56 protein-coding genes and 1 tRNA gene (1 of these 57 cut by a window edge) are annotated in these 56,335 nt (G+C 67.0%); 39 read left to right on the forward strand and 18 right to left on the reverse strand.

Features of this window, described 5'->3' with window-relative positions; all coding sequences use genetic code 11:
* Window positions 1-1,371: 1,371 nt before the first annotated feature.
* From AB0M22_RS42525 to hisH, 8 genes are all read left to right on the forward strand, one after another.
* The gene (locus AB0M22_RS42525) at window positions 1,372-2,364 is read left to right on the forward strand and encodes a prolyl oligopeptidase family serine peptidase (RefSeq protein WP_364739012.1); all 993 of its coding nucleotides are present in this window, start codon (window positions 1,372-1,374) and stop codon (window positions 2,362-2,364) included.
* A gap of 860 nt (window positions 2,365-3,224) precedes the next feature.
* Window positions 3,225-4,091, forward strand: a complete 867-nt coding sequence (locus tag AB0M22_RS42530) for an arylamine N-acetyltransferase (protein WP_364739014.1) — start codon at window positions 3,225-3,227, stop codon at window positions 4,089-4,091.
* Between the two features lie 61 nt (window positions 4,092-4,152).
* Window positions 4,153-5,901: a penicillin-binding transpeptidase domain-containing protein gene (locus AB0M22_RS42535; RefSeq protein ID WP_364739017.1), complete on the forward strand. Its 1,749-nt coding sequence runs from the start codon at window positions 4,153-4,155 to the stop codon at window positions 5,899-5,901.
* 156 nt (window positions 5,902-6,057) lie between these two features.
* A complete protein-coding gene (locus AB0M22_RS42540) occupies window positions 6,058-7,623 on the forward strand; it encodes a protein kinase (protein ID WP_364739019.1) in 1,566 nt (521 codons plus the stop codon).
* Between the two features lie 835 nt (window positions 7,624-8,458).
* Window positions 8,459-9,796 (forward strand): histidinol dehydrogenase, encoded by a 1,338-nt coding sequence (hisD, locus tag AB0M22_RS42545; protein WP_364739021.1) that lies wholly within the window; start codon window positions 8,459-8,461, stop codon window positions 9,794-9,796.
* The gene (locus tag AB0M22_RS42550) at window positions 9,793-10,926 is read left to right on the forward strand and encodes a histidinol-phosphate transaminase (protein WP_364739023.1); all 1,134 of its coding nucleotides are present in this window, start codon (window positions 9,793-9,795) and stop codon (window positions 10,924-10,926) included. The genes hisD and AB0M22_RS42550 overlap by 4 nt, the downstream gene beginning before the upstream one ends.
* Window positions 10,927-10,946: 20 nt before the next feature.
* Window positions 10,947-11,564, forward strand: a complete 618-nt coding sequence (hisB, locus tag AB0M22_RS42555) for an imidazoleglycerol-phosphate dehydratase HisB (RefSeq protein WP_364739135.1) — start codon at window positions 10,947-10,949, stop codon at window positions 11,562-11,564.
* The gene (gene hisH, locus AB0M22_RS42560) at window positions 11,561-12,196 is read left to right on the forward strand and encodes an imidazole glycerol phosphate synthase subunit HisH (RefSeq protein ID WP_364739025.1); all 636 of its coding nucleotides are present in this window, start codon (window positions 11,561-11,563) and stop codon (window positions 12,194-12,196) included. Before hisB ends, hisH begins: the two co-directional genes overlap by 4 nt.
* 11 nt (window positions 12,197-12,207) lie before the next feature.
* Here the strand turns inward: hisH and AB0M22_RS42565 are convergent, their stop codons facing one another.
* Window positions 12,208-12,669: a hypothetical protein gene (locus tag AB0M22_RS42565; protein ID WP_364739027.1), complete on the reverse strand. Its 462-nt coding sequence runs from the start codon at window positions 12,667-12,669 to the stop codon at window positions 12,208-12,210.
* Window positions 12,670-12,880: 211 nt separating this feature from the next.
* On the opposite strand from AB0M22_RS42565, the gene AB0M22_RS42570 reads away from it, so the two are divergent.
* From AB0M22_RS42570 to hisI, 7 genes are all read left to right on the forward strand, one after another.
* A complete protein-coding gene (locus AB0M22_RS42570; protein ID WP_364739029.1) occupies window positions 12,881-13,390 on the forward strand; it encodes a hypothetical protein in 510 nt (169 codons plus the stop codon).
* A gap of 60 nt (window positions 13,391-13,450) precedes the next feature.
* Complete coding sequence (locus tag AB0M22_RS42575; protein WP_364739030.1) at window positions 13,451-13,891, forward strand: MarR family transcriptional regulator; 441 nt, start codon at window positions 13,451-13,453, stop codon at window positions 13,889-13,891.
* A 62-nt stretch (window positions 13,892-13,953) separates the two neighbouring features.
* On the forward strand, window positions 13,954-14,685 hold the full coding sequence (gene priA / locus AB0M22_RS42580; RefSeq protein WP_364739032.1) for a bifunctional 1-(5-phosphoribosyl)-5-((5-phosphoribosylamino)methylideneamino)imidazole-4-carboxamide isomerase/phosphoribosylanthranilate isomerase PriA: 732 nt from the start codon (window positions 13,954-13,956) through the stop codon (window positions 14,683-14,685).
* Window positions 14,682-15,497, forward strand: coding sequence for an inositol monophosphatase (locus AB0M22_RS42585; protein WP_364739034.1), 816 nt, complete (start codon window positions 14,682-14,684; stop codon window positions 15,495-15,497). Before priA ends, AB0M22_RS42585 begins: the two co-directional genes overlap by 4 nt.
* Before the next feature lie 4 nt (window positions 15,498-15,501).
* On the forward strand, window positions 15,502-16,275 hold the full coding sequence (gene hisF / locus AB0M22_RS42590; protein WP_364739036.1) for an imidazole glycerol phosphate synthase subunit HisF: 774 nt from the start codon (window positions 15,502-15,504) through the stop codon (window positions 16,273-16,275).
* Between the two features lie 131 nt (window positions 16,276-16,406).
* Complete coding sequence (locus tag AB0M22_RS42595) at window positions 16,407-17,345, forward strand: TIGR03564 family F420-dependent LLM class oxidoreductase (protein ID WP_364739038.1); 939 nt, start codon at window positions 16,407-16,409, stop codon at window positions 17,343-17,345.
* A gap of 57 nt (window positions 17,346-17,402) precedes the next feature.
* The gene (hisI, locus tag AB0M22_RS42600) at window positions 17,403-17,768 is read left to right on the forward strand and encodes a phosphoribosyl-AMP cyclohydrolase (protein WP_364739039.1); all 366 of its coding nucleotides are present in this window, start codon (window positions 17,403-17,405) and stop codon (window positions 17,766-17,768) included.
* Here hisI and AB0M22_RS42605 read toward each other — a convergent pair.
* The 4 genes from AB0M22_RS42605 to AB0M22_RS42620 all read right to left on the reverse strand — a co-directional run bounded on the left by AB0M22_RS42605 (window position 17,741) and on the right by AB0M22_RS42620 (window position 19,912).
* Window positions 17,741-18,181 (reverse strand): MarR family winged helix-turn-helix transcriptional regulator, encoded by a 441-nt coding sequence (locus tag AB0M22_RS42605; protein WP_364739041.1) that lies wholly within the window; start codon window positions 18,179-18,181, stop codon window positions 17,741-17,743. The genes hisI and AB0M22_RS42605 overlap by 28 nt on opposite strands.
* Window positions 18,182-18,382: 201 nt before the next feature.
* Window positions 18,383-18,964, reverse strand: a complete 582-nt coding sequence (locus tag AB0M22_RS42610) for a permease (protein ID WP_364739043.1) — start codon at window positions 18,962-18,964, stop codon at window positions 18,383-18,385.
* A 75-nt stretch (window positions 18,965-19,039) separates the two neighbouring features.
* Complete coding sequence (locus AB0M22_RS42615; protein WP_364739044.1) at window positions 19,040-19,501, reverse strand: peroxiredoxin; 462 nt, start codon at window positions 19,499-19,501, stop codon at window positions 19,040-19,042.
* Window positions 19,502-19,618: 117 nt separating this feature from the next.
* Complete coding sequence (locus AB0M22_RS42620; RefSeq protein WP_364739046.1) at window positions 19,619-19,912, reverse strand: hypothetical protein; 294 nt, start codon at window positions 19,910-19,912, stop codon at window positions 19,619-19,621.
* A 194-nt stretch (window positions 19,913-20,106) separates the two neighbouring features.
* Between AB0M22_RS42620 and AB0M22_RS42625 the strand changes: the two genes are divergently transcribed.
* The 11 genes from AB0M22_RS42625 to AB0M22_RS42675 all read left to right on the forward strand — a co-directional run bounded on the left by AB0M22_RS42625 (window position 20,107) and on the right by AB0M22_RS42675 (window position 31,835).
* Window positions 20,107-21,651, forward strand: coding sequence for an anthranilate synthase component I (locus AB0M22_RS42625; RefSeq protein WP_364739048.1), 1,545 nt, complete (start codon window positions 20,107-20,109; stop codon window positions 21,649-21,651).
* Window positions 21,648-22,430, forward strand: coding sequence for a TIGR02234 family membrane protein (locus AB0M22_RS42630; RefSeq protein ID WP_364739050.1), 783 nt, complete (start codon window positions 21,648-21,650; stop codon window positions 22,428-22,430). The genes AB0M22_RS42625 and AB0M22_RS42630 overlap by 4 nt, the downstream gene beginning before the upstream one ends.
* 183 nt (window positions 22,431-22,613) lie before the next feature.
* A complete protein-coding gene (gene trpC / locus AB0M22_RS42635; protein WP_364739052.1) occupies window positions 22,614-23,432 on the forward strand; it encodes an indole-3-glycerol phosphate synthase TrpC in 819 nt (272 codons plus the stop codon).
* Complete coding sequence (trpB, locus tag AB0M22_RS42640) at window positions 23,429-24,691, forward strand: tryptophan synthase subunit beta (RefSeq protein ID WP_364739054.1); 1,263 nt, start codon at window positions 23,429-23,431, stop codon at window positions 24,689-24,691. The genes trpC and trpB overlap by 4 nt, the downstream gene beginning before the upstream one ends.
* On the forward strand, window positions 24,688-25,488 hold the full coding sequence (trpA, locus tag AB0M22_RS42645; protein ID WP_364739056.1) for a tryptophan synthase subunit alpha: 801 nt from the start codon (window positions 24,688-24,690) through the stop codon (window positions 25,486-25,488). Before trpB ends, trpA begins: the two co-directional genes overlap by 4 nt.
* Before the next feature lie 72 nt (window positions 25,489-25,560).
* On the forward strand, window positions 25,561-26,733 hold the full coding sequence (lgt, locus tag AB0M22_RS42650; protein WP_364739058.1) for a prolipoprotein diacylglyceryl transferase: 1,173 nt from the start codon (window positions 25,561-25,563) through the stop codon (window positions 26,731-26,733).
* Between the two features lie 246 nt (window positions 26,734-26,979).
* Window positions 26,980-27,489, forward strand: a complete 510-nt coding sequence (locus AB0M22_RS42655) for an NINE protein (protein WP_364739059.1) — start codon at window positions 26,980-26,982, stop codon at window positions 27,487-27,489.
* 281 nt (window positions 27,490-27,770) lie between these two features.
* Window positions 27,771-28,499, forward strand: coding sequence for an amino acid ABC transporter substrate-binding protein (locus AB0M22_RS42660; RefSeq protein ID WP_150406702.1), 729 nt, complete (start codon window positions 27,771-27,773; stop codon window positions 28,497-28,499).
* A gap of 12 nt (window positions 28,500-28,511) precedes the next feature.
* A complete protein-coding gene (locus AB0M22_RS42665; RefSeq protein ID WP_150406667.1) occupies window positions 28,512-29,180 on the forward strand; it encodes an amino acid ABC transporter permease in 669 nt (222 codons plus the stop codon).
* A gap of 325 nt (window positions 29,181-29,505) precedes the next feature.
* Window positions 29,506-30,924: a pyruvate kinase gene (gene pyk, locus AB0M22_RS42670; RefSeq protein ID WP_191094319.1), complete on the forward strand. Its 1,419-nt coding sequence runs from the start codon at window positions 29,506-29,508 to the stop codon at window positions 30,922-30,924.
* A 95-nt stretch (window positions 30,925-31,019) separates the two neighbouring features.
* Complete coding sequence (locus AB0M22_RS42675) at window positions 31,020-31,835, forward strand: acyl-CoA thioesterase II (RefSeq protein ID WP_364739137.1); 816 nt, start codon at window positions 31,020-31,022, stop codon at window positions 31,833-31,835.
* A gap of 73 nt (window positions 31,836-31,908) precedes the next feature.
* On the opposite strand, the gene AB0M22_RS42680 is transcribed toward AB0M22_RS42675, so the two are convergent.
* From AB0M22_RS42680 to AB0M22_RS42695, 4 genes are all read right to left on the reverse strand, one after another.
* Window positions 31,909-32,328: a hypothetical protein gene (locus tag AB0M22_RS42680; RefSeq protein ID WP_364739062.1), complete on the reverse strand. Its 420-nt coding sequence runs from the start codon at window positions 32,326-32,328 to the stop codon at window positions 31,909-31,911.
* 131 nt (window positions 32,329-32,459) lie between these two features.
* The gene (locus AB0M22_RS42685; RefSeq protein WP_364739064.1) at window positions 32,460-33,080 is read right to left on the reverse strand and encodes a low molecular weight phosphatase family protein; all 621 of its coding nucleotides are present in this window, start codon (window positions 33,078-33,080) and stop codon (window positions 32,460-32,462) included.
* Between the two features lie 249 nt (window positions 33,081-33,329).
* Window positions 33,330-33,845, reverse strand: coding sequence for a phenylacetaldoxime dehydratase family protein (locus AB0M22_RS42690; RefSeq protein WP_364739066.1), 516 nt, complete (start codon window positions 33,843-33,845; stop codon window positions 33,330-33,332).
* Window positions 33,846-34,770: 925 nt separating this feature from the next.
* A tRNA-Leu gene (locus AB0M22_RS42695) sits at window positions 34,771-34,854 on the reverse strand.
* 224 nt (window positions 34,855-35,078) lie between these two features.
* On the opposite strand from AB0M22_RS42695, the gene AB0M22_RS42700 reads away from it, so the two are divergent.
* The 9 genes from AB0M22_RS42700 (at window position 35,079) to AB0M22_RS42740 (ending at window position 46,775) form a co-directional block, all read left to right on the forward strand.
* Entirely contained in the window at window positions 35,079-35,696 is a 618-nt protein-coding gene (locus AB0M22_RS42700; RefSeq protein WP_364739068.1) for an ANTAR domain-containing response regulator, read from the forward strand.
* A gap of 288 nt (window positions 35,697-35,984) precedes the next feature.
* Entirely contained in the window at window positions 35,985-37,187 is a 1,203-nt protein-coding gene (locus AB0M22_RS42705; protein ID WP_364739070.1) for a branched-chain amino acid ABC transporter substrate-binding protein, read from the forward strand.
* A 114-nt stretch (window positions 37,188-37,301) separates the two neighbouring features.
* Entirely contained in the window at window positions 37,302-38,339 is a 1,038-nt protein-coding gene (locus AB0M22_RS42710; RefSeq protein ID WP_150406674.1) for a branched-chain amino acid ABC transporter permease, read from the forward strand.
* A complete protein-coding gene (locus AB0M22_RS42715; protein WP_364739073.1) occupies window positions 38,336-39,760 on the forward strand; it encodes a branched-chain amino acid ABC transporter permease in 1,425 nt (474 codons plus the stop codon). Before AB0M22_RS42710 ends, AB0M22_RS42715 begins: the two co-directional genes overlap by 4 nt.
* Complete coding sequence (locus AB0M22_RS42720) at window positions 39,757-40,752, forward strand: ABC transporter ATP-binding protein (protein ID WP_364739074.1); 996 nt, start codon at window positions 39,757-39,759, stop codon at window positions 40,750-40,752. Before AB0M22_RS42715 ends, AB0M22_RS42720 begins: the two co-directional genes overlap by 4 nt.
* Before the next feature lie 89 nt (window positions 40,753-40,841).
* Window positions 40,842-41,537, forward strand: coding sequence for an ABC transporter ATP-binding protein (locus AB0M22_RS42725; protein ID WP_364739139.1), 696 nt, complete (start codon window positions 40,842-40,844; stop codon window positions 41,535-41,537).
* Window positions 41,538-41,590: 53 nt separating this feature from the next.
* Window positions 41,591-43,270, forward strand: coding sequence for a DUF885 domain-containing protein (locus AB0M22_RS42730; RefSeq protein ID WP_364739076.1), 1,680 nt, complete (start codon window positions 41,591-41,593; stop codon window positions 43,268-43,270).
* Window positions 43,271-43,524: 254 nt separating this feature from the next.
* Complete coding sequence (gene polA, locus AB0M22_RS42735) at window positions 43,525-46,269, forward strand: DNA polymerase I (protein ID WP_364739078.1); 2,745 nt, start codon at window positions 43,525-43,527, stop codon at window positions 46,267-46,269.
* Between the two features lie 92 nt (window positions 46,270-46,361).
* Window positions 46,362-46,775 (forward strand): VOC family protein, encoded by a 414-nt coding sequence (locus AB0M22_RS42740; RefSeq protein WP_364739080.1) that lies wholly within the window; start codon window positions 46,362-46,364, stop codon window positions 46,773-46,775.
* Window positions 46,776-46,778: 3 nt separating this feature from the next.
* Here the strand turns inward: AB0M22_RS42740 and AB0M22_RS42745 are convergent, their stop codons facing one another.
* Window positions 46,779-47,519 carry an SDR family oxidoreductase gene (locus tag AB0M22_RS42745; protein ID WP_364739082.1) on the reverse strand — a complete coding sequence of 247 codons (741 nt, stop codon included), beginning with the start codon at window positions 47,517-47,519 and terminating at the stop codon, window positions 46,779-46,781.
* A gap of 27 nt (window positions 47,520-47,546) precedes the next feature.
* On the opposite strand from AB0M22_RS42745, the gene AB0M22_RS42750 reads away from it, so the two are divergent.
* Complete coding sequence (locus AB0M22_RS42750; protein ID WP_364739084.1) at window positions 47,547-48,146, forward strand: TetR/AcrR family transcriptional regulator; 600 nt, start codon at window positions 47,547-47,549, stop codon at window positions 48,144-48,146.
* A 135-nt stretch (window positions 48,147-48,281) separates the two neighbouring features.
* Here AB0M22_RS42750 and AB0M22_RS42755 read toward each other — a convergent pair whose 3' ends face one another.
* From AB0M22_RS42755 to AB0M22_RS42770, 4 genes are all read right to left on the reverse strand, one after another.
* Window positions 48,282-48,668, reverse strand: a complete 387-nt coding sequence (locus AB0M22_RS42755) for a hypothetical protein (protein WP_364739086.1) — start codon at window positions 48,666-48,668, stop codon at window positions 48,282-48,284.
* A gap of 44 nt (window positions 48,669-48,712) precedes the next feature.
* Entirely contained in the window at window positions 48,713-49,375 is a 663-nt protein-coding gene (locus tag AB0M22_RS42760; protein WP_364739088.1) for a hypothetical protein, read from the reverse strand.
* The gene (locus tag AB0M22_RS42765) at window positions 49,359-50,486 is read right to left on the reverse strand and encodes a hypothetical protein (protein ID WP_364739090.1); all 1,128 of its coding nucleotides are present in this window, start codon (window positions 50,484-50,486) and stop codon (window positions 49,359-49,361) included. The genes AB0M22_RS42760 and AB0M22_RS42765 overlap by 17 nt, the downstream gene beginning before the upstream one ends.
* Window positions 50,487-50,641: 155 nt before the next feature.
* Window positions 50,642-51,508, reverse strand: coding sequence for an oxidoreductase (locus AB0M22_RS42770; RefSeq protein ID WP_364739092.1), 867 nt, complete (start codon window positions 51,506-51,508; stop codon window positions 50,642-50,644).
* Between the two features lie 74 nt (window positions 51,509-51,582).
* Between AB0M22_RS42770 and AB0M22_RS42775 the strand changes: the two genes are divergently transcribed.
* A complete protein-coding gene (locus AB0M22_RS42775; RefSeq protein WP_364739094.1) occupies window positions 51,583-52,182 on the forward strand; it encodes a TetR/AcrR family transcriptional regulator in 600 nt (199 codons plus the stop codon).
* 148 nt (window positions 52,183-52,330) lie between these two features.
* Here the strand turns inward: AB0M22_RS42775 and AB0M22_RS42780 are convergent, their stop codons facing one another.
* Complete coding sequence (locus AB0M22_RS42780; protein WP_364739096.1) at window positions 52,331-53,302, reverse strand: YafY family protein; 972 nt, start codon at window positions 53,300-53,302, stop codon at window positions 52,331-52,333.
* Window positions 53,303-53,365: 63 nt separating this feature from the next.
* On the opposite strand from AB0M22_RS42780, the gene AB0M22_RS42785 reads away from it, so the two are divergent.
* On the forward strand, window positions 53,366-53,719 hold the full coding sequence (locus AB0M22_RS42785; protein WP_364739098.1) for a nuclear transport factor 2 family protein: 354 nt from the start codon (window positions 53,366-53,368) through the stop codon (window positions 53,717-53,719).
* A gap of 58 nt (window positions 53,720-53,777) precedes the next feature.
* On the forward strand, window positions 53,778-54,263 hold the full coding sequence (locus tag AB0M22_RS42790; RefSeq protein ID WP_364739100.1) for a DUF488 domain-containing protein: 486 nt from the start codon (window positions 53,778-53,780) through the stop codon (window positions 54,261-54,263).
* Window positions 54,264-54,380: 117 nt separating this feature from the next.
* Here AB0M22_RS42790 and AB0M22_RS42795 read toward each other — a convergent pair whose 3' ends face one another.
* The 3 genes from AB0M22_RS42795 to AB0M22_RS42805 form a co-directional block, all read right to left on the reverse strand.
* Complete coding sequence (locus AB0M22_RS42795; RefSeq protein WP_364739102.1) at window positions 54,381-55,019, reverse strand: methyltransferase domain-containing protein; 639 nt, start codon at window positions 55,017-55,019, stop codon at window positions 54,381-54,383.
* A gap of 95 nt (window positions 55,020-55,114) precedes the next feature.
* The gene (locus AB0M22_RS42800; RefSeq protein WP_364739104.1) at window positions 55,115-55,798 is read right to left on the reverse strand and encodes a hypothetical protein; all 684 of its coding nucleotides are present in this window, start codon (window positions 55,796-55,798) and stop codon (window positions 55,115-55,117) included.
* 159 nt (window positions 55,799-55,957) lie between these two features.
* Window positions 55,958-56,335 carry the 3' portion of a VOC family protein gene (locus AB0M22_RS42805; RefSeq protein WP_364739106.1) on the reverse strand. It continues 24 nt past the right edge of the window, so the window shows 378 of its 402 coding nt (coding positions 25-402); its start codon lies off the right edge, out of view — the gene reads right to left on this strand; it ends in the stop codon at window positions 55,958-55,960.

A 56,335-nucleotide genomic window follows, 5' to 3' on the forward strand; every position in this document is an offset into this window, starting at 1 on the left:
CGCACCCTCACTCGGGATTTGCACTGACTCTAGGGCTCTAGTTTCGGTGCGGATCCCGAGAGGGAGTGCGGATGTTGGGGATGTCTGCTCGGGGGAGGTTTCGCAGGCAGGCCGCATCGGTGACGCGACTACCAGCGCCACGAAAATGCTGCTGTGGGCAATGAAAATGCTGCTGCGGGCAATCTGGCGATCCTCGCCCCGCCGACAGCGGAATCCGCACCCTCACTCGGGATTTGCACTGACTTTAGGGCCCTATTGTCGGTGCGGATCCCGAGAGAGGGTGCAGCTCTTCAGGGAGACCGGCGGGTGAGGCGCTCGCAGGCAGGTTCGCCGAAGGCGGCGCTAGGAAACCACCACGAAAACCGCCGCTGACCGACCCGCTCTTGTCCGAAGCGCTTGTGACGGGACCACAGCCAGATGACTACGCTGGAACGAGAGACCGCGTGCCTGACTGATAGCTAAAGCCGGGTACGGCACACGACGTGCTCAGCACTACTTCAGTGAAAACCGGTGTAGGTCTTCAGTTTTCACTGGCCAGGTCACCGCCTGGATGTCCTTGGCTGTACCTACCGGGTAGGTGTACCTGCTCCAAGGGGAAAGATTCGTGGTGAGGGCCTGGTCGATGGTTCTGAAGACTTGTCCCAGGTTTTCACTGGAGTAGTGCTGGGCGCGTTGGGTGGGGTCCCCGGCTTACCTCCCGCTGTTGGTATGGGCAGCGTGGGGGTTCCGGCGTGGTTACTTGGCTGTGGTCCGGTTCAGAGAGGCTTGGGAAACACGGTGGGGCGAATGGTGGTTCTCGGTGATCGAGTCGAGTCGAGTGGTCGTTCTGGAACGCCGAGGCGAGTCAAATGGTCGTTCCAGCTCATCGAGGCGAGTCATATGGTTGCTTTGCAAGATCTTTTAGCGACCATATGACTCGCCTCGATGAGCTGGGTGAGCGTGCCGGTGCGGGAAGTGGGTGTGCGGCAGGCCCAGTCCCGGTTGTCGGCCGCATAAGGGTGGCGGCTGGGCCTGGTGTGACCGGTTCGTGCTGGTGGCGTGCCTTTATTCGGGGATGAGGCGTGGATGCGTAGTGGTCGTGGTGGGTGCGCTGTTGGCTGCGTTGGCGACTGCGGTCGGACCCTCGGTTTCGGTGGAGCCGGGGTGTGGGACGCAGGTGGCGGCTAGGCCTGGTGTGACCGGTTTGCGCTGGTGGCGTTCCTTTATTCGGGGATGAGGCGTGGATGCGTAGTGGTCGTGGTGGGTGCGCTGTTGGCTGCGTTGGCGACTGCGGTCGCACCCGGCGGTGTCGGCTGAGCCGGGGTGTGGGACGCAGGTGGCGGCTAGGCCTGGTGTGACCGGTTCGTGCTGGTGGCGTGCCATTATTCGAGGATGAGGCGCGGAAACGTAATGGTCGCGGTGGGTGCGCTGGTGGCTGCGTTGGCTGCTGCTGTCGCACCGGCGGTTTCGGTGGAGCCGGGGTGTGGGACGCAGGTGGCGGTGCGGGCGGTGACGTTGAGCGTGGACGGGGAGGATGCGACGGGGCGGGTGTATGAGCCGGATCGGTGTGGGGCGGGGGATTTTTCGCCGACGGGTCTGGTTGTTGCGGTGCATGGGCACGATGCCGGGTCGGACAACTATGCGGGGTATCTGACGTCGATTGCCCGGCAGAGCGGCGCGGCGGTGCTTTCGATGGATCTGCGGTCGGATAGCAGTGTGTGGCGTACCGGGGAGTGGAATCTGTGGGCGGGTTGGCGCGACCTCGTGGCGTCCACTCAGTGGTATAAGGATCAGCATCCTTCCATCACGCGCACGGTGCTGTGGGGATGGAGTCAGGGCGGGATCACGAGTGGGCTCGCGGCGGCGTACGCTCCGCCCGGACTGTTCGACTACTGGGTCGACAATTACGGTCCCGCAGACGATTTCACGATGTGGCTGGGTTCGGCGGCGATCGATCCCGTGCTGCCGGCGCAGATCGAACGCGATGCGGGTGGCTGCACGCCCGTTGTCTGCCCGCAGGCCTATGTCGAGCGTTCGCCCGCACTGGTGGCCGGTCGGATGAGTGTGCGGCGCGCGTTCCTGATCCACGGCACCGGCGACAACGTGGTGCCCTATCCGACGACGCTGGAGATGCGCGCCGGACTGCTCGCCGCGGGCAAACCCACTTCGATGTACACCATCGTCACCGGGCGCGATCTGTACGGCGCGGTGGTCCCCGGCGATCACAGTGTCGGGCCCGCGTTCTTCGAGGGCGGTTGCGTAGTCCAGCGATTGCTGCTCGGCACCGAACCCGAGGACGGCCCGGATCGCGACTACCTGGTCGACGTCGCCCACGGGATCGCCACCGCACCGCCGGCACCGCCGGACGCCAAGTGCGCCGCCTGATCGGGTCGATGGACGGACCGGATCGCAGCTGATTGGCCGACCTCGCCCGCAGCATCGCCGCCGCGCCGCCCGCTTTACCGGGTGTCAAGTGTGTTGGTTGATCGGGTTGATGGACGGACCGGGTCGCAGCTGATTGGCCGACATCGCCCGCGGCATCGCCACTGCACCGCCCGCTCCGCCGGGTGCCAGGATGGATCGGATCGCAGCAAACTGGCTGGCATCGCCCGCGGCAGCGTCACCGCGCCGCCCGCTCTACCGGGTGCCGAGTGTGTTGGTTGATTGGGTTGATGGACGGATCGGGTCGCAGCTGATTGGCTGGCATCGCCCGCGGCATCGTCACCGCGCCGCCCGCTCTACTGGGTGCCGAGTGTGCTGCTTGATTGGGTTGATAGACGGATCGGGTCGCAGCTGATTGGCCGACCTCGCCCACGGCATCGTCACCGCGCCGCCCGCTCTACCGGGTGCCGAGTGTGTTGGTTGATTGGGTTGATGGACGGACGGGTCGCAGCTGATTGGCTGGCATCGCCCGCGGCATCGTCACCGCGCCGCCCGCTCTACCGGGTGCCGAGTGTGCTGCTTGATTGGGTTGATGGACAGACGGGGTCGCAGCTGATTGGCCGACCTCGCCCACGGCATGAGCACCGCAACTTCCGCTCCTCGGACGCGAAGTGTGCTGCTCTAGCACCTCGTGGACGCTGCCCGAGGCATCGCGACCGCTCTGCGGCTCCACTGGGTTCCGGGGTGTGGCCGTATCGGGGTGCCCACTCCGATGGGGAGAATCGCGTCGACGTCGATCCGGGAACAGGATCGCGACCACCCGCGGTTGACCTTGACGACACCGACGACGAAGTGAGGGTGAGATGAGCAAGCCGACGGACCCGGCGTATCACTGGAACGGCGCGGAACTGGACCTGGACGGGTATCTGGCGCGCATCGGGTTCGACGGCGAGCGGGCGCCGACGGTGGAAACCCTGCGCAGCCTGGTGCGTGCGCACACCACCTCGATTCCGTTCGAGAACCTGGAGATCCTGCTCGACCGCCCGATCCTGCTCGACCTGGAGTCGTTGCAGAACAAGCTGATTCGGCAACGCCGCGGCGGCTACTGCTACGAGCACGTAGGCTTGTTCGCGGCCGCACTGGAACGCCTCGGATTCGGCATCACCGCGCTGAGCGCGCGGGTCACAATGGGCGCGGACGAGGGTTTGCGCCCCGCGACGCACGCCCTGCTGCGCGTGACGACCGAGGACGACGACCGAGTCTGGCTGTGCGACGTCGGCTTCGGCTCCGGCCCGCTCGAACCGTTCGAACTCTCCACGGAGACAACCGATTTCTCCGCGGGCGAGTGGAAGTTCCGGCTCGAATACACCCGCGGCGAACTGGACAGCGACCTGTGGGTCCTGCACCAGTTCGGCAAGGACGGCTGGATCAGCCGCTACACCTTCGCGACCACCCCGCAGTACCGCATCGACTTCGCGGTCGGCAACCACTTCGTCTCCACCTCGCCGCGCTCGCCGTTCACCACCCGCCCCTACGTGCAGCACTTCGCCCCGGACCTGCACCTGACCGTCGACGGCACCACACTGATCACCGAACGCCCGGACGGCACCAGCGAAACCCGCCTGATCGAGGCGAGCGAACTGCCGAAGATCCTGTCCGCGGAGTTCGCCATCGACCTCACCGAAACCGACGCCGCCGCCCTGGTCACGGGCGCCTGGCGCACCGCATGAGCCAGCCGGCCCCGGCGCCGCCTCGCCCACCCCGCCGGGGCCGGCGGATACAGTCGGCGGGGTGCGTACCCGCCGGAATTACCTCGTCCTGTTCGCCGCACCCGCGCTCGTGCTCGCCGCCTGCTCGTCCGGTCCGGACCAGCCGGACACGGTCGCAGGCCAGTTCGCCGACGCGCTGACCCGCGACGATGTCGCGGCCGCGGCCAAGCTGACCGACGATCCGACGAAGGCGGCCGACGCGCTCGGCAAGCTCTACGACGGCCTCGGCAAGGACGTGCGTTTCGACGTCCGCTCGATCGACAAGAACACCTTCACGCTGGCCGCCACCTGGAAGCTGGGCAAGGACGGCAAGTCCCAGTGGACCTACACCACCACCGGCACCGCGAACGACAGCGACGGCTGGAAGGTCAAGTGGAACCCGGACACGGTCGCGCCCGGCCTGGCCGCCGGCCCGCTGAGCTACAGCGCGGTCTACCCGCAACCGTCGCGCATCCTCGATTCCACCGGCGGCGAGTTGATGACCCAGCAGGTGGTCACGCTGGTCAACGTGGGCCCCGGCGCCGACCTCGGCGCGCTCGCCGGACTGCTCGGCCCGATCTCGCCCGGCATCACCGCGCAGTCGCTCCAGGCGGATCTGGCTGCGGCGCAGGGCAAACCGGTCACCGCGATCAGCCTGCGCGACGCCGATCTGGCGCCGATCCAGGCGCAGCTGTCCGGCCTGCCCGGCGTCACGCTCGCGCCGCAGACCCGGCTGCTCACCAACGACAAGTCCCTGGCCTCGCCCACCCTGTCCGGGCTGGCCGAACTGTGGCAGAAGAACGCCGACGACAACGCGGGCTGGGCGGTGCGCGCGCAGACCGGCGACGGCACCCAGCGCGTCGGCGGCCAGGATCCGAAGCCGACCGCCGACATCGCGTCCACGCTGAACATCGACCTGCAACAGGCCGCGGAGGCGGCGCTGACGCCGATCCCGCAGCCCGCGGCGATCGTCGCGTTGCAGCCGTCCACCGGCAATGTCGTCGCGGTCGCGCAGAACAGCGCCGCCGACGCGCAGGGCCCGATCGCGCTCACCGGGCTCTACCCGCCGGGTTCGACGTTCAAGACGGTGACCGTCTCGGCCGCGCTGCAAGCGGGCACGGTCACCCCGGACACGGTGCTGCCGTGCCCGGGCGTCGCGAACATCGAGGGCCGCAAGATCCCCAACGACAACAATTTCGACCTCGGACAGGTCCCGCTACATACCGCGTTCGCGCGTTCGTGCAACACGACGATGGGCGAGCTCGGGGTGAAACTGCCCGCTGACGCGCTGACGAACGCGGCCGCACAACTCGGACTCGGCATCGACTACGTCACACCCGGACTGACCACCGTCACCGGCAAGGTGCCGCCCGCCGACACCCCGGCGCTGCGGGTCGAATCCGCCATCGGACAGGGCCAGGTGACCGCGACACCGTTCGGTATGGCGCTGGTCGCCGCGTCCATCGCGCGCGGCTCGGTGCCCGCGCCGACGATCGTCAAGGGCCAGCCGGGTACGCCGGACAAGACGCCGGCCGCGCTGCCCGCGACCGTCGCCGACCAGGTCAAGGCCATGATGCGGGAAACCGTCACGGTCGGAACCGCCACCCAGTTGCGCGATATCCCCGGCTTGCTCGGCAAGACCGGCACCGCCGAATTCATCGACGACAAGCACGCGCACGGCTGGTTCGTCGGCATCGCCGATGACCTGGCATTTGCCGTATTCATCAACGACGCGAACAGCTCTGGACCCGCGGTGGACGCGGCCGGACGGATGCTGCGGGCGGCGCATTAGTTCCGGCGCGCCGATGTGGGCGGAGAATATGCCCGTGCTGGCGCGGACCGAAGTCGCGCGGCCCGCTACACTCGTCCCCGGACCGCGTCTGTAAGCAATATGCGGGATGTCACGATTTCGAGAAGGTTCGGAGTAGGCGCCATCGATACCGGTCAGTTGATCGCGGAGCATTACCGCCTGGTCGAGCGGATTGGTAGCGGCGGCACAGGCGTTGTTTGGCGTGCCATCGACGAGCGTCTGCAACGCTCGGTGGCCGTCAAGCAGATCCACATCAAGCCGAGCCTGCCCGAGGCCGAGCGTGATGTGGTGCGCCAGCGTGCCATTCGCGAGGCCCGCAACGCCGCTCGCTTCCAGCATCCGAACGCCATTGTGGTGTTCGACATCACCGAGCATCAGGGTGATCCCTGCCTGGTGATGGAGTACCTCAAATCCAACAGCCTGGCCGGCGTGCTGTCCGCGCAGGGCCCGTTGCCGTTGACCCAGGTCGCGCGGATCGGTGAACAGGTCGCCTCGGCGCTGATCGCCGCGCACGACGCGGGCATCGTGCACCGGGATGTGAAGCCGGGCAACATCCTGCTCGACGACCACGGCACGGTGAAGATCACCGACTTCGGCATCTCCCGCGCCGCAGGCGACGTCACGCTCACCGAGACCGGCCTGATCTGCGGCACCGCCGCCTATCTCGCACCGGAGATGGCGCGCGGCGCGGACCCGACGCCCGCCTCGGACGTATTCGCCTTGGGCGCAACTCTTTTCCACGCGCTGGAGGGCGAACCGCCGTACGGCGCGAACGCCAACCCGCTCGCGGTGCTCTACGCCGCGGCCAACGGTCAGGTCAGCGAGCCGCGAAACGCCGGTCCCGCAACGGATTTCCTGCTCGACCTGCTCAGCCCGGAACCGCAGGACCGGCCGACCATGCGGGCCGCCCTCGACCATCTGGCCGCGTTCGCCGACTCCGGCCCCGCGCCGGTGGCCGCCGGATTCGTGCCCGCCAGTGAGGCTTTCGTGCGCCGCCGCAACGGCGCACCGGAATCGGCGACCCGCGCGCTGCGCCCGTCCGCGGTCTCCGCGCCGGTGCAGCAGCAGGCCGAACGGCAGCAGCGCCCGCAGCGGCCCGCACCGCGCCCGCAGCATGCGCCGCGGCGCCCCGCCCAGTCGAACACGGCCACCCATCCACGCACGCAGGCCCAGCCGCGCCCGGTGCCGCGCAAGTCCGGCGGCAAGAGCAAGGCCGTCATCATCGGCGGCACGATCGGCGCGGTCGTCGCGGTGGCGGCGATCCTGATCGGCGCGCTGAGTCAGAAGGACTCGAACGCGCCGACGGTGAATGCGGGTCCGCCGGCGACCAGTGCGGCCAGCGGTGGGCCGAGTTCGGCTCCGCCGTCCGGCACGCCCGGCAAGACCACCAGTGATGGGAAGGTGACTCAGGGCCCTGCGGGGCAGCTGATCGTGGACTTCTACAACAATGCTGCCGGATCGTGGTCCAAGCTCACGCCATCGGCGCAGAAGGTGTACGGCACGGAGCAAGCGTTCCGGCAGTACTGGAGTTCGCACACGATCGATACGTTCGCCGACATCGCAGCGGTCAACAACACCAATAATCCGGACGGTTCGATGGACATGAACCTGGCGAGCCTTGTTGTCGATGGACAGGACAAGCAGCTCACCCTGCGGGTAGTGAGCAGCGGTGGCAAGCTGCTCATCGATAGCGACACTCGGTAGGTTTCTCGATAGCCTTCGCGTTTTGATCGTCTGGTAGGACGCTAGCCGAATTCGTCGGCTCGTCGCTCCGCCAAGCGGCAAACAATTGCCATGCGAGTCGCAGCGTACTGCGCACTGATCGGTCGTATCGAACGATCAGTGCGCAGAGTTAGTCGGGCTAATAGCTGTTGTTTATGGTGTCTGCCATGCGATGAAGCACGAGCTGACCCAGCCGACGAGACGGTTGTCGACAATCCGAACCTGGTGCCATTGATTATCTGTACGCCCGTCGGGGCAGGGGATGCGGCGGCCCGTCACCTGCCCGATATCCTCCAGGCACGTGGGATATCCGATTGAGTCGACAACTCCCTCTGCCTCATCAGTGGGTGAGGCAAATACAGTGACGTATGGGTAGCCGCGTGCGATGCCGAAGTCGCACCTAGCCGACTCTGCATTCGCAGTAGTGGTAAAAGCTGTCCCGGCTACCACCCCGCAGGTGATGGCGAGACTGGTGATGAATCCAGAAAATACCTTCATGGCAACCCCAAAGTTCGATGAAATTCGTTGGGGCGCTGCCTTCTTCGGAATTTGCATACAACCCCCCACGTCATAGCTTGGCAGTACTTTTACGCACGCGCAAGGTTTGTATCGCTGTTTGGCATGGTCACTGCCAGGCTCGATGACGGAGGCTACGACCGACAAGGCCGATGCCGGTCGGCGCTGCCCCCGGGCGTTGCGGGTGTGACGCGGGGCTCGGCTGAGCCCACCGTGCGGATAACGGCTGGCGTCGGCCGGATAGGCTGGTAGCTGCAACTTTCCTGTTGCGGATTCGGCTGAAGACAAGGATCGACACCACATGACTACCCGCATCGAGCTCGCCCGCGTTGATCTGCGCGGTCGCACTCCCTCCGTTGCCGAGCTGCGCGCCGCGCTGCCGCGCGGGGGAGTTGACGTCGACTCGGTGCTGCATTATGTGCGGCCGGTGGTCGAGGCGATCCGGGATCGTGGCGTCGCGGCGGCCCAGGAGTACAGCGAGCGGTTCGACGGGGTCAGCCCGGCGACGGTGCGGGTACCCGCGGCCGAGCTGGAAAAGGCGCTCGACGAGCTGGATCCCGCCGTGCGCGCGGCGCTGGAGGAGTCCATCGCCAGGGCCAGGAAGGTGCACGCCGATCAGCGGCGCACCGACAAGACCACCGAGGTGGTGCCCGGCGGCACGGTGACCGAGCGCTGGGTGCCGGTCGAGCGGGTCGGGCTGTACGTGCCCGGCGGCAACGCCGTCTACCCGTCCAGCGTGGTGATGAACGTGGTGCCCGCGCAGACCGCGGGCGTGGGCTCGCTGGTGGTGGCCTCGCCGCCGCAGGCGCAGTTCGGCGGCCTGCCGCACCCGACCATCCTGGCTGCCGCGCAGTTGCTCGGCGTCGACGAGGTGTGGGCGGTCGGCGGCGCGCAGGGCGTGGCGCTGCTGTCCTACGGCGGCGTCGACACCGACGGGGCGCAGCTGGAGCCGGTCGACCTGATCACCGGGCCCGGCAACATCTACGTGACCGCGGCCAAGCGGCTGTGCCGCGGCCTGGTCGGCATCGACGCCGAGGCAGGCCCGACCGAGATCGCCATCCTGGCCGACGCGACCGCCGACCCGGTGCATGTGGCGGCGGACCTGATCAGCCAGGCCGAGCACGACGTGCTCGCGGCCAGCGTGCTGGTCACCGACAGCGCGGAGCTGGCCGACGCGGTGGACGCGGCGCTGACCCGGCAGCTGGCCGTGGTGAAGCACGCCGACCGGGTGACGGAAGCGTTGCACGGCAAGCAGTCCGGCACGGTGCTCGTCGACGACATCGAGCAGGGCCTGCGGGTGGTGAACGCCTACGCGGCCGAACACCTCGAGATCCAGACCGCCGAGGCCGCCGCGGTGGCGGCCCGGGTGCGCAGTGCCGGTGCGATTTTCGTCGGCGCGTACGCGCCGGTGAGTCTCGGCGACTACTGCGCGGGCTCCAACCACGTGCTGCCGACGGCCGGATGTGCCCGGCACTCTTCGGGTTTGAGCGTGCAGACGTTCCTGCGCGGCATTCACGTCGTCGACTACACCGAGGCGGCGCTGAAGGATGTCGCCGGTCACGTGGTCGCGCTGGCCAACGCCGAGGACCTGCCCGCCCACGGCCAGGCCGTGCAGGCGCGTTTCGAGGCGCTGTCATGACCGGCCAGGCAACCGTGCCGGGCGCGGACATCAGCCTGGACGACCTACCGCTGCGGGACAACCTGCGCGGCAAGAAGCCTTACGGCGCACCGCAATTGACCGTGCCGGTGCAGCTGAACACCAACGAGAACCCGCACCCGCCGAGCCGGGCGCTGATCGACGACGTCGCCGAGTCCATCCGGATCGCCGCCGCCGACCTGCACCGCTACCCGGACCGGGACGCGGTGGCGCTGCGCAGCGACCTGGCCGAATACCTCACCAGGCAGACAGGTGTCGCGGTCGACACCGACAACGTCTGGGCGGCAAACGGTTCCAACGAGATCCTGCAACAGCTGTTGCAGGCGTTCGGCGGACCGGGCCGCAGCGCACTGGGTTTCGTGCCGTCCTACTCGATGCACCCGATCATCTCCGAGGGCATCGACACCGAATGGATCGAGGCCAAGCGCAACGCGGACTTCGCCCTCGACATCGACTACGCGGTGGCGGCGATCGCGGAGCGCTCGCCGAACGTGGTCTTCGTGACCAGCCCGAACAACCCGACCGGACACAGCATTCCGCAGGATGATCTCGCGCGGATCCTGGCAGCCGCGCCGGGCATCGTGGTGGTCGACGAGGCCTACGGGGAGTTCTCCGCGCAGCCGAGCGCCATTGAGCTGATCGACCGGTTCCCGGCGAAGCTGGTGGTGACCAGGACCATGAGCAAGGCGTTCGCCTTCGCCGGTGGCCGGCTGGGCTACCTGGTCGCCGCGCCCGCGGTGATCGACGCGATGCTGCTGGTGCGGTTGCCGTATCACCTCTCGGTGGTCACCCAGGCGGCCGCGCGGGCTGCCTTGCGGCACGCCGACGAAACCCTCGGCAGTGTCGCAGCGCTTGCCGCGCAACGGGATCGGGTCGCGACGGCGTTGGCCGAGATCGGCTTCGACGTGATCCCGAGCGACGCCAACTTCCTGTTGTTCGGCCGGTTCACCGACGCATCCGCGAGCTGGCAGCGGTATCTTGATCATGGCGTGCTGATCCGCGATGTCGGCATCCCCGGCTACCTGCGCACCACCATCGGGCTGGCCGCGGAGAACGACGAACTCCTGAAGGTCAGCCGCATTCTGGTGCACACCGACGTGACGCCCCGATGAATCCGCCTGTGGAGGAACCAATCATGAACCGAATCGCGCGGGTCGAGCGTGTCACCAAAGAGTCCAGCATCGTGGTCGAGCTGGACCTGGACGGCTCCGGCAAGACCGAAATCGCCACGGGCGTCCCGTTCTACGACCACATGCTGACCGCGCTGGGCGCGCACGCCAGCTTCGACCTGACCGTGCGGGCCGAGGGCGACACCGAGATCGAGGCCCACCACACGGTGGAGGACACCGCGATCGTGTTCGGCCAGGCGCTGGGAAAGGCGTTGGGGGACAAGGTCGGCATCCGCCGGTTCGGTGACGCCTACATCCCGATGGACGAGACGCTGGCGCACGCCGCGGTGGACGTTTCCGGGCGGCCGTACTGCGTGCACACCGGCGAGCCGGAGCACCTGCTGCACGCGGTGATCCCCGGCTCCGGTCCCGGCGCACCGTATTCCACCGTGCTCAACCGCCACGTCTTCGAGTCGATCGCGTTGAACGCGCGCATCGCGCTGCACGTGCGGGTGCTGTACGGCCGCGACCAGCACCACGTCACCGAGGCCGAATTCAAGGCGGTGGCAAGGGCTTTGCGTGCCGCGGTCGAGCTCGACCCGCGGGTGCAAGGTATTCCCTCGACGAAGGGAACGTTGTGACGTTGAAGTCTGTTGCCCTGCTCGATTACGGTTCGGGCAATCTGCACTCCGCCGAGCGCGCGCTGGTTCGCTCGGGCGCGAAGGTCGAGGTAACCGCCGATCCGGAGATCGCCTTGGCCGCCGACGGTTTGGTCGTGCCCGGCGTCGGCGCGTACGCCGCCTGCATGGCCGGACTGCGAAAGGTGCGGGGCGAGCGGATGATCGGCCAGCGCCTGGCCGGTGGTCGTCCGGTGCTCGGCATCTGCGTCGGCATGCAGATCCTGTTCGAACGCGGCGTGGAGTTCGGCGTGGAGACCGACGGCTGCGCGGAATGGCCCGGCGTGGTGGAACGGCTGTCCGCGCCGGTGCTGCCGCACATGGGCTGGAACACCGTGTCGGCGCCGCGGGACAGCGTGCTGTTCGCAGGGCTGGACCAGGAGGCGCGGTTCTACTTCGTGCACTCCTACGCCGCTCAGACCTGGGATCTGCCGCCGGGCGAGCACTTCGCCGCGCCCAAGCTGACCTGGGCCGAGCACGGCGTGCCGTTCCTCGCCGCGGTGGAGAACGGGCCGCTCTCGGCGACCCAGTTCCACCCGGAGAAGTCCGGCGACGCCGGGGCCCAGCTGCTGCACAACTGGGTGCAGTCGCTGTAAGCCGAACGGGCCTACCGGGTTTCGGCCCGGTTGACCAGCCAGCGGCCGTTCACGTTCTCGACGGTGATCAGCAGCGACATCTTGTTGGTCTTCGGCAGACCGCCGGTTTCGTCGCTGGTCGTCGTCCGCACCACGTCGACGGTCACGTCCGCGCGGGCCTCGTCGCCGGAGACGGTCCGGCAGTCCACCGAGTCGACCGTCGCGCGGGTGTGGCTGGCGGCGGCGTTGGCCTGAATGGTCGGCCGGGCCTCCTCGAATTCCGCGCGGAACATGCCGGTGGTGATGTCGAGCATCTTGCCGACGTGCTCGTCGAAGCGCGCGTAGTCGTAAGTCCCCGCGACAGTGCCGAAATCGCAGCCGGCCAGCCGCGCCTCCTCGGGCGGGGCTGCCGCGGCGGTCTGCGCGGTGGCCAGCACCGCGGTGCAGGTGGCAGCCGAAATCAGGAGCACGGCAGGCAGGGTCGAGCGCGACATACGAGATCCCTAGGGAGAGTGCGGAGTCGGCGACCGGAGTGGTCGCCGTGGCGAGACACTACCGGCGATTTCCCGGTCGCGGGGGCTGCCCGCGGAGTTGGTCGTGGCCGGCGTCTCCGGGGAGACCCTGACTCGTCCGCGCCGAATATCCGGGTGGTTACCGGATTCGCTTGTGGCCGCGTGGATCTACGGTCGATCCGAGGAGGCCGCTATGAGGAGCGTCACAGTCCCGTTGGTCGTGCTGACCGGGTACGCCGTGGTCGCGTGTTTCGTCTTCGGCACCGCCGCGGCGGAGACATTGCTGTTGTATCCCAACATCTTTCGCGATGTTCCGGAGTCGCTGGCGTTGACCCAGCAGTTCATGAGCGTGGTCAGCGTCGGTGACGTGATGCGGCCGCTCGGTGGTGTGCTGACGCTATGCGCGGTGCTCGCGCTCGTGGCGGCGGTGCGGTATCGGGTCGGGTTGCGGTGGACGGGGCTGTCGCTGGTCTCGTTGATCAGCGGGCAGTTCCTGCTGTCGGTGCTCTACGAGTGGCCGCGGGCCACGATCCTGTTCGACGATCGGGACAAGCACACCCTCGCCGAGATCGAACGGGCCGCAACGGAATTCCAGATCGGGGAGGGGTTCCGGGTGCTGGCGGCGGCGCTGACCGCGTTGTTCGCGGTGGCCGCCGCGCTGGTCTGCTACCGCCGCCGGGTGCTGGCCGCCCAGGCCCGCTGACGGTGGTCGCGCGAACGTGAACATATTGTGGGTGCGACCAACAAGAGTTAGATTGCTGGCATGGAGATCTCGCACGAGGGCGCTCCAGCCAGGCTGCGGGCGCTGCCCACCCGGCTGGTCAATCAGGTCGCCCTCGTCGCCAATCGGGCAACCGAGCGGGCGCTGACCGCCACCGGCTCGCGGCGCTACCACTACGCCCTACTCGCGGCGCTCGGCGAGTTCGGCTCGATCAGCCAGGCCGACCTGGGTAGGCGTACCCGGATCGATCGCAGCGACATCGTCGCCACGGTGAACGAGCTGGCCGGCCGCGGCTTCGTCGAGCGCAGCCCGGACGAGGGCGACCGCAGGCGCAAGATCGTCACCATCACCGATGCGGGCACCGCCCATCTCGCCGAGCTGGACGAGCGACTGGCCGGCGCCCAGGACGAACTCCTGGCCGGTCTCGACCCCGCGGAGCGCGCGGAACTGGTCCGCCTGCTCACTCGGATCCTCGATCGGTGATCCGACTCCTATATCCGCAGGCCGGGGACCGGGCGAGTGGAGCTAACTACTAAGGTGGTCGCGTGAGTCTTGTGCTGCTACCCGCCGTCGATGTTGCCAATGGAGAGGCCGTGCGCCTCGTGCAGGGAGAGGCCGGGAGCGAAACCAGCTACGGCTCGCCGCGCGACGCCGCCCTGGAATGGCAGCGCGCCGGCGCGGAGTGGGTGCATCTGGTCGACCTGGACGCCGCCTTCGGCCGTGGCTCGAATCGTGAACTGCTGGCCGGTGTGGTCGGCGAACTCGACGTCAAGGTGGAGCTGTCCGGCGGCATCCGCGACGACGACACCCTGGAGGCCGCGCTGGCCACCGGGTGCGCCCGGGTGAACCTCGGCACCGCCGCGCTGGAGGATCCGATCTGGTGCGCCAAGGCCATCGCCAAGCACGGCGAACGCGTCGCGGTCGGCCTGGACGTGCGGATCATCGACGGCGAGTACCGGCTGCGCGGCCGCGGCTGGGTCAGCGACGGCGGCGACCTGTGGGAGGTGCTGGAGCGCCTGGAGCGGGACGGCTGCTCGCGCTACGTGGTCACCGACGTCACCAAGGACGGCACGCTGACCGGCCCGAACCTGGACCTGCTGCTCGAGGTGTGCAACGCCACCGACGCGCCGGTCATCGCCTCCGGCGGCGTCTCCACCGTCGAGGACCTGATCGCGATCGCCGAACTGGTGCCCGAGGGCGTCGAGGGTTCGATCGTCGGCAAGGCGCTCTACGCGGGCCGGTTCACGCTGCCCGAGGCGCTGGCCGCGGTGAGATGAGCCCGGACCTATCGGCTCTGCTCGCGGTCGCCCGCGAGATCCTGGACTCGGTCACCTCACGCTTCATCGAGGGGGTCGGCGCGCCGAGCGCGGTGACCAAGGGACGCAACGACTTCGCCACCGAACTCGACCTGGAGCTGGAACGCACCATCTCCGCCGAGCTGGAGCAGCGCACCGGAATCAAGGTGCACGGTGAGGAATTCGGCGGACCACAGCTCGTGTCCGGCACCGCGTGGGTGCTCGATCCGATCGACGGAACGTTCAATTACTCGTCCGGGCACCCGCTTTCGGGCATGCTGCTCGCGCTGGTGCACGAGGGCGAGCCGGTGCTCGGCCTGACCTGGCTGCCGCTGCTCGGGCAGCGCTACGCCGCGATCACCGGCGGACCGGTGCAGCTCAACGGGCAACCGCTGCCGCCGCTGCCGCACGGCAAGCTGGCCGAGGCGATGATCGGCTTCGGCGCGTTCAATGTCGATGCGCAGGGGCGGATTCCGGGGCAGTTCCGGTTCGATCTGCTCGGCCCGCTCAGCCGGCTCTCCTCGCGGGTGCGCATGCACGGGTCCACCGGCATCGACCTGGCGTTCACCGCGGCCGGCGTGCTCGGCGGCGCCATCGTGTTCGGCCATCACCCGTGGGACAACGCCGCGGGCGTCGCGCTGATCCGCGCCGCGGGCGGCGTGGTCACCGACCTGGCCGGCGCGCCGTGGACCATCACCTCGGGTTCGGTGCTGGCCGCCGCGCCGGGCGTGCACGAGGAACTGCTCGACATGATCTGCACGGTCGCCGATCCGGCGGCCGCGGAGGAAGGGTGAGGCAATGACGTTGGCGGTACGCGTGATTCCGTGTCTGGACGTCGACGCGGGCCGGGTGGTCAAGGGCGTGAACTTCGAAAACCTGCGCGACGCAGGCGATCCCGTCGAGCTGGCCGCGACCTATGACGCGCAGGGCGCCGACGAGCTGACCTTCCTGGATGTCACCGCCTCCACCGGCGATCGCGGCACCATGATCGACGTGGTGACCCGCACCGCCGAGCAGATCTTCATTCCGCTCACCGTCGGCGGCGGGGTGCGCACGGTCGACGACGTCGACCGGCTGCTGCGCGCCGGGGCGGACAAGGTTTCGGTGAACACCGCCGCGATCGCGCGGCCCGAGGTGTTGCGCGAGATGTCGGAACGCTTCGGCTCGCAGTGCATCGTGCTGTCGGTGGACGCGCGGACGGTGCCGGAAGGACAGCCCGCGACGCCCTCCGGCTGGGAGGTCACCACGCACGGCGGCAAGCGCGGCACCGGCCTCGACGCCGTCGAATGGGCCACGCGCGGAGCCGAATTGGGCGTCGGCGAGATCCTGCTCAACTCGATGGACGCCGACGGCACCAAGGCGGGCTTCGACCTGCGGATGATCCGTGCCGTCCGCGCCGCGGTCTCCGTTCCGGTCATCGCCAGCGGCGGTGCGGGCGCGGTCGAGCACTTCGCTCCGGCGGTGCAGGCGGGCGCGGACGCGGTGCTGGCGGCGAGTGTGTTCCACTTCGGCGACCTCACCATCGGTCAGGTGAAGGACTCGATGCGCGCCGAACACATCGTCGTCCGCTAGTTCACGCCGCGCACGAATCCGCCCGCGTTTCGGGCGCAGCGAGACGGTTCGTGGGTGGGACGCCGTCGCTGAGCCTGGCGGGAATCTGCCGCGTCGGAATCGGCCTCGCATCGGCCTGCGTTGCTCCGGGAATGAGCATCGGTATCGCAGTGTCCCCGTTCACCCTCGATGCGACCGACAACGCGGTGGATGCCGCGGTCGCCATCGGTCGGCAGGCCGCCGCGGCCGGGTTGAGTTCGCTCTGGTTCGGTCAGACGTTCAGCCACGACAGCATCGTGCTGTCCACGGCGGTCGGGCGGGAGGTGCCCGAGCTGGAACTGGGTACGTCGGCGATTCCGATCCCGGCGCGGCATCCGCTGCTGATCGCCAGCCAGGCGCAGACCGCGCAGGCGGCCACGCACGGCCGGTTCACCCTCGGCCTCGCCCTCGGCGCGCAGGTGTTCACCGAGGCCGCCTTCGGCATCCCGTTCGACCGGCCGATCGCCCGGCTGCGGGAGTTCTTGACCGCGCTGCGCACCGTACTCGACACCGGCACAGTCGATTTCCAGGGCGAGCTGCTCACCGCGGTCGCGCCGCTGCCGGCCGCGGTGGCGGGCGCGAAGCCGGCCGTGCCGGTGCTGGTCGCCGCGATGGGACCGCAGGCGCTGCGGGTCACGGGCGAATTGGCCGACGGCACACTGCCTTTCCTGGTCGGCCCGAAGGCGCTGGCCGAACACGTTGTCGCGCCGATCACCAAAGCCGCTGAGCGAGCAGGACGTTCCGCGCCGCGCATCGTGGCCGTGGTCGCGGGGGTGGTCACCGCCGACGTCGGGGGCGCTCGCGCGGCGGCCGCGCGGTCGACCGCGTTCTACGACGACATCCCCTCCTACCAACGGATCATCGAGCTGTCCGGTGCGTCCCGGGCCGCCGATCTGGTCGTCATCGGCGACGAGCAGACCATCGCCGACCGCGTCGCCGAGTACTTCGAAGCAGGCGCGACCGACGTCGTCTTCAGCCAAACCGACCTGAGCACGCCCGCCGACCAGCAGCGAACCTGGCAACTACTGGGCGAACTGAATCGCGCCGCCTGACCGGGGACACCGCGGCCGCCGGGAATAGCACCCATGTCCGGCTGTTATAACGGTGCTATGACTCTCGACCCCGCCATCGCCGCCCGGCTCAAGCGCAACGACGCCGGATTGGTCGCCGCTGTCGCGCAGGAGCGCGGCACCGGCGACGTGCTGATGGTCGCGTGGATGGACGACGAGGCGCTGGCCCGTACGCTGGAAACCCGTAAGGCCACGTATTATTCGCGTTCGCGCCAGCAGTACTGGGTCAAGGGGGAGACCTCCGGTCATACCCAGAATGTGCACGAGGTCCGGCTCGACTGCGACGGCGACACCATCCTCTTGGTCGTCGATCAAGAGGGCGCGGCCTGCCACACCGGGACCCACACCTGTTTCGATGCGGACGTTTTGCTCGCCGATCAGGTCTCGGCGGGCGGATCTTCCTGATTCGTCCCGCTCGACCGGCTCAGCGCATCGGTGAGATGGTCGGCGAGCAGCTCGCTCAACTCCGCCAGCTGGGCCGTCTGTTCCGGCTCCAGACCGTCGAATACGAAGCGGCGCACCGCATCCAGATATCCGGGGGCCGCCTCGACCACCTTGTGGTAGCCGTCGTCTGTCAGTACCGCCTGCACGCCGCGGCGCCCGGCGGTAGCCGAGCGCTCCGCCCAGCCCATCCGTTCGAGCTTGGATACGACGTGCGAAAGCCGTGATAGCGATGCATTTGCCTTGTGGGCGAGGTCACTCATCTGTAAGCGGTGGCCCGGTTCCTCGGACAGCAGGGTCAAAACCCAGTACTCGAAATGGGTGACCCCGGATTCGCGCTGCAGCTGGGTATCCAAAGCGCCTGGTAGGCGGGTCATCAGCGCGACAATCGCACGCCAAGCTCGTTGTTCTACGGGGTCGAGCCACTTCGTCACTGTGTGCCTTCTTTCAAGCCAAGTGACGTGGTTTTGTTAGGTAGCCTACCGATTATTGAAAAGCATGTTCACAGTCACCCGTGGCTTTGAGTTTGCCACGACTTCGCTCGCTCGTCATGCAGTTGCTGAGTAGCGTGAGTTCACTCACAAACCGTCGGGCCGGGTCATGGCCGGATCAGCGGTGGTCGCGGGCGGTGTTGTGCCGCCGCGCTGCTTCGGATGCCGGCGCCGCCACCACCGCATGACCACCAGCACGAGGGCCGCCAGCCAGATCGCGGCGGCGGCGATCGCGCCGGCCATCGTGGCGCCGCGGAAGGCGGGCGCGTCCACATCGAGGATCCGCTGCCCGGCATGGGCGGCATTGCTGCCGCCGAGCACGATGGTCAGCGTCATCAGATTGGGGATCGCGACGAGCACGGCGATCACCACGGCCGCACCGGCCATGAATCGGCCGCCCCGGCGTCGCCACACCCGAACCGCGAACAGCAGCAGGAACAGTGGGATCACCGTGCACACGCCGCCGAAGACCAGGCCCCAGCCGATGCCCTTGGCGAAGCTGCCGTTGACCATCTCCGCGATCCGCTGCGCCCACCAGCGGGGGATGAACGCGGACAGGATGAAGTAGGCGATGAACAAGAGGGCGAGCACCGCCAGTCCGCCGATCGCCCAGGTCTTCCAGGCGGGCCCGGTCGATTTCTGCTCCAGCTGTCCGTCGGTCGCAGTCATGGGCCCAGCGTAAGCCGGGTGAGCGGCGGAAACGTGGTGATCGCCCCGGCGTTTCCGGTACGACCGTGCCGGGAGCTACTTCGCGCGCTCGCGCAGGAACTTCAGCGCCTCGTCGGCGTGCACGTTGGCGCGCAGCTCGCCGGTGACGATCTTGCGCACGGTGCGGTCCTGATCGATGACGAAGGTCTGCCGCTTGACCGGGGCCAGCTTGCCGAGCAGCCCGCGCTTCACGCCGAACTGGGCGGCGACCTTGCCGTCGGGATCGGAGAGCAGCGGGTAACCGAGGCCCTGCTTGTCGGCGAAACCAGCCTGCGTGTCGACGCCGTCGGCGCTGATGCCGACGCACGAGGCGCCCAGCGCGGCGAAGTCGCCGGCTACGTCGCGGAAGTGGCAGGCCTCCGCCGTGCACACCGGGGTGTTCGCGGCGGGATAGAAGAAGAGGACCAGCGGACCGTCCGCGAGCAACGCGTCGAGCGAACGGGGAGTGCCGGTTTGATCGGGGAGCTCGAACTGGGGGGCGAGCTGTCCTGTCTGCATAGAAAGGGACAGTACCGGGCGCATGTCGCACCCGGTACCGGTCCGTTCCGGCTCATATCGAACCTCCGTCTGCATGCCGATGACGCGCGGGCTGGAGACGGACGACGTGGTTACGTCCTAGATACCGATCAGTGCCGCGACTTCGGGGTTCTTGATCTGCATCACGTCGAGAATGCCGTGCGCGCGCAGGAACGGCTTGAGTTCCTTGATCCGGTCGGCGTGCGTGGCGTACTCGTCCGGGAAGTGGTTCTTGTCCAGGGATTCGAGCGCCTTCGCGTAGGTGACGAAGGTGGCTAGTGCGTTCGGGGCACCCTGTTGGCCTGCCTTGGATTGCAGACCGACCATCCGTGGGGCCTGGCTCGGCGCACCGCCCGGGGCGGCGTGCCTGCCCTCCGGTTGCGAGGGGTACATCAGTTGTCTCCTCTCGATCATGGATACCGCGTGCGAGATGGAACGGAGCGAGCATAGAGACGCCCGTCACAGCGTTGTCGAGGGCATGAGAACCGGGCGGTCGTGTTTGTGACGGATGTGACTCGCGCGGGGCGGTATCGGCCCGCCCGGGGTGCGCCGCGTGGGGTGTCGGTGCCCCCTGGGATGATGTGACCATGCAAGGCGCGTCGACTCCCACCACCACGACCCGGGCCCAGTTCCATCTGCTGGCCGCGGAGCATCGAGTGGTCCCGGTGACCCGAAAGGTGTTGGCGGACTCCGAAACTCCGCTCTCCGCCTACCGCAAACTGGCCGACGATCGGGCGGGCACGTTCCTGTTCGAGTCGGCGGAGAACGGACGATCGTGGTCGCGCTGGTCGTTCATCGGCGCAGGTAGTCCGTCCGCGTTGACCGTGGTCGACGGCGAGGCGGCCTGGCTGGGCAACATTCCGGTGGACGCGCCCGCGGGCGGCGATCCGCTGCTCGCGTTGCGCGAAACCCTCGAACTGCTGAAGACCGAGCGGCTGCCCGGGCTGCCGCCGCTGACCGGCGGCATGGTCGGTTACCTCGGTTACGACGCGGTGCGCCGGATCGAGCGGCTGCCGAACCTCGCGCACGACGATCTGCAACTGCCCGAGATGGTGCTGCTGCTGGCCACCGACCTGGCCGCGTTCGACCACCACGAGGGCGCGATCACGTTGATCGCCAACGCGGTCAACTGGAACGGCACCGCCGATCGGGTGGACGAGGCCTACGACGACGCGGTCGCCCGGCTGGACCGGATGACCGAGGCGCTCGCCGCCCCGGCCGCGTCCACCGTGTCGGTCTTCGATCGGCCCGAGCCGGAGTTCCGCCGGCGCCGCACCACCGAGGAGTTCGGCGCGGGCGTGCGCCGCCTGGTCAAGGAGATCGAGGCGGGCGAGGCGTTCCAGGTGGTGCTCTCGCAGCGCTTCGAAATGGACTACGACGGTGCGCCGCTCGATCTCTACCGGATGTTGCGCGCGTCGAACCCGAGCCCGTACATGTACCTGCTGCACGTCCCGGACGGCGACGGCGGCACCGCGTTCTCCATCGTCGGCTCCAGTCCGGAATCGCTGGTCACGGTGAAAGACGGGGTCGCGACGACGCATCCGATCGCGGGCACCCGCTGGCGCGGGGCCACCGAAGAGGACGACCTGCTGTTGGAGAAGGGCCTGCTGGCCGACGAGAAGGAGAACGCCGAGCACCTGATGCTCGTCGACCTCGGCCGCAACGACCTCGGCCGGGTCTGCCAGCCGGGCACCGTGCGGGTCACCGAGTACCGGCACATCGAGCGCTACAGCCATGTGATGCACCTGGTTTCGACGGTGTCCGGCCGGCTCGCCGCGGGCAAGATCGCGCTCGACGCGGTGCGGGCCTGTTTCCCGGCGGGCACGCTGTCCGGTGCGCCGAAGGTGCGCGCGATGGAACTCATCGAGGAACTCGAGCCGACCCGGCGCGGCGTCTACGGCGGCGTCGTCGGGTATCTCGACTTCGCCGGTGATGCGGACACCGCGATCGCCATCCGCACCGCGCTGCTGAAAGACGGCACCGCCTATGTCCAGGCGGGCGCGGGCATCGTCGCCGACTCGGACGCCGAATACGAGGACGTCGAAGCCCGCAATAAGGCGATGGCGGTGCTCAAGGCGGTCGCCGCGGCGAAGACGGTGCGCGCGTACGGCGCGAAGGGCGACGACGCATGACGGCAGGGTCCAGCGAAGGCGACCACACCCCGGATCCCGACCTCGTCACACCGGACACCGCGGGCGTCGAGCCGGCCGAACCCGCCGCGCGGCGCAAGTCCCCGGTCGGCGCACTGGTCCTGCTCGCGGTCGCGGCGGCCGCGCTGTGGGCTTCCTCCCGCATGACCTGGGTGACGCTCGAGTCCGCCGACGGCCTCACCGAACCCCGCACCGACCGGCTCAACGGCGGCGTCTGGTTCGGCGCGCTCACCCCGCTGGCCCTGGTGCTGCTGGCGTCCATTGCCGCCGTGCTGGCCACCCGAGGCTGGTTGCGGCGCGTGCTGGGCGTGGTCATCGCGCTGATCGCCGCGGTAGCCGCGGTGCCGGCCTTCGCGTTGCTCACCAACTCCGGCAAGATCGCCGAACGCGCCGCCAAACTCGCCGAACTCCCGGCCAGGGCGCAGGTGGGGGAGGCGACGACCTCGATCTTCCCGGCCGTACTCGCCCTGCTCGGCGCGCTCGCGGCCTTCGCGGCGGGCGGACTACTCGCCCGGATGCCGCAGGAAACCGCCCGGATGTCCGGCAAATACGACAACCCGGTCTTCCGCCGCGCCGCCGCCACCGAACAGGTGACCAAGCAGCGCGCCGAGGCCGGCACCGAGCCGGGCTCCACCCAACTCTCCGAACGTGTGCTCTGGGACGCCTTGGACGCGGGCACCGACCCGACCGAGGACGCCGTGAACACCGGTGGGCGGCCCGGCGATCCGGACGCCGACGAGGCAGGCGGACGTGTCCGCTGAGCGATTCGGCCCTGGCAACTGTGGCGGCGCACACCTTGCGCACGGACTGGTTGCCTGGTCCACAACACGACCCGGCGCAAACGCGGCCGGTACGTCCATTTATTCTTGGTCAGCATCGGTGAGACAGCGCCTGGGGAAATTCTCAGGCAGCAAGTCCGTCTCCCCAGAAAGGATTCGAGCCAGATGACGGTACTCGACTCGATTCTCGACGGGGTCCGCGCGGATGTGGCCGCTCGGGAAGCCCTCCTCGACTTCCAGGCGATCAAAGCGGCCGCCGCGGCGGCGAACAGCCCGCTCGACGCGCGCGCCGCACTCCTCGAAGACGGCATCGGTGTCATCGCCGAGGTGAAGCGCGCCAGCCCCTCCAAGGGTGAACTCGCCGACATCCCCGATCCGGCCAGCCTGGCCAAGTCCTACGAGGACGGCGGCGCCCGGATCATCAGCGTGCTCACCGAAGGCCGCCGCTTCCACGGGTCCCTGGAGGACCTGGACGCGGTGCGCGCCACGGTGAACATCCCGATCCTGCGCAAGGACTTCGTCGTCGGGCCGTACCAGATCCACGAGGCCCGCGCGCACGGCGCCGACGTCATCCTGCTGATCGTCGCGGCGCTGGAGCAGGACGTGCTGTCCTCGCTCATCGACCGCACCGAATCGCTCGGCATGACAGCGCTCGTCGAGGTGCACACCGAGGAAGAGGCCGACCGCGCGCTCGAGGCAGGCGCCTCGGTGATCGGCGTGAACGCCCGCAACCTCAAGACCCTCGAGGTCGACCGGGACGTGTTCGCCCGGATCGCGCCCGGCCTGCCCACCGAGGTCATCCGGATCGCCGAATCCGGCATCCGCGGCACCGCCGACCTGCTGGCCTACGCGGGCGCGGGCGCGGACGCCGTGCTCGTCGGCGAAGGCCTGGTGACCAGCGGCGATCCGCGCGCGGCCGTGTCCGAGCTGGTGACCGCCGGCACCCACCCGTCCTGCCCGAAGCCGGCGCGGCGGGGCCGGTGACCGGAGTGACCGAACTACCCAAGGCCAGCGACGGCGTCGCCCACCGCAGCCCGCACGAGCCCGACACCGGCGGCCACTTCGGCGTCTACGGCGGCAGGCACGTGCCCGAAGCGCTGATGGCGGTCATCGAAGAGGTCACCGCGACCTACGAGAAGTCCCGGCTCGACCCGGACTTCCTCAACGAGCTGGACCGGTTGCAGCGCGACTACACCGGGCGTCCGTCGCCGGTGTTCGAATGCACCCGGCTCGCCGAGCACGCGGGCGGCGCGCGCATCCTGCTCAAGCGAGAAGACCTGAACCACACCGGTTCGCACAAGATCAACAACGTGCTCGGCCAGGCGCTGCTGGCCAAGCGCATGGGTAAGACCCGGATCATCGCGGAAACGGGTGCGGGCCAGCACGGCGTCGCCACCGCGACCGCGTGCGCGCTGCTCGGCCTGGACTGCGTCATTTATATGGGTGCCGTCGACACCGCACGGCAGGCCCTGAACGTGGCCCGCATGCGGCTGCTCGGCGCCGAGGTCATCTCGGTGACCACCGGCTCGCAGACGCTCAAGGACGCGATCAACGAGGCGCTGCGCGACTGGGTCAGCAACGCCGACGACACCTACTACTGTTTCGGCACCGCCGCGGGCCCGCACCCGTTCCCCATGCTGGTGCGCGATTTCCAGCGCGTCGTCGGCCTGGAGGCCAGGGTGCAGGTGCAGGAATCCACCGGCAGGCTGCCCGACGCGGTGGTCGCCTGCGTGGGCGGCGGCTCCAACGCCATCGGCATCTTCCATCCATTCCTCGACGACGCCGACGTCCGGCTGATCGGCTACGAGGCGGCCGGCGATGGCGTCGAAACCGGCAGGCACGCCGCCACTTTCACCGGCGGCACGCCCGGCGCGTTCCAGGGCGCCTACTCCTACCTGTTGCAGGACGAGGACGGCCAGACCATCGAGTCGCATTCCATCTCGGCCGGTCTGGACTACCCGGGCGTCGGCCCCGAGCACGCCTACCTCAAGGACATCGGCCGCGCCGAATACCGCCCGATCACCGACACCGAGGCGATGGACGCGCTGATGCTGCTGTCCCGCACCGAGGGCATCATCCCGGCGATCGAGTCCGCGCACGCGGTAGCCGGAGCGCTGCAACTGGGCAAGGAACTCGGCCCGGGCTCGATCATTCTGGTGAACCTGTCCGGTCGCGGCGACAAGGACATGGATACGGCGGCGCGTTGGTTCGGGCTGATCGATGAAGGAGCAGTTCAGTCGTGAGTCAGCAGTCTCGTCTTGCGAATACTTTTGCCGCTGCTCGCGGTGAGGGGCGTGCCGCGCTCATCGGTTACCTGCCCGCGGGCTTCCCCGACCTGGCCGGTTCGATCGAGGTCGTCCGCGCCATGGTCGAATCCGGTTGCGACATCATCGAAGTCGGCGTCGCCTACTCCGATCCGGTGATGGACGGCCCGACCATCCAGGCCGCCGCCGATCAGGCGTTGCGCGGCGGCGTGCGGGTGCGCGACGTGTTCTCCGTCGTCGAGGCGATCACCTCGGCGGGCGGGCAGGCCGTGGTGATGAGCTACTGGAACCCGGTGCTGGCCTACGGCGTCGACCGTTTCGCGCGCGATCTCGCCGGGGCCGGCGGCGCGGGCATCATCACGCCGAACCTGATCCCGGAAGAGGCCGACGACTGGTTCGTCGCCTCGTCCACGCACAACCTCGACCGCATCTTCCTGGTCGCGCCGTCCTCCACCGAGGAGCGTCTGGTGAAGACCCTGGAGGCCTCGCGCGGATTCGTGTACGCGGCCTCGACGATGGGTGTCACCGGCGCCCGCGATGTGGTGTCGTCCGCGGCGCCCGCGTTGTGCGCGCGGATCCGGACCCACTCCGACATCCCGATCGGCGTCGGTCTCGGCGTCCGCTCGGGTGCGCAGGCAGCCGAAATCGCTTCCTACGCAGACGGAGTCATCGTCGGCTCGGCCTTGGTGACCGCCGCGGGCGAGAGCCTGGACGCGGTGCGCGCGCTGACCGCGGAGCTGGCCGAGGGCGTGCGTTCGGCGACCGTCGCCTCGTAATCCGGCGTTCGTCGGCGGTCCTCACGGAGCGGTGGTTCCAGCGTCGCCGAGGTTCTCCGCTACGGTGGCCCCGTGACCTTACGAGTCCTGGCGTACATACCCAGCCCCCCGCAGGGCGTGTGGCACATCGGCCCATTCCCGCTGCGGGCCTACGCGCTGTGCATCATTCTCGGCATCATCGTCGCCATCTGGTGGGGTGAGCGCCGCTGGCGCGACCGCGGCGGACAACAGGGCGCGATCCTGGACGTCGCGATGTTCGCGGTGCCGTTCGGCCTGGTCGGCGGCCGGCTCTATCACGTCGCCACCGACTGGCAGAAATACTTCGGCCCGGACGGCGACCCCAAGGCCGCGCTGGAGATCTGGAACGGCGGCCTCGGCATCTGGGGCGCGGTGCTGCTCGGCGGCGTCGGCGCCTGGATCGGCTGCCGGGTGTATCGAATCCCGTTGCCCGCGTTGGGCGATGCCATCGCCCCGCCGATCCTGCTGGCCCAGGCCATCGGCCGGCTCGGCAACTACTTCAACCAGGAGCTCTACGGTCGCACCACCGACCTGCCGTGGGGCCTGGAGATCTTCTTCCGCTACGACGACAACCTGAAGCCGGACGCGATGAACGGCGTCTCCAACGGCGTCGTGGACAAGGTCGTGCACCCGACGTTCCTGTACGAGCTGATCTGGAACGTGCTGATCGTCGTGCTGCTGGTGCAGCTGGACAAGCGCTACCGGATCGGGCACGGCCGCCTGTTCGCGCTCTACGTCGCGGGTTACAGCTTCGGCCGCTTCTTCGTCGAGCTGATGCGCGACGACGAGGCGACCAAGATCGCCGGCATCCGGATCAACTCGTTCACCTCCGCGCTCGTATTCCTCGCGGCCATCGCCTATTTCGTGTTCGCGACGAAGGGGCGCGAGACCGCCGAGCAGTTGCAACCGACCAAGGAGCGACGCCCCTGGCCGTGGCAGATCGGCGCGTTGCGGGCGGCGGCCGCGACGAATGCGACCTCGGACACGGTTGTGCTGGAAACGGATTCGGCCGCCGAGACCGACGGTGCCACGGCCACAGACAAACTCGAGACCGACGAGCCGAGCGAAACGGCGGACGCCGAGCCGGAGCCGGCCGCCGATTCCGCGAAGGACGCTGATTCCCCGAAGGACGCCGACGCGGACGAAACCAGCGCCGACCCGGCCACCGAGAGCACTACCGCGGTGACCACCGAGTCGAAGCAGGCCACGGACTCCGACAAGTCCTGAATACAACGGTGCCGCCGCGGATTCCGCGGCGGCACCGCTGTCTCTCCCACCGGTTTGCTCCGAATTTCCCGCCGCCGATAACAATGCCGCATCACCTGCGATAACCCGGGGGAATGCCGAACGCTACGGGGCGACAAATCACCGCGCTCCGACCACAATGTCTCGTGATCGTCGCGAGCATCTCCCCGCTCGGCAGATCGATCAATGCCGGGCAGAGGGTGCCCAGCACGAATGAGGAGGACATTGGTGACCGACCCCTACCAGCAGAACAATCCGGGATTCGGCGGACCGCAGTACGGTCCACCCGGCACGGGGCCGGATCTGAACAAGCCGCAGGACACCGCGGCCATGCCGCAGCAGTTCGACTCGCAGCCCTACGCCCAGCCGTCGGACCCGTATGCCCAGCAGCCGCAGTACGGCCAGCCCAACCCCTACGGCCAGCAGCCCGGCGGCTACCCGCCGGCCGGCTTCGGCCCGCAGGGCTACAACCCGAACGATCCCGAAGCCCCCTGGGGCCGCGACCAGTTCGGCGCGCCGTTCTCCGACAAGCAGAAGCTGATCGCGGGCCTGCTGCAGATCTTCGTCGGCGCGTTCGGTGTCGGCCGTTTCTACACCGGCCATACCGGCATCGCCATCGCCCAGATCGCCGTCACCTGGTTGACGTGTGGCTTCGGCGTCATCTGGCCGATCATCGACGGCATCATGATGCTGGTCGGCAAGGTGACCGACAGCGAAGGCCGCCCGCTGCGCGACTGAGCACACCGATAGCCGACGGGCATCGCCGATCCGGCGGTGCCCGTTCGTCGTTCCCCACCCGTCTCGGCCGCGATTTAGCAGGTCAGAGCCCCGAGAAATGGGGGCAGGGCCGGGCGACGCGCCCTCGGATTCGGCGAGTACAACCCTTTCGCGCACCATGATCGATATAGGGTCCATCGGATAAGTCCCGGCGTAGCATGAGCCGGATTTGCGTGTTGTGCGTGGGATGTCCGCGTACCGAAGAGAGGGAACCCGTGCGTCGCAAGCTGTTCGCCGCCGCCATGCTCGCCATCGTCGCCGCCACCGGGCTCACCGCCTGCGGGAGCAGCAGCGATCCGAACGTGTTGAAGGTCGGCACCGAAGGCACCTACTCCCCGTTCAGCTTCCAGGGTTCCGACGGCAAGATCACCGGTTACGACATCGAGGTGATCCAGGCCGTGGGCGACAAGCTCGGCAAGAAGGTCGAGTTCGTGCAGACCCCATGGGACGCCATCTTCGCCGGCCTCGAGTCCAAGCGCTTCGACCTGGTCGCCAACCAGGTGACGATCAACGACGAGCGCAAGAACAAGTACGCCCTCTCCGCCCCGTACACCACCTCCGACGGCGTGATCGTCACGCGCGCCGACAACAACGCGATCACCACCCTCGCCGACCTCAAGGGCAAGACCTGCGCCCAGTCCGCCACCAGCAACTGGGGCAAGGTCGCCACCAACGCGGGCGCGAAGGTCGAGGCGGTGGAGGGCTTCGTGCAGGCCATCCAGCTGCTGAAGAACGGCCGCGTCGACGCCACGGTCAACGACACCCTGGCCGTCGCCGAGTACACCAAGAAGACCGGCGACACCGGCGTGAAGGTCTCCGGCAAGACCGGCGAGACCAGCAAGCAGGCCTTCGCCGCCCGCAAGGACGACGCGTTGATCAAGGACGTGGACAAGGCGCTGACCGAACTGCGCGCCGACGGCACGCTGGCGAAGATCTCGGACAAGTACTTCGGCACCGACGTCAGCAAGTAGCCGACGCCCTCCATGGATGCCGCTACCAGGGAACTGATCTGGCACAACCTGTGGCCGATGCTGCAGGCCACGCTCAAAATGACCATCCCGCTCACCGCGGTCAGCTTCGTCATCGGCTTGGCCATCGCGTTGTTCGTCGCGCTGGCCCGGATGTCACCGGTGTGGCCGCTGTCCGCGGCCGCCCGGTTCTACATCTCGATCATCCGCGGCACGCCGCTGCTGGTGCAGCTGTTCATCGTGTTCTACGCGCTGCCGCAGTTCGGGCTGGTGATCGACCCGTTCCCGGCGGCGGTGATCGCGTTCAGCCTCAATGTCGGTGGTTATGCCGCGGAGATCGTGCGCGCGTCCATTCTCAGTGTGGCGAAGGGGCAGTGGGAGGCCTCACAGGCGCTGGGCCTGACGTATCCGCAGATGATGCGGCTGATCATCCTGCCGCAGGGCTACCGCATCGCGGTGCCGCCGCTGTCGAACACGTTGATCTCGTTGGTGAAGGACACCTCGCTGGCCTCCACCATCCTGGTCACCGAACTGCTGCGGGTCGCGCAGCTGGCGGCCGCGCCGACGTTCGACTTCTTCGCGCTCTACGGCGTCGCGGCGGTCTACTACTGGGTCATCTGCCTGATCCTCGGCTTCGGTCAGACCAGGCTCGAAACGCGACTGGCACGTCACGTGGCGACCTGACCGAGCTGTCTCCCACGGAACCCCGGACACCCGAGAACGGTGGCCGGGGTTCTCGCGTGCGGGCCACAAATCCCCCTCGATCCATGACACGGCAACATCTGAAACGGCGATGCTCCAGCTACCCGTTTTTGCGCGATTCGGCACCGAAATTATCTACTAACGAGTAACATTCGATTGCCGTTGTTTCAAATAGATGGCGCTGGCCAGGGGCGTTGCGCAATGCGTAACGACTTGGAGGTTTCACCAAGTCGCGGTTCATTTTTTAACTAAGCTTTCACCTGGGGCACAGGCGGCCCCGGGCACTGGTCGGGACTAGGCTCTACCCGTGATGCGACGGACGAAGATTGTGTGCACGCTCGGCCCGGCTACTGCCTCCGAGGACCGTATCCGCGAACTCGTCGAGAGCGGCATGGACGTGGCTCGACTGAACTTCAGTCACGGCGAACACGCGGATCACGCAGAGAACTACAAGAAGGTGCGGGCCGCCTCCGATCACCTGGGCAGAGCGGTCGGCATCCTGGCCGACCTCCAGGGACCGAAGATCCGGCTCGGCCGATTCATCGAGGGCAAGACCGTCTGGGCGACGGGCGAAGAGGTCAGGATCACCGTCGACGAGGTCGACGGCACCCATGACCGGGTTTCGACCACGTACAAGGAACTCGCGCAGGACGCGAAGGCCGGCGACCGGCTGCTGGTCGACGACGGCAAGGTCGGGCTCACCGTCATCCGGGTGGACGGCAACGACGTCGTCTGCCGGGTGACCGAGGGTGGACCGGTCTCCAACAACAAGGGCGTTTCGCTGCCGGGCATGGATGTCTCGGTGCCCGCGCTGTCCGAAAAGGACATCGAGGACCTGGAATTCGCGCTGAACCTCGGCGTGGACTTCATCGCGCTGTCCTTCGTGCGGTCCCCGTCCGATATCGAGCTCGTGCACGACATCATGGACAAGGTCAACCGCCGGGTGCCGGTGATCGCCAAGCTGGAGAAGCCGGAGGCGATCGACAACCTGGAAGCCATCGTGCTCGCGTTCGACGCGGTCATGGTCGCGCGCGGTGACCTCGGCGTCGAGCTGCCGCTCGAGCAGGTGCCGATCGTGCAGAAGCGGGCCATCCAGATGGCGCGGGAGAACGCCAAGCCGGTGATCGTGGCGACCCAGATGCTGGAGTCGATGATCGAGAACTCGCGCCCGACCCGGGCCGAGGCCTCCGACGTGGCCAACGCGGTGCTCGACGGCGCCGACGCGGTGATGCTCTCCGGCGAGACCTCGGTCGGCGCCTGGCCGATCGAGACGGTGCGCACCATGGCGCGCATCGTGCACGCGGTGGAGACCGAATCGACCAGGGTGCCCCCGCTGACCCACGTGCCGCGCACCAAGCGCGGTGTCATCTCCTACGCCGCCCGCGACATCGGCGAGCGGCTCAACGCCAAGGCGCTGGTCGCGTTCACCCAGTCGGGTGACACTGTGCGCCGGCTGGCCCGGCTGCACACCCCGCTGCCGCTGCTGGCCTTCACCCCGCTGCCGGAGGTGCGCAGCCAGCTCGCGCTGACCTGGGGCACCGAGACCTTCATCGTGCCGATGGTGGACACCACCGACGCTATGATCCACCAGGTCGATGTAGCACTGCTGTCCATGGAGCGATACCAAAAGGGTGACCTCGTGGTAATCGTGGCCGGCTCCCCGCCGGGTACGGTCGGTTCCACCAACCTGATCCACGTGCATCGCATCGGTGAGGAGGATCATTAACTGTGAACAGCTCTCTTGGAGGGTCGGTCGTCGATTCGTCGGCGGCCGGGAAGTCTGATCTGGACGTTTTACTCGGTCTGCTCGATCTGCAGCAGATGGACGAGGACGTGTTCGTCGGGCAACATCCGGAGAAGGTGTGGAGTCGCACGTTCGGCGGCCAGCTCGTCGCGCAGGCGATCATCGCGGCGGGCCGCACGGTCGGTGACCGTCCGGTGCACGCGATCAACGCGCATTTCGTGCGCGGCGGCGATCCGAAGAAGCCGATCGAGTACCGGGTGGACCGGCACCGAGACGGCCGCGCGTTCGCCAACCGCACCGTCACCGCCCTCCAGGACGATCAAGAGCTGTTCGTGATGCTCGCGGCGTTCCAGGACTGGCACAAGGGTCTCGAGCACGGGCACCCGCTGCCCGACGTGCCGGACCCGGAGACCTTGCCGCGCATCGAGGAGAGCTTCGTCGGCTTGGAAGACAAGCTGGAGATGTTCATCAAGGCGCCGCACCCGATCGACATGCGCTACACCAACGACCCGGCCTGGATCATGAAGGGCACGGGGGAGCGGCTCAACCACAATCGGGTGTGGATGCGCACCGACGGGCGGCTGCCCGACGATCCGCTGCTGCACGTTGCGATGCTGGGTTATTCGTCCGACACCACGGTGCTGGACTCGATCATCACCACGCACGGGCTGTCCTGGGGACTGGACCGGATCGTGGCGGCGACGGTGAACCACTCGATCTGGTTCCACCGGCCGTTCCGGTTCGACGAGTGGGCGCTCTACGCCACCGAGTCCCCGGTCGCCTCGGGCTCGCGTGGGCTGGCGACCGGTCGCTTCTTCTCCCGTTCCGGGGAGCTGCTCGCGACCACCGTGCAGGAGGGGCTGATTCGGCACTTCCCCGCGCGGGGCAAGTAGCCGATCCGCTGAACTTCGCCGCATCCGCTTCCCGAGCTGTCGGGAAGCCGGTGCGGCGCAGTCGTTTCCGGGGTCAGATCCGTTCGCGCTCGACGTCGAGGTCCAGGTCCGCGCGCTGCCTGGCGCGGATCGAGAACGGGATGTTCTGGCCCGGCTCGGTGCTCGCGGCGCCGTAGATCCCGTGCAGCAGTTGCTGTTCCAGGCCGGCCATGTCCGCGTCGGTGAGCTCGGCCGGCGCGCCGACCAGGCTGAGCGCGATCTCGTAGGTGCCGCGCTCGCCCGGCTCGTCGCCGGGATGCTCCATCCGCCACTGGGTTTCGAGCGTCACATGGGCCGGATCGTCGGTGTCCACCGGGAGCGTGAAGCGCCAGGCGAACACCTCGCGGTCCTGCAGGTGGTCGTCCACAACCTCGCGTACGGTCTCGACGACTCGTTCGAGGGTTTCCGGTGTCACATACACATGGAGCGAAACATCCGAAATGCGTTTCGGCATGTCTATTCCTGTCGTGTGTCGAACCAGCAACGGTGGAAGTTGGTGTCCGCGGGAGTGTAATACGTCCGGCCGGGAAATGGACATAGCAGCTCTGCATTGCTGTGTCGGAGAGTGGTATTTGGGTCGAAAGACTACCTGATGCGGTGCGCCGCCAGAAAGGACGCCAGCGGTGGGGAAGCCGCGCCCGGCTCGATGACCAAGCCGGGGTGTTCGTCTTTCACCGGCCGCGACTGCTCGTGCGGGGCCAGCGCGAGCAGCAGCGGCACCAGGGCCTCCGCGATCCGGTCGCCGACCTCGCAGTACGCCTGCTCGGACAGCCCCACCGGGTCGGTGATGTTCTCCCGGCCGACGATCGACAGATCGTTGCGCGCCCGGTGCAGCTCGGCGATGGAGCGGGCGCCGGTCACGTGGGCGATCCGATGCGCTTCCAGGAGGGTGAAGGTGCGCGACGCGACGCCGAAACCCATCTCGCTCACCGTGTCGCGGATCTGCTGGGTCATGGTCAGCACCAGATCGGCGTTGTCCACCATCTCGTCCCTGAGCCGGCGCGCCTTGAAACCGCTCGCGTCCGCGCCCAGGCCCTCGATCGCCTGCGCGGCCAGTGGCTCGGCCGGGAAGCCCACCAGGGCACGGGTTCCGGCGCTCTCCGCGGTCAGGTTCGGCAGGGCGTGTTCGACCGCGAGCGCGCGGGTGAGGCGCTCGGCAATCACCGAACGGCAAACATTGCCGTTGCAGACGAACAGGACGTGCATAGGAATACGGTAAACGTTCGATAACGCTGCCGATGTCCGAAAACCTCCGAAACCCACGGTCTAGACCAATATTTCATCTACAGGTCAGATGCCGTACACGAATGGCGGCGCACATGAGGTGTGCGTCGCAATTGTGGATGATCATGTTCGACTGTGTCCCTGTGCACTTACCCCGCACCGGGATCATCGAAACGCAATGTTGTGATTGCCCTGTGATAGGACAGTACGGCCGATCATGGGACGACTCGGTTACTTGTCTAGTTCGCCGCTGTAGTAAGTCTTTTCGTCCACCACCGGCGCCACTTTGGCCGGCTGATCGTGCACCCGGCCCCGGGTGGAGAACATCCGCCCGCGCGCGGAGATCACCGGCGCGAACCGCGCCATCCCGGTCGAGACGTCCATGTCGTCGTACATCGCGTCGATGCCGCCGCGCATGAAGTACGCCTCGTGCCAGAACCCCGTCCCGCCCGAGTCCTGGAGGAACTTCTGCCACCACTCCCGGTGCGGGGCCGACCGCGTCCACCGCTCCAGGCTGTCCAGGTCTCGCCAATATTGCCGGGCTCCCCAGTGCGGCGGGAACAGCGACCAGATCACGTCCTCGTGCGACAGCAGCCCGTCCGGCCGATCCTTGTGCGAGCTATAGAGTTTCGGCCCGAGCCCCAGCAACCGCAGCATGCCGCGCGGCTTGTGCACCCGCATGCCGAGATAGATGACGACAAGATCCGGATACCCGTCCAGATCCACCGTGGTCCTGTTCACCCGCATCGCAACCTCCGCTGATTTGGGCGTCCTATTTGCCCACCTTACGCGTGAATACGAGAGGAATGGGCGATCGGTTCATCCGCCGGGCCGGTATGCGCGTCCTGGCCGGGACGGCCGAAGTGCAGCGTGGCGCGGCGATACACACGAGCCCTCGCGGAATGCGCGACACGTCGTGCTCGGAAGGTGCCACCGGTCGTTTTGGAACGGCGAATCGGTCCATTTTGGAACATGTCCCGATAATTCGGGTGTGATGCCGAAAACCACTGTGGTCCAACGGTTTCAGTCAGTGGCGTGGCATAGAGTGTTGGCACCTCCAGCCGAGGGGCGATGGACCTAGTCCAGACATCGCGCCCAGGAGGGAGGTGGTGGGTAATGGCGAAACATCGGCGGGCAAAGAGCAAAGCCCCGGCCAACGACGGCATCTTGCTTGCAACAGCTGCCGTGGTCGCCGGGGCGCTCGTGCTAGTCCGCTGGTTGAGGGGCTAGGAGACCCACCAGGTGGGGCGTCGCACCAACGGCGTCCCACCGCCCAGCATCACTCACGTGACACTTAGATATTACTCGACAGCGAACGAACCGACGTGATTCGAACCAAAATGCGGGTCATCGCAGGATCGAGCGCCGAGATCTGCGCCCGCGAAACGCTCATCACCCCTGTGAACCATCCGGAACTGCCACAGCCGCACGGGTTTTGACATCCGCACTCGTGTCAGCGCGGCGAGCCGGTGTGCGGGAAATCAGAAGACGTGCGGCTCGTCAGAAGGCGTGCGGGAAATCAGAAGGTGTGCGGCGTCCCCAACGCAACCATGAGAAGGGGGGTTCGGGGGGCGAAGCCCCGCCGAGCGGGGTCCGGGGGTTGCACCCCCGGAAGAAATGACGAGACGACCCCGTTCGCGTACTCCGCGAACAGGGATCGCCCATCGTCGAGTGCCGAGTGTGGGACTCGAACCCACACGTCCTTTCGGACAACGGTTTTTGAGACCGTCGCGTCTGCCAGTTCCGCCAACCCGGCGCACCGGGAGGAAATGATAGCGGGTGGGGCGGGCTGGTACCTAACCGGTTGCTCGGTGACGCGCGGCCGGGCGGTTTGCCCTGGGTATATGCGTTCTATGCCGAAGTGAAAGGTACTCTTTACATCACTCGATAGCGCGGTGGTGAGGTCGATGGTCGGCTTGTTGGACCAACGTCCACCCTTCGGCGTGTCGGGACAGGCATCTGAACCAGAGGGGTCTACCTATGAGCACAGCAGCAGGGGGCGCAAGCACTAAGCGCGACGCGGGGGCGAAGCGGGTTGTCGTCGCGGAGGATGAGGCGCTCATCCGCATGGACCTGGTCGAGATGCTGACCGAAGAGGGTTACCTGGTTGTGGGTGAGGCCGGCGACGGCCAGCAGGCGGTGGATCTGGCGGTGGAGCATCGCCCGGATCTGGTGATCATGGATGTGAAGATGCCGCGCCGGGACGGTATCGATGCGGCGGCCGAGATCGCGTCGAAACGGGTTGCGCCGGTGGTGATTCTGACGGCGTTCAGTCAGCGGGATCTGGTCGAGCGGGCGCGCGACGCGGGCGCGATGGCGTATCTGGTGAAGCCGTTCACCAAGTCGGATCTGGTGCCGGCGATCGAGCTGGCGGCGAGCCGCTTCCATGAGATCACCGCGCTGGAGAGCGAGGTGGCGAACCTGTCCGACCGGCTGGAGACGCGCAAGCTGGTGGAGCGGGCCAAGGGCGTGCTGATGCAGACGCAGGGGCTGTCCGAGCCGCAGGCTTTCAAGTGGATTCAGCGGACCGCGATGGATCGCCGGACTACGATGAAGGCCGTCGCCGAGGTCGTGCTGGAGAACTTGGCGCCCAAGTGAGCGGCCGGGTCCGCTGAGCGGACCCCAGTGGTAGGGCACGGCGTGCTGAAGGACTGCGTCCGTCTGAGCCGATTAAGCGTGGATTTTACGCGGGTGAAACGCAATCGTGAACAAAAATTCGACACGATGTCGCGTTCATGATCCGAATGTGATGCGGAACTAACGTATGGACGCTAAGTTCTGACCGGGTCGACGTGGTCGGCCTCCTCGGTGATCCCGGGGGAGCACAGGACTTAGAGGTGAAACGTGCTTAGTTCGACATGGCACAGTCGTACGACGCGAGGTGTTTTGGCTATCGGCGCTGCCGCCGCGCTGGTGCTGACCGGATGCAGTGACAAATCGACCAGCACTGGTGGAACGGATACGTCCGGCACCAGCGGCGCGGCCGGGCTGTCCATCCAGCCGGTGGCGCAGGTAGACATCAACGGCAAAGAGGTGTCGAAGACGGATCCGGCGAAGGCCGCCGATCCCGCTGGTGACGGCAAGGCGACCTGCCCGGCCGGCACGACCATCGCCTTTGCCGGCGCGTTGACGGGCCCGAATGCCGCGCTCGGGATCAACATTCAGATGGGCGTCAAGCTGGCGCTCGACCAGCACAACAAGGCCAACGCGGGCTGCAAGATCGAACTGAAGTCGTTCGACACCGAGGGTGACCCGCAGAAGGCCACCCAGGTCATTCCGCAGGTGGTCAACGACAAGTCGATCATCGGCCTGGTCGGCCCGGCGTTCTCCGGTGAGACCAAGGCGACCGGCAAGATCCTCAGCGACGCTGGCCTGGTCTCGGTGACCTCCTCGGCCACCAACGCCACGCTGACCCAGAACGGCTGGACCACCTTCTTCCGCGGCCTGGCCAACGATGACGTGCAGGGACCGTCGGTGGCGAAGTACCTGACCGGCACCGCGGGCTACAAGAAGGTCTGCGTCGTCCAGGACAACAGCGACTACGGCACCGGCCTGGCCAAGAGCATCACCGATGGTCTGGGCTCGGCGGCCGACGCCGCCTGCTCGTCCAGCATCAAGACCGGTGACAAGGACTTCTCCGCGACGGTTACCAAGATCGCCTCGGCCAATGCCGACGCCGTCTTCTACGCCGGTTACTACGCCGAGGGCGCGCCGCTGGCCCAGCAACTGAAGTCCGGTGGCTTCAAGGGTGTCTTCATCGGCCCCGACGGCGTGAACGACCCGCAGTTCCTGTCCCAGGCCGGCAGTGCGGCCAAGGGCGCGATGCTGACCTGCCCGTGCGGTCCGGCTCCGGACAAGTTCGCCAAGGACTACCAGGCCTTCAACGGCCAGCCGTCCGGCGTGTACTCGGTGGAGGCCTACGACCTGGCCACGATCCTGGCCAAGGGCATCGACGGTGGCAAGGTCAGTCGTCCGGACCTGCTGGAGTATGTGAAGTCCTACGACGGTGCCGGCCTCGCGCGTCAGTACAAGTGGAACGCCAACGGCGAACTGAGCAACGCGTTGATCTGGATCTACACGGTCAAGTAACCCACACGAACGAGATCGCGCAGCACGTACCGGGGTTCGCGCGAATCCCAGTACGTGCTGCTGTGTCGTTCGGGCGAATCTATGAGGGCGAATCGATGAGGGCGAATTAGCGAAATGACTTCAACGGCATTAACCGGCGCTGTACAACTCGCCGGCGGATCAATCGACTTCAACTATGAAGGAGTGATCCACGATTTCTGGCGACTGACCGTCGACGGATTGTCCTACGGTGCGATCTACGCGCTGGTTGCTGTGGGCTACACCCTGGTCTACGGCGTTTTGCGGCTGATCAATTTTGCCCATTCGGAAATTTTCATGCTCGGCTTGTTCGGCCAGTATGTCGGGCTGATGTTGCTCGGGTTCTCGCCCAGCGGTGATGTCTACTCCCAGGGCATCATCCTCACCATTACCTATCTGGCGTTGGCCATGATCTTCGGCATGGCGGTATCCGGCGCCGCCGCAGTCGGATTGGAGCGGGTGGCCTATCGGCCGCTGCGCAGACGCGGCGCCAAACCACTGATCTTTCTCATCACCGCGATCGGCGCCTCGTTCGTGATCCAGGAGGTGGTGCACTTCGTGCTGCCGAAGATCTGGCCGAGTCTGGGCGGCACCAACGCCCAGAAGCCGATCATGCTGGTGGAGCCGACCAAGCAGTTCAACATCGGTGGCGCGGACATCACCAACGTGACGCTCGTGATCATCGGCGCCGCAGTCATTCTCGCGATCGCTACCGAACTGCTGATCAATCAGACCAAGTTCGGCCGCGGCATCCGGGCGGTCGCGCAGGATCCCGATACCGCGACGCTGATGGGCGTCTCGCGGGAGCGGATCATCATGCTCACCTTCCTCATCGGCGGCGTGCTCGCCGGTGCGGCCGCGCTGCTGTACGCGCTCAAGATCCCGAACGGGATCATCTACTCGGGCGGGTTCATCCTCGGCATCAAGGCGTTCAGCGCCGCGGTGCTCGGCGGCATCGGCAACCTGCGTGGCGCGTTGCTCGGTGGCCTGCTGCTCGGGCTGGCGGAGAATTACGGTCAGATCCTGTTCGGCACCGAATGGCGTGACGTGGTCGCGTTCGTGGTGCTCGTGCTGGTCCTGATGATCCGCCCGACCGGCATTCTCGGTGAGAGCCTCGGGAAGGCGCGAGCATGAGTGACACGAAAACCGTTACCCCGCCGACCAAGCCGGAGCGGCCGATGCACGGCATCGGTGACAACCTGCGTTCGTGGTGGAGCGGATTGTCCCGGCCGGCGCAATGGGCCGTCGGCGTCCCCGCCATCATCCTGCTGGCCTTGCTTCCGTTGTTCCCGCCGCCGTTCCTCGACACCCCCGGTACCAGCTTCGGCGGCGTGATGGCGCAGTTCGCCATGTACGCGCTACTCGCGGTCGGCCTGAATGTCGTTGTCGGACAGGCGGGTCTGCTCGACCTCGGCTATGTCGGCTTCTATGCCGTCGGTGCGTACACCGTCGGCCTGCTCACCAGTCCCAACAGCCCGTGGAATCAGACCGACGGCGGCTGGCTGAGCGAGGACTGGGCCTGGCTGGCCTGCCTGCCGCTGGCGGCGGCGGTCACCGCGGTCTCCGGCCTGATCCTCGGTACCCCGACGCTGCGCTTGCGCGGCGACTACCTGGCGATCGTGACGCTCGGCTTCGGTGAGATCGTCCGGCTGCTCGCCGACAACCTCGGCGACGTGACCAACGGCAGCCTCGGCCTGTCCGGCATCGCCTACCCGCACATCGGCGAGTCCGAGCACAAGCAGAACGGCGTGTTCTCCTCCGGCAATGTCGGAAACTCGGAGACCTCCAACATCTTCGACAAGGCGAACGCGGGCACCTGGTGGTTCTGGGTCGGCATGATCCTGGTGATCATCGTCCTGCTGATCGTCGGCAACCTGGAGCGCAGCCGGGTCGGCCGGGCCTGGGTCGCGATCCGCGAGGACGAGGACGCGGCCGAGATCATGGGCGTGCCGACGTTCAAGTTCAAGCTGTGGGCGTTCATGATCGGCGCCGCGGTCGGCGGCCTGTCCGGCGCGCTGTACGCGGGTCAGGTGCAGTTCATCAACCCGACCGGGTTCAACATCATCAACTCGATGCTGTTCCTGTGCGCGGTGGTCATCGGCGGTCAGGGCAACAAGCTCGGCGTGATCGTCGGCGCGTTCATCATCGTGTACCTGCCGAACCGGCTGCTCTCGGTGCAGGCCGTCGGGCAGACCGCGGTCGGCTGGTTGCTGATCGTGTTCAGCGTGGCCGTCCTCGTCGCGTTGATCGTGTTCTGGCGCAGGTGGGCTCGTGATCAAGAACGGCCGATCCGGCTCGGTTATGCGGCCGGGTCGATCGTGGCGGTCGTGGTGCTGCTCGTCTTGCTCGGCAACGTGCTGAAGTTCCACGAACCGGGCGCGCAGTCGCTCGGCGACTACAAGTATCTGTTCTTCGGTATCACGCTGATGGTGGTCATGATCTTCAAACCGCAGGGCCTCTTGCCGGTCCGGCAGAAGCTGCTCGCCTACGGGCGCCAGGTGTATCAGGCCGTGCGCAGGCCGTTCGGCGACGACGCGATCGGGGCGACCCGATGACCGGCCCGGGCGCCGGTGGCGCACTGTTCGACAACGAAGACATGGCCGCGGGCTACGTGGCCGAACCCGAGACCGAACCCAGTGCCGGCGTGGTCGATCTGACCGCGGTTATCCCGGACCTGGCCGACGCGGAAACGGTCGCGGAGGTCGTCGCCTCCAGCCGGGAGATCGAGACGGCCGTCGGCGCGCCGCTGTTGCGCACCGAGGACCTGACCGTGAAGTTCGGCGGACTGACCGCGTTGGACGCGGTGAGCTTCGAGATCCGCCGCGGCGAGATCCTCGGCCTCATCGGGCCCAACGGCGCGGGTAAGACCACCTGCTTCAACGCGATCACCGGCGTCTACCGGCCCGCGTCCGGCACGGTGTACTTCGACGGCGCACCGCTGACCAAGACCAAGCGCAACGCCATCACCCGGCTCGGCATCGCGCGCACCTTCCAGAACATCCGGCTCTTCGGCGAGATGACCGCGCTGGAGAACGTGGTGGTCGGCACCGACGCCAGGCACAAGACCTCGGTGCCCGGCGCCATCTTCCGCACCACCCGGCACCGGCGCGAGGAACACGACGCGATCGAGCGGGGCATGGCGCTGCTCGAATTCGTCGGCATCGCACCGAAAGCGGTGGAGAAGGCGCGCAACCTGTCCTACGGCGATCAGCGCAGGCTGGAGATCGCCAGGGCGCTGGCCACCGAGCCGAAGCTGCTCTGCCTGGACGAGCCCGCGGCCGGGTTCAATCCGAGCGAGAAGTCGGCGCTGATGGATCTGATCCGCAAGATCCGCGACGACGGGTTCACCGTGCTGCTGATCGAGCACGACATGCGCCTGGTGATGGGCGTGACCGACCGGATCGTGGTGCTGGAGTTCGGCCGCAAGATCGCCGACGGGCTGCCTGCCGAGATCCGGGAGGACCCCGCGGTGATCGCCGCCTATCTCGGTGTGCCCGATGACGGCACCGAGTCGGGGACGGCAAGCGCGCACGGGACGGACGGGTAGGAGCAGCGATGGCATCGCACAGAGAACCGGATCAGCAGACCGTCGACGTGACCAAGGGCGGCTCCGACGCGCTGCTCGAGGTCACCGACATGGTCGTCAACTACGGCAGAATCCAGGCGCTGCACGGGATTTCGCTGAAGGTCGCGGCAGGGGAGCTGGTCACCCTGCTCGGCGCGAACGGCGCGGGCAAGACCACCACCATGCGGGCGTTGTCCGGGCTGCTGCCGCTGACCCGCGGCAAGATCATGTTCGAGGGTCGTGACATCACCCACATGAAGGCGCACGAACGGGTGGGTGAGGGCCTGATCCAGGCACCGGAGGGCCGGGGTGTGTTCCCCGGCATGACGGTGCAGGAAAACCTCGACATGGGTTGCTACGGAAGGCCGTTCAAGCAGAAGGCGGAATACAGCAAGACCCTCGACTGGGTGTTCGAGCTGTTCCCGCGGATGGCGGAGCGGCGCAAGCAGGTCGGCGGCACGCTCTCCGGCGGCGAGCAGCAGATGCTCGCCATCGGCCGCGCGCTGATGGCCCGGCCGCGGCTGCTGTTGCTGGATGAACCGTCGATGGGCTTGGCGCCCATGATCATTCAGCAGATCTTCCGGATCATCTCGGAGATCAACCAGCAGGGCACCACGGTGCTGCTGGTCGAGCAGAACGCCCAGCAGGCGCTCTCGCGCAGCGACCGCGCCTACATCATGGAGACCGGCGAGGTCACCAAGACCGGCTCCGGCCGGGACCTGCTCACCGATCCGTCGGTGAAGTCGGCCTACCTCGGGGTCGGATAGTCACGGTGTAAACCCCAGTGCCGCAAGGCGGTCCTCGAGGCATGATCGTGACCATGAATGGTCATGATGAGCTGACAGGTCTGGCCGAGCGGTACTGGGACACCTTCCTGGAGGCCAAACCGAGCGATGCGACGTTGCTCGGCGATCGGCGGTTCGACGACCGCATCGAGGATCTGTCCGCCGCGGCCGACGAGCGGTTGCTCGCGACCTGGCGGGAGTTGCTGGGGCAGGTCGACGCGCTCGACGCCGAGCAGCTCGACGAGACCGATCGGGTCACCCGCAGCCTGCTGCGCACCGAATTGACCGGGGTGATCGAGCGGCTGGAATGGCGGCCGGTGGAACTGGCCTCCGATCAGATGGAGGGCGTGCACGCCTACCTGTTGACGATGGCGCCGCAGACCAACGCGTCGACGCCGGGCAGCGCGCGGGCGCTCGTGCTGCGGTTCCGGCAGTACGGCGACATGCTCGGGCAGGCGGTCGAACGGTTCCGCGCCGGCCTCGCCGCGGGGCGCACGCCGGCCCGGATCACCCTCGAACGGTCGCTGAACCAGCTCGACAGCTACCTGGCCTCGGACCTTTCCACGGATCCGTTCGTCACTTTCGCCGGGCCGCCGGACTGGGACGGCGAAGCGTTCTGGCGGGCCGAATTGACCGATGTGGCAAGGGATATCATCCGGCCCGCGTTCCAGAGTTATCGCGAGGTGCTGTTCGACGAGCTGCTGCCCGCGAGCCGCTCCGACGACCAGCCCGGTCTGTGCTGGCTCGGCGACGACGGCGAGGACATCTACCGTCGTCAGCTGCGCTACCACACCACCCTGCCAGACCTCGGCGCCGAGGAGATCCACGAGCTCGGCCTGACCGAACTCGAGGCGCTGCGCGAGGAGTACGCGACGGTCGGCGAGCGGCTGTTCGGCACCGCCGAGCTGGGTCCGATCTTCGCCAGGCTGCGCGACGATCCGTCGCTGTGTTACGTCGACGGGGAGCAGATCATGTTCGACGCGCGCCACGCGCTCACCGCGGCGAACGCCGAGATGGGCAACTGGTTCGGCCGGCTGCCCAAGGAATCCTGCGACATCGTCGCGATGCCGGACTTCCTCGCCGCGGACGCGCCCGCCGCCTACTACTTCCCGCCCGCCGCCGACGGTTCCCGCCCCGGCACCTACTTCGTCAACACCTACCACCCCACTGGCCGCGGCCGGTTCGAGACGGCGGCGGTCGCCTTCCACGAGGCCATCCCCGGCCACCATCTGCAACTCACCATCGCCAACGAACTCGACCACCTGCCGCGTTTCCAGCGCCAGTCCTACGCGAACACCGCGTTCGTCGAAGGCTGGGCCCTCTACACCGAGCGCCTCGCCGAGGAAATGTCCTTGTACGAGGACGATCTCGGCCGCCTCGGCATGCTCGCCGGCGACTCCCTGCGCTCCTGCCGCCTCGTCGTCGACACCGGCCTGCACGCCAAAGGCTGGACCAGGCAACAGGCCATCGACTTCATGGTCGCCAACGCCCCCGCCGGCATCGCCGAGATCACCACCGAGGTGGACCGCTACATCGGCATGCCCGGCCAAGCCGTCGGCTACAAGATCGGCCAACTCGAAATCCGCCGCCAACGCCTCACCGCCACCGAACGCCTCGGCAGCGCTTTCGACATCAAGGCCTTCCACGACAAGGTCCTCGGCTCGGGCTCCGTCAGCCTCCCCGTCCTCCGCGAACTCGTCGCCTCCCTGCTGTGATCCGGTGCGCCGCCCGCCTCAGGATTCATCCTCGGGCGGGCGGCGCTCGATCCCCTCGGGGGTGAAGGCGAAGGACGCCGCGAACGGGCCCGCGCCACGGCGGATCGCGAACACTGCGGCCGGTACGGCAGCGGAATCGTATGCCGGACCGCAGGCCGGTGCCGGTGTGTCGGACAGGCGCGGTTCGCAGTCGGCGCGGATGAGGCGGGTGTCGGCGTATCACCTTGTCGGTGCTGGTCCCTAGACTCTGGGGCGTGAGTTCACCCACGACTGCTCAGCGTCCTGCCACCGCGTCCGGCTCCAGCGATTCCGCGTCGGGTGACCGGCCGACTCTGCTGTTGCTGGACGGGCATTCGATCGCCTATCGCGCGTTCTTCGCGCTACCGGCGGAGAACTTCAAAACGGTGACGGGGCAGACCACCAACGCGGTGTACGGGTTCACCGCGATGCTGATCAACCTGCTGCGCGACGAGAAGCCGACACATGTGGCGACGGCGTTCGACGTGTCCAGGAAGACCTTCCGCACCGAGGCGTACCCGGAGTACAAGGCGAACCGTTCGCAGACGCCGGACGAGTTCCGCGGGCAGGTCGAACTCACCAAGGACGTGCTCGGCGCGATGGGCATCCCGGTGATGGCGATCGACGGCTTCGAGGCCGACGACCTCATCGCCACGCTGACCACGCAGGCCGTGGCGCAGGGCTTCCGGGTGCTGATCGTCTCCGGCGACCGCGACGCCATCCAGTTGGTGGACGAGAACGTGACGCTGCTCTACCCGCGCAAGGGCGTCTCCGACCTGACCCGCTTCACCCCCGACGAGGTGTTCGCGAAGTACGGTCTCACCCCGTCCCAGTACCCGGATTACGCGGCGCTGCGCGGCGACCCGAGCGACAACCTGCCCGGCATCCCCGGCGTGGGGGAGAAGACCGCGGCCAAGTGGATCCGCGAATACGGCGACCTGAACAGCCTGGTCGACAAGGTGGACGAGGTGAAGGGCAAGGTCGGCGAGTCGCTGCGCGCGAACCTGAGCAGCGTCGTGCTGAACCGTCAGCTCACCGAGATGATCCGCGACGTGCCGCTGCCCTACACCCCCGATCAGCTGGCGCAGCAACCGTGGGACCGCAACAAGATTCACCAGCTCTTCGACGACCTGGAGTTCCGCGTGCTGCGGGACCGGCTGTTCGAGACCCTGGCCCCGAAGGAGCCGGAGGCCGAGGCGGGCTTCGAGATCAGCGGCGGCGCACTGGAGGTCGGCGCGGTGGCCGGCTGGCTCGTCGAGCACGCGAAAGCCGGTGTCCGGCAGGGCGTCTCGATCGTCGGCTCCGGCACTCCCGGCAACGGTGACGTGCGCGCGCTCGCCATCGCGGCCGCCGACGGCGAGAGCGGCTACATCGACGTCTCGATCCTGACCCCGGAAGACGAAGCGGCACTGGGCGCTTGGCTCGTCGACCCGGCCGTGCCGAAGGCTCTGCACGAGGCGAAGTCCGCCATGCACGCCCTGCGCGGCCGCGGCTGGACCCTCGGCGGGCTCACCAGCGACACCGCGCTCGCCGCCTACCTGGTCCGCCCCGGCCAGCGCAGCTTCAACCTCGACGACCTCTCGCTGCGCTACCTGCGCCGCGAGCTGCGCGCCGAGACCGACGAGACCCCGCAGCTGTCCCTGCTCGACGACGAGGACACCGTCGACGCCGAGGTCGCGCAGACCGAAATGCTGCGCGCCCGCGCCGTCGCCGACCTCGCCGACGCCCTCGACACCGAACTCCAGCAGATCGAATCCGTTCCGCTGCTGGAGGATATGGAACTGCCGCTGCTCAGCGTGCTCGCCAACCTGGAAGACGCGGGCATCGCGGTCGACACCGACCAGCTGGAGACGCTGCAACGCCAGTTCGCCGACAAGGTGACCGAGGCGGCCAACGCGGCCTACGAGGTGATCGGCAAGCAGATCAACCTCGGCTCGCCCAAGCAGTTGCAGGTCGTGCTGTTCGACGAGCTCGACATGCCGAAGACCAAGCGCACCAAGACCGGTTACACCACCGACGCCGACGCGCTGGAATCGCTGTTCGAGAAGACCGAGCACCCGTTCCTGCAACACCTGCTCGAGCACCGCGACGCGACCCGGCTGAAGGTGACCGTCGACGGCCTGCTGAAGTGCGTCGCCGACGACGGCCGCATCCACACCACGTTCAACCAGACCATCGCCGCCACCGGCCGGCTCTCCTCCACCGAGCCGAACCTGCAGAACATCCCGATCCGCACCGACACCGGCCGGCAGATCCGCGACACCTTCGTCGTCGGCACCGGCTACCAGTCACTGATGACCGCCGACTACAGCCAGATCGAAATGCGCATCATGGCGCACCTTTCCGAGGACGAGGCGCTCATCGAAGCGTTCAACTCCGGCGAGGATCTGCACACCTTCGTGGCGTCCAAGGCGTTCGACATCCCGATCGCCGAGGTCACCCCGGAGCTGCGCCGCCGCATCAAGGCCATGTCCTACGGCCTCGCCTACGGTCTGAGCTCCTACGGTCTCGCGGCCCAGCTGAAGATCAGCACCACCGAGGCCAAAGAACAGATGGACGTCTACTTCGACCGTTTCGGCGGCATCCGCGACTACCTGTACGAGGTCGTCGAACAGGCCCGCAAGGTCGGCTACACCTCCACCCTCTTCGGCCGCCGCCGCTACCTCCCCGACCTCGACTCCAGCAACCGCCAACGCCGCGAGGCCGCCGAACGCATGGCCCTCAACGCCCCCATCCAGGGCACCGCCGCCGACATCATCAAGGTGGCAATGATCAACGTGCACAAGGCCATCCAAGAAGCCGGCCTGCGCTCCAAGATGCTCCTGCAAATCCACGACGAACTTCTCTTCGAGGTCGCCGAGGGCGAAAAGGACACCCTCGAAGCCCTCGCCAAGGAACAAATGTCCGCCGCCATCCACCTCTCCGTCCCGTTGGACGTCTCCGTAGGCACCGGCCGCAGCTGGGACTCCGCCGCCCACTGACCGCAATGCCGCGCGCCGGCCAGTTCGGCGCGCGGCAGATCCGCCCTGAAGTCAACCGGCGGGTAGGGGAGTGGTGTGCGAGCATCGGTCACATGTCGATCTCTGCGGAGTCCATTGCCCATCTGCGTTTGACGGTGTGCGACATCGATCGGTCGCGGGCGTTCTACGAGAAGGTCTTCGGATGGCCTGTGGCGCTGGAGATCCCGGCTGATGCCGATGATGCGACCCGGGAGCGTCTCGCGTTTCTGCACGGTGGGGTGATCTATCGGATGAAGCACGGGATGATCGGACTGCGGCCTGCGGGGAGCGACCCCTTCGACGAGAACAACGTCGGTCTCGACCATCTGGCGTTCTCCCTCGGCTCCCTTGCCGAACTCGAAACCGCCGCAGCTCATCTCGACGCTTGCGAGGTGAAGCACGAGGACATCAAAGACATCGGCGTCAGCTACATCCTGGAGTTCCGCGACCCGGACAACATCGCGCTCGAGCTGGTCGTGCGGAAGTAGCACTCAATTCTGTCGAGTCGGCCGGATCGTCAGGTCGCCGATTTCGACGTCGTCGGGTTGGTCGATCGCGAAGGCGATGGCCCGCGCCACGGCCGTCGGGTCGATGCCGAGTTCGGCCATGTTCTGCCGGACCTGCTCGCGCACCGCCGGATCGTCTACGGCGTGATCGATCAGCTCGGTGCGGACGTAACCCGGGGAGATCGACGTCGTCCGCAGTACGCCGTCGGTGCTCTCCTGCCGCAGCCCTTCGAGGAGAGTGCGGACCGCGTTCTTCGTCCCGGCGTACACCGCTTGCGTAGGAACGATTTTCAGCCCCGAAGTCGAGATGACGGTGACGAGGTGGCCGGTGCCCTGGCGGCGGAAAACCGGTAGGGCCGCGGCGATCCCGTGCAGAATCCCTTTGACGTTCACATCGACCATCGCCGACCAGCCCTCGACATCCAGATCGGCCATCGGGCTGATCTTGCTGATCCCCGCGTTGCCCACCAACACATCCAGCCGCCCGAAACGCTCGACGGCGAGACCGACGAGCGACTGAAGGTCGTCAGGATCGGTGACATCCACGCGCGTCGCGACCGCAGCGCCCCCTGCCGCTTCGATCTGGGCAACCATCTGCTCCAGCCGGTCGGTGCGGCGGGCACCGAGCACAACGATCGCGCCGAGCGAGGCGAGATGACGAGCCGTCGCCGCACCGATTCCGCTACTGGCGCCGGTGATCGCAACAACCTTGCCGTCGATGGTCATCGAACGTCCTCCGTCTAGAGTGGACACATGTCCGTTTACCCCGACGACCTTAGCGGACAAGTGTCCGCTTCTGTCAAGGCCAGTGGAACCCGCCGCTCAGACGCCCAACGCAACCGCGACCGAATCCTCCAGGCGGCCCGCGAACTCGTGCGCGAGCCCGGCGAACTGAAACTCAACGCCGTCGCCAAGGCTTGCGGCATCGGACAGGGCACGCTGTACCGACACTTCCCCACCCGCGAGGACCTCCTCGCCGAGGTCTACCGCCGCGACGTAGAAACCCTGGTCGAAGCGGCCCCTCAGCTACTGATCACCCACCAGCCACTGGACGCCCTCGCCGAATGGTTCGACCGAGTCGCCGCCTACGCCCGACTCAAACGCGACATCTTCGCCGCCGTCGAAGCCGCAACCTGGCAAGACCTCGCCGCCCACAGTCGCGGCCCCATCGGCGACGCCATAGAACTCCTCTTAGCCGCCGGCCGCGCAAACAACACCATCCGCCCCGACGCCGAAGCCCGCGACATAATCATCCTCATCAGCTGGCTATCCCGCCTAGAAGACCCCGAACTAAACACCCGAGCCCCCCGCCTCCTATCGATCCTCATCAACGGCCTCCGCACCAACGAATAGCGCGAATGAGTCACCCACTCAACGGTTCCGGCTATCCCGTACGCAGACAGCGATGAATACAATTGGCCGCCAACATCTCTGGTACGTCAGCTCTGCATTCGGTCGAAACAATCCCGGACGATTGGCGGTGCTAGCTCAGCACAATCCGCGGGCGAACACCGTATTCTTGTCGCCGCCGTTGTCGTGCACGACAACCTGTCGCCCGTTCTTCCCATCCCAATCCGAATAATGCTCATTGTCGGCATCGGCCCGCAACAGGTCCGCGGCACGATAGCCCTGCCAGTACTGACTCTTCCAGTCACTCGGCACCCCGGTCTGGAATTGGCCGAGGTTGGACTTCGTCTTGAACGCATCCAGATCGGCGCGCGGTAATTCGGCAACCACCTCGACGATCTCATCGCTGAGGCCGGGCATTTCACTATCGTGTGCAACGACGCGCGCGCTGTCCGGGAAGTGGATACCCCCGCACCCGCCGATCTTCTCCACATCCGAGGGGTCGCTACATCCGGCGAGCGCGAGCACACCAGCGAGTGCAGGAATCCAACCCCGGTGCCGGATGCCCCCCATCAGAGTTCCCCCGACCACGTGTAGTCCCCGAGGGATTCGGTATTTCCACGAGCTTTGAAGCTGCGCGCCCAACCCGCCTCCTCCAACTGCCTCATATCGTGGTTCAGGCCTTTCTTGATCGCCAATTCGGGGTCCGATGACCACCAGTCGACGGTCTTGTCGAAATCGTACAAGTCGTAGATATAGACGCGATACCGTATGTCGGCCTTCAGCTTGTCGCCTGATTTCTGCACGACGGTGTCGCTACCGACCGCGACCGAGAAGGTTCCTAGAGCAAGCGTGACATCAGAATCGTCGGTCACCGAAATCGGTTGCCACGCAGCGGTGATTTCCTGTATCGCACCGCCGCGTTCTCCGTTTCGCGCGGCCTCGCCCTTAATCCAATTCAGCTGCCTCTCGGCGGCTGTTTTGGCGGCCTGCGTTTTGACGATCTGCGCGACGTTGACGGAACGGATGATGTACTCGTAGTCGGGGCCATGACTCGCCAGGTACTGGTCGAGGATGTCCCCGGCGAACGTGTAGCCCTTGTGGTCGAAGTAGAGCTGCACGGATGGGGCCGTTGTCGTGCTGATCACCCCGGCTTCGGACCGATTGAGAATGCTGCGATCAGAGCCGAACTGCGGATGGCTGGAGGGAATCGGTGGATCAGCCGGCGGATGCAATGCTGCTCTCCCACCAGATGTTGTCTCCGTATCCATATCGGAGCACGCCCAAGTCGACTACCAACTTCTCCGGAACCTCGAATTCGCTGGCGTTATACGAAGGTGTGGTTTGGCCAGGCGCATAATCCAGCGCCTTCGACAGACGTGTGATCATCGTATTCAGTTCCCCCTTCCTGGATTCGGCCGATTGCTTCAGTGTGTCTACGGCGGCCGTGATCTCCGACCTGATCGAGTCCCGCATCGGGTCGTTGATCAGTTGCGCCCATTGACCGAGCGGCAGCGTGAAGTTGAGGAAGGTCATGGGCTGTGCGAGTCCGCTGCTGAGCCCCATGGCCTGGTTGAAGACCAATCGCTCGAGCACCGCACCGCCATTTTCGACGATCTTCGAGATCGTCTCCAGGTCGTTGCTTCGCCCGGCGATCGATTGTCCGAGACTGTTCGCGCTGGTTGCGAATGCCTGTGCGGCATCGCCCGACCAAAGACTTTGCAGCCATCTGGTGCCGGCGGTGAGGTTTTCGGAGGTGACGTAGTCGTTGATGCCGAGCAGACCGATGCGTTTGCCGATGGCCTGCACCCTCTCCCAGTCCGCTTCCAGCGGGGAAAGATAGTCGGCTGCGGGTTTGACGCCGATCGCCTGGCTCAACGCTTCGTCGTATCGGCTGATCGAATTGATGCCTGCAGTCACGATCTGACGAGTCGTGTACTGCTCGTCCTGAACGTCCGGCAGGGTGGGCAACTGCAAACCGCTGAACCGTTTCGCGCCCTGCGCGCTGTTGGAACTGGACGTACCGGCATTACCGAGGCCGGCGACCGCCGCGGCAGTCAGCCGGTCCGCTGAGTTGTCATCCGTTGCTAGGTATTTTGTGCTCGCCGTGGACAGGTTCTCGTCAAGTGTGCCGACTGCGGCCAGATCTTTCTGCTGTGCTGAGGAGATCGCGCTGCTGAACTTGTCGATCGACACAGCCAGGGTGGCCATCAGCCCCGCAGTCCCGCCCGGCACCGCGATGGACGGCAACAGGCGCCCGGCATTCGTCGTGAAGTGTGCCCCCAGATTCTGCAGATCCAACTTGAACCCCGCAAGACCGGACACATCGACAGTGAAGTCGGCCATACCACCCCCTGGCTTTCTTGTTCGCAGCGTAGCTGACAAGGCTCCACTGCCGAAAATCGCCGACACTGCTAGCTGGAACGCGATCCGCCAATGCTGTGGCAGTTCAATAAATTCGGACCTTGCCTGGGTTAGCAGGATGAGCAACAGTCAACCGGTCAGCCCGGTAGTTGGGCGCCCTCGGCGAAGTCTGTTGTGCGCGAGAGGTCGGCCCACTTCTCGATCTCGGCGTCCACGGTGGCACGACCGGCTCGTACCAGGCGTAGTGCGTCGGAGCCGAGGATGAGGTGGGCTGGCGGGTCGGCGGAATCGATCACCGAAAGTATTGCGGCCGCGGCCTTTTCCGGGTCGCCGAGCTGGTTGCCGTCGGCGGCCTGGCGGTGTGCGCGCACCGGATTCATCAGCTCGTCGTAGTCCGAGATCGAGCGTTCGGTGCGGACCATGGATCGCCCGGCCCAGTCGGTGCGGAACGACCCGGGCGCGACGGCAGTGACATGGATGCCGAACCCCGCGACCTCCTTGCCGAGCGTCTCGAGGATTCCCTCCAGCGCGTACTTGCTCCCGTGGTAGTACGCCAGTCCGGGCACGGTCATGAGCCCACCCATGGACGTGATCCCCAGAATGTGTCCCGATCGCCGGGCCCGCATGTGCGGCAGCACGGCCTGAATAGTGGCCACCGCGCCGAAGACGTTGACCGCGAACTGGTTTCGCAGCTCGGACATAGGTGATTCCTCGAATACCCCTTCGTGCCCGTACCCGGCGTTGGCGATGACAACGTCGATCGGGCCGACCGTGGACTCGATGTCGCGCACGGTGTCCAGGACCGCCTGGTCGTCGGTGACATCGAGAATGCGCGCAATCGCGCGGCCGGCATGCAGTGCCCGGAATTCCTCTGCATCGGCGGCGCGCCGCACCGTGCCCACCACGAGGTGGCCTTCCTGTATCGCTTTACGTGCGATGGCCTGCCCGAATCCGGAGCTCACGCCGGTGATGAGGAAGGTTTTGCCGGTCGTTCGATCAGTCATGCCACAGAATCTACACTCTGATTGAAAAAATTGACACAATGTAGAAAATAGTTGCCTCGGGGTACAGTGGGCCAGTGCCCGAGACCACGCGCCGCCGAACCGCGCCCACCAAGGGCGACCAGCGCGAGCGAGCAATCCTCGACGCCGCCGAAGAACAGCTGCACACAATCGGATTCGACCGGATGACGATCGAGACGATCACCAAGGTGGTCGGCATCACCCGGGGCGGGTTCTACTTCTATTTCGCCTCGAAAAACGCGGTCCTGGCCGCTCTCGTCGAACGAACCGTGACCACGCTCCGCGCCGAAATCGACGCCGCAGACGCTTCCGGCGAACCGTCCCGCGCCCTGCGCCGCAGCATCGACCAGACCAGGGACATGTGGCGCGACCACGGCGACGTCATGCGCGCCGCCGTCGAACTCGCCCCCACCGTCGAGCCCATCGGCGAGAGCTGGCATTCCGCCGTCACCGCGATCCGCGACACCACGAGGGCCATTGCCGAACGTGCCGGTCTCCCCGGCAACGACAGCCCGACCGGCGCACACGCCGTCACGACCGCACTCGTGTGGATGACCGAGCGCGCGTTCTATCAGGCGTCGAAGAACGGAGACTCGCTCGACGACACCGCGGCAACCCTCACTCATCTGTGGCTGAACGCCCTAGGCCTCCGGTAGTGGTGTTCGGCCTACTCGCCGGAGATGGAACCGAGTTCGACACGCGGCCAACGGCTTCCGGCCCTTTCCTGGCCGGTCGTTCGAACCGGGCGCCGCGTACCCCGGAACCGCGCGAGTAGTGGCTCAGCGCGCATTCCGAAGTAGGCGTTCAGGACTCGCCGTAGCAGGTAGCAATCGCGGCGGCGCGGTTGCGCAGGGCGGTCCGTAACCATTGCGGTGCAAGGGCTTCCGCGTCCGTGGCGAGTTGCCACAGCGCCCACTCGGCGTGTCTCGGATCTTGGAAGGTGACCTGGAGCCGCAGTTGGCCGTCGGCGTCGGTTTCCTCGGCGAGGACGGCCAGCGCGGTGCCCACCAGTTCCTCCCGACGACTCGGGTGCAACCGCACCAGCACGGTGACTTGGTCGCCGCCGGAACGGAACCGCGTGCTGCGTTCCTGCCAGGCTTGTTCCAGATCGACGCGATCCGGTCGCTCTGCGAGTTCGGGCAACTCCTCGGCGGCCGAGATCCTGGACAGTCGATAGGTGCGGTCCGCACCCGACTTCGTGGCCAGCAAATAGCCCTGGTCACGCACGGTAACCAGGCCGATCGGGTCGACCGTGCGCCACTGTGGTTGCTGGTCCACCGCCGCGTACTGGATGCGCAACTTGTGCCCGGCGAACACCGCGCGTCGGACCTCGGCCAACACGGTGCCGGGCACCTCCTCGGCGACCAGCCGACGCGACAGCAGATCGGTCTCCGGGTCGATGAGCAATCGCTCGGCCACGTCGGCCGCGGTGGCTCGATAGCTTTCGGGCAGCGCGTCCACCACCTTGAGCACCGCCGATGCGAGCGCCGAGCCGAGGCCGAAGGCCTGTGCGCCGCGCCGTGATCCGGCGACCAGCAGGGCCAGCGCCTCGTCGTGATTCAGTCCGGTCAGCTCGGTCCGGAAACCGGGCAGCAAGGCGAAACCGCCATGTCGCCCGCGTTCGGCGTAGACCGGAACGCCGGCCGCGGACAGCGCCTCGATGTCGCGCAGCACGGTCCGCGTGGACACCTCCAGCTCGCGCGCCAGCGCCGCCGCGGACAGCCGGCCGTGCCGGCGCAGCAGCAACACCATCGAGACCAGTCGATCGGCGCGCATACGGAAAACCTTTGCAGAAATACACGACACAAGGTGTCGTGATTCGTTGAGAGCCTTACCAGTATGACCAACAAGAAAGTGGCCACCGAGCCGAACGACCTGGGCAAGCTCTTCATCGAGCTGGCCAACGCGGGTGACGTCGACGGACTGGTGGCGTTGTACGAGCCGGACGCCGTGCTGGCGTTCCCGCCCGGCAGCCTCGCGACCGGACACGCGGAGATCCGCAAGGTATACGAACAATTCGTCGCCGCCGCGCCGGTGCTCGAGCCCGGCAGACAGCATCCCGCGCTGGTGAGCGGCGACCTTGCCATGACCGCATCCACCCTGACCAGCGGCGAGGTGGCCGTCGAGATCGCCCGCCGGCAGCCGGACGGATCGTGGCTGTGGGCCACGGACCAGCCGTCACTCGTGCTGTAGCGGGGCAGCGGTGGGCCGGTCCGACCGAGCCCACCGCCGCCCTGTGCGGGGTACCGAGATGAGACGTATCGCGACGATCGGTGTCTACGGATTCACCGTCGGAGGTTTCCTGGAGCAGCTCGCTGACGGGGGAGTGGGCCTGCTGCTGGATCTGCGCCAACGCCGCGGCGTTCGCGGGCCCGAGTATTCCTGGGCGAACTCGGCGCGGCTCCAAAGCGCGCTCGCCGTGGCAGGCATCGGCTATCGGCAGGTGAAGGAGTTGGCACCGACGACTGAATTACGCCATCTCCAGTACCGAGAGGACGACCGCCAAGGAGTGGGCAAGCGCAACCGCGTCGCGCTGTCGACCGAGTACGCCGAGCGCTACACCCGAGAAATCCTCGACCCGTTCGACCTCGCGGCACTGGTGGCCGATCTGCCGAGCGACTCGACGACCGCCCTGTTCTGCGTCGAATGCGATCCGGAGGCATGCCACCGTTCGCTTGTCGCCGAGCGTCTGCACGCCGAGCACGGCCTGCCGGTAACGAACCTTCGCCCCGGCTGAGGCCGCCGGTGGTCGTCGCATGAATCGACCTTCAGATTTGCCGATCATCGAATCAGCAGTCCTGATGGGCGAATTCGGCATTGTGCCGGGGGTGGTGCGAGTTGAACTCGTGCTCCGCTAGGGCCGGGTCGCGATCAGCAGGTGTCCCGGCACCAGCCCTACCGGCACCTCGCGGCGGTCCACCGTCAATCCGGCACGCTCTAGTTCAGCGATGACCTCGTCGACCGGGCGCAGTCTGAATCCGTAAGGCGTGAACGGCAATTTCGCCATCGCGGCCGGATCGCCGATGCAGATGACCGCCCGGCCGTCCGGGCGGAGCACGCGGGCAAGTTCGGCAAACGCCTCGTCCAGATCGGGGATGAAGTAGATCGTGTTGACCGTGATGATCGCGTCGAGGCTGCTGTCGTCGAGCGGGAGGTCGTTCAGCGATCCCTCCAGCAGACGCAACGTGCCGGCATCGACTTGGCGGTCGAAACGGGAGCGGGCGCGGTTCACCATGTCGGCCGAGATATCGATCCCATAGACGACACCCGTCGATCCGACCCGACCGAGCAGCAATTCCATCCCCGCCCCACCGCCGAAGCCGATATCGGCCACAGTCGCGCCCGATTCGACCGCCGCGGCGTCGACCGCGGCGATCGCATCCCGCCGATTGGCGCGATTCAGCACCACGGCCACCACCTTCCCCAGCGGTCCGTGGGGGTGGCCGAGCTGACCGGCAACGGTTGACATCACACGCGCGGCAATGGCGTTCACGCTCCGAATATTACGTCGGCGTCGTGCTTTCGCACGGTCATCGCACCGACCCAGGTTGTCGCCGAGAAGAATGCGTACCCGGCCGTTCGCCCGATTCAGCTGCGAATACCGAGAGTGCCGGTCCACGTGGCGGTGTCGATGCCTGCGCGCTGTGCCAGTGCGAACATGGCGGCGAGGTCGTCGTCGGTGCGCGGTTGCGGATCGTCCTCGGGGTAGTGCTGCAACAGCAACCGCGTCATCGCCCCGGCGAAGGATCGAAGCACACCCTCGGTGACCGCGCCTCGTTCGGCGTCATCGATCAGCTGCGCACACAGCTCGGGCAGGCCGGCGTCACCACCGCCGAACTCCAGCCGTTCGCCGATCTCGCCCGCCGCGCCCGTCTGCGTCGTCAAAGCCGATATGCCACAGTCGAGTCCGTCGTCGCCCAGGTCGTCCGGGTAACTCGCGCGGTGCCAGGCGCCTTCGTCGAACCAGTAGACACAGCCGACCATGTAGTCGTCGACCAGACCCTGAAGATAGTGCCGCGGAACCCATTCCGGCGCACCGTCCAGCAGATCGATGGCCGGCTCGTACCACTTGACCTTGCTCGATTCGTCCTCCCCGACGAGCACCGCGCGACCGTCACCGAACCACTTCAGCACCCACCACGTGCAACCGCAGTCGTCCCAGTGCAATCCGTCGTCATCGATCCAATAGCCCGACCGATGCTGCTGCGGCTCGAGCTCTTGTTCGCGGTTGTAGGTCGCGATCGCCACGGCCGCCCAACGCGCCCACAGCACTCGCGCATCCGGTAGATCCTCCGGACGTCCAGGCCGATGTAGATTCCCCAATGCTGTTCTCCTGAGTCATGTTCGGTGACACATTAGGCGACCACTCCGACATCACCCATGCCCGCAGTGCGATCCTCGGCGCGATTCCGAAAAGCCATCAGCAGGCGATTACCAGCCGACCGGCTGATTGATGGCGATCAGGTTCCCATCGACGGCTTTGAGGACGGCCAGGCGGTTTCCGGGTAGGTCGACGATGCCGGTCTCCGGATCGCCGTTGACGATCGGTGCGGTACCGATCTCGGCGAGCGACCCGTCGGCGATCTCGCCCAGCGCCGTGGCGCCGAGCTTCACCATCGCGGCGTGCGTCGCCGCGATGTCGACTACGGTCCAGAACGGCAGCGGGTGGGGCACCCACGGTTTGGCCGACAGCGCGAGGCCGATCGCGTACATCGCGTAGTCCTCGGTGCGGAAGACGGGGTCGGCGCCGAGCATCGCCGTGAACGCCGCAACGCTCGCGTCCAGATCCGCGGTGGGGTAGACGACGTT

It is taken from the genome of Nocardia sp. NPDC051756, from assembly GCF_040681495.1.
Taxonomy (GTDB): Bacteria; Actinomycetota; Actinomycetes; order Mycobacteriales; family Mycobacteriaceae; genus Nocardia.

What these genes read in the sequence shown, in the direction of transcription:
- AB0M22_RS42740 (WP_364739080.1), top strand. Translation starts at nt 46,362, where the DNA reads ATGTCGATCTCTGCGGAGTCCATTGCCCATCTGCGTTTGACGGTGTGC.
- AB0M22_RS42715 (WP_364739073.1), top strand. Translation starts at nt 38,336, where the DNA reads ATGAGTGACACGAAAACCGTTACCCCGCCGACCAAGCCGGAGCGGCCG.
- AB0M22_RS42785 (WP_364739098.1), top strand. Translation starts at nt 53,366, where the DNA reads ATGACCAACAAGAAAGTGGCCACCGAGCCGAACGACCTGGGCAAGCTC.
- AB0M22_RS42685 (WP_364739064.1), bottom strand. Translation starts at nt 33,080, where the DNA reads ATGCACGTCCTGTTCGTCTGCAACGGCAATGTTTGCCGTTCGGTGATT.
- AB0M22_RS42620 (WP_364739046.1), bottom strand. Translation starts at nt 19,912, where the DNA reads ATGTACCCCTCGCAACCGGAGGGCAGGCACGCCGCCCCGGGCGGTGCG.
- AB0M22_RS42630 (WP_364739050.1), top strand. Translation starts at nt 21,648, where the DNA reads ATGACGGCAGGGTCCAGCGAAGGCGACCACACCCCGGATCCCGACCTC.
- AB0M22_RS42690 (WP_364739066.1), bottom strand. Translation starts at nt 33,845, where the DNA reads ATGCGGGTGAACAGGACCACGGTGGATCTGGACGGGTATCCGGATCTT.
- AB0M22_RS42675 (WP_364739137.1), top strand. Translation starts at nt 31,020, where the DNA reads ATGGACGAGGACGTGTTCGTCGGGCAACATCCGGAGAAGGTGTGGAGT.
- AB0M22_RS42710 (WP_150406674.1), top strand. Translation starts at nt 37,302, where the DNA reads ATGACTTCAACGGCATTAACCGGCGCTGTACAACTCGCCGGCGGATCA.
- AB0M22_RS42665 (WP_150406667.1), top strand. Translation starts at nt 28,512, where the DNA reads ATGGATGCCGCTACCAGGGAACTGATCTGGCACAACCTGTGGCCGATG.
- AB0M22_RS42725 (WP_364739139.1), top strand. Translation starts at nt 40,842, where the DNA reads ATGGTCGTCAACTACGGCAGAATCCAGGCGCTGCACGGGATTTCGCTG.
- AB0M22_RS42720 (WP_364739074.1), top strand. Translation starts at nt 39,757, where the DNA reads ATGACCGGCCCGGGCGCCGGTGGCGCACTGTTCGACAACGAAGACATG.
- AB0M22_RS42605 (WP_364739041.1), bottom strand. Translation starts at nt 18,181, where the DNA reads ATGACCCGCCTACCAGGCGCTTTGGATACCCAGCTGCAGCGCGAATCC.
- AB0M22_RS42660 (WP_150406702.1), top strand. Translation starts at nt 27,771, where the DNA reads ATGCTCGCCATCGTCGCCGCCACCGGGCTCACCGCCTGCGGGAGCAGC.
- AB0M22_RS42750 (WP_364739084.1), top strand. Translation starts at nt 47,547, where the DNA reads ATGTCCGTTTACCCCGACGACCTTAGCGGACAAGTGTCCGCTTCTGTC.
- AB0M22_RS42770 (WP_364739092.1), bottom strand. Translation starts at nt 51,508, where the DNA reads ATGACTGATCGAACGACCGGCAAAACCTTCCTCATCACCGGCGTGAGC.
- AB0M22_RS42550 (WP_364739023.1), top strand. Translation starts at nt 9,793, where the DNA reads ATGACCGGCCAGGCAACCGTGCCGGGCGCGGACATCAGCCTGGACGAC.
- AB0M22_RS42525 (WP_364739012.1), top strand. Translation starts at nt 1,372, where the DNA reads ATGAGGCGCGGAAACGTAATGGTCGCGGTGGGTGCGCTGGTGGCTGCG.
- AB0M22_RS42790 (WP_364739100.1), top strand. Translation starts at nt 53,778, where the DNA reads ATGAGACGTATCGCGACGATCGGTGTCTACGGATTCACCGTCGGAGGT.
- hisF (WP_364739036.1), top strand. Translation starts at nt 15,502, where the DNA reads ATGACGTTGGCGGTACGCGTGATTCCGTGTCTGGACGTCGACGCGGGC.
- AB0M22_RS42615 (WP_364739044.1), bottom strand. Translation starts at nt 19,501, where the DNA reads ATGCAGACAGGACAGCTCGCCCCCCAGTTCGAGCTCCCCGATCAAACC.
- AB0M22_RS42585 (WP_364739034.1), top strand. Translation starts at nt 14,682, where the DNA reads ATGAGCCCGGACCTATCGGCTCTGCTCGCGGTCGCCCGCGAGATCCTG.
- AB0M22_RS42780 (WP_364739096.1), bottom strand. Translation starts at nt 53,302, where the DNA reads ATGCGCGCCGATCGACTGGTCTCGATGGTGTTGCTGCTGCGCCGGCAC.
- AB0M22_RS42530 (WP_364739014.1), top strand. Translation starts at nt 3,225, where the DNA reads ATGAGCAAGCCGACGGACCCGGCGTATCACTGGAACGGCGCGGAACTG.
- AB0M22_RS42610 (WP_364739043.1), bottom strand. Translation starts at nt 18,964, where the DNA reads ATGACTGCGACCGACGGACAGCTGGAGCAGAAATCGACCGGGCCCGCC.
- hisI (WP_364739039.1), top strand. Translation starts at nt 17,403, where the DNA reads ATGACTCTCGACCCCGCCATCGCCGCCCGGCTCAAGCGCAACGACGCC.
- hisD (WP_364739021.1), top strand. Translation starts at nt 8,459, where the DNA reads ATGACTACCCGCATCGAGCTCGCCCGCGTTGATCTGCGCGGTCGCACT.
- AB0M22_RS42680 (WP_364739062.1), bottom strand. Translation starts at nt 32,328, where the DNA reads ATGCCGAAACGCATTTCGGATGTTTCGCTCCATGTGTATGTGACACCG.
- AB0M22_RS42745 (WP_364739082.1), bottom strand. Translation starts at nt 47,519, where the DNA reads ATGACCATCGACGGCAAGGTTGTTGCGATCACCGGCGCCAGTAGCGGA.
- AB0M22_RS42700 (WP_364739068.1), top strand. Translation starts at nt 35,079, where the DNA reads ATGAGCACAGCAGCAGGGGGCGCAAGCACTAAGCGCGACGCGGGGGCG.
- AB0M22_RS42570 (WP_364739029.1), top strand. Translation starts at nt 12,881, where the DNA reads ATGAGGAGCGTCACAGTCCCGTTGGTCGTGCTGACCGGGTACGCCGTG.
- AB0M22_RS42765 (WP_364739090.1), bottom strand. Translation starts at nt 50,486, where the DNA reads ATGGCCGACTTCACTGTCGATGTGTCCGGTCTTGCGGGGTTCAAGTTG.
- AB0M22_RS42575 (WP_364739030.1), top strand. Translation starts at nt 13,451, where the DNA reads ATGGAGATCTCGCACGAGGGCGCTCCAGCCAGGCTGCGGGCGCTGCCC.
- AB0M22_RS42625 (WP_364739048.1), top strand. Translation starts at nt 20,107, where the DNA reads ATGCAAGGCGCGTCGACTCCCACCACCACGACCCGGGCCCAGTTCCAT.
- AB0M22_RS42565 (WP_364739027.1), bottom strand. Translation starts at nt 12,669, where the DNA reads ATGTCGCGCTCGACCCTGCCTGCCGTGCTCCTGATTTCGGCTGCCACC.
- AB0M22_RS42730 (WP_364739076.1), top strand. Translation starts at nt 41,591, where the DNA reads ATGAATGGTCATGATGAGCTGACAGGTCTGGCCGAGCGGTACTGGGAC.
- trpC (WP_364739052.1), top strand. Translation starts at nt 22,614, where the DNA reads ATGACGGTACTCGACTCGATTCTCGACGGGGTCCGCGCGGATGTGGCC.
- AB0M22_RS42595 (WP_364739038.1), top strand. Translation starts at nt 16,407, where the DNA reads ATGAGCATCGGTATCGCAGTGTCCCCGTTCACCCTCGATGCGACCGAC.